The sequence below is a fragment of the Ruminococcus flavefaciens 007c genome (genome assembly GCF_000571935.1).
Classification (GTDB): domain Bacteria; phylum Bacillota; class Clostridia; order Oscillospirales; family Ruminococcaceae; genus Ruminococcus; species Ruminococcus flavefaciens_F.
Genome location: NZ_ATAX01000036.1, coordinates 57672 through 115342, shown reverse-complemented (window position 1 = coordinate 115342; position 57671 = coordinate 57672). Strand labels below are relative to the sequence as shown.

At 45.4% G+C, this 57671-nt stretch carries 53 protein-coding genes (2 of these 53 cut by a window edge); 34 read left to right on the top strand and 19 right to left on the bottom strand.

Annotated features, from left to right (window positions below; all coding sequences use genetic code 11):
- On the bottom strand, positions 1-1395 hold the 5' portion of the coding sequence (locus RF007C_RS15205; protein WP_037301323.1) for a leucine-rich repeat protein. Its footprint begins 855 nt before the window's first position; the window shows 1395 of its 2250 coding nt (coding positions 1-1395); its start codon is at positions 1393-1395; the stop codon falls past the left edge of the window.
- Positions 1396-2005: 610 nt separating this feature from the next.
- On the opposite strand from RF007C_RS15205, the gene queD reads away from it, so the two are divergent.
- The 9 genes from queD to RF007C_RS15160 all read left to right on the top strand — a co-directional run bounded on the left by queD (position 2006) and on the right by RF007C_RS15160 (position 7709).
- A complete protein-coding gene (gene queD / locus RF007C_RS15200; RefSeq protein ID WP_019680515.1) occupies positions 2006-2431 on the top strand; it encodes a 6-carboxytetrahydropterin synthase QueD in 426 nt (141 codons plus the stop codon).
- Positions 2428-3090 (top strand): putative 7-carboxy-7-deazaguanine synthase QueE, encoded by a 663-nt coding sequence (queE, locus tag RF007C_RS15195; protein WP_037301321.1) that lies wholly within the window; start codon positions 2428-2430, stop codon positions 3088-3090. The genes queD and queE overlap by 4 nt, the downstream gene beginning before the upstream one ends.
- Before the next feature lie 11 nt (positions 3091-3101).
- Positions 3102-3656: a GTP cyclohydrolase I gene (gene folE, locus RF007C_RS15190; protein ID WP_037301319.1), complete on the top strand. Its 555-nt coding sequence runs from the start codon at positions 3102-3104 to the stop codon at positions 3654-3656.
- A 14-nt stretch (positions 3657-3670) separates the two neighbouring features.
- The gene (queC, locus tag RF007C_RS15185) at positions 3671-4360 is read left to right on the top strand and encodes a 7-cyano-7-deazaguanine synthase QueC (protein ID WP_037301318.1); all 690 of its coding nucleotides are present in this window, start codon (positions 3671-3673) and stop codon (positions 4358-4360) included.
- Position 4361: 1 nt separating this feature from the next.
- Positions 4362-4859, top strand: a complete 498-nt coding sequence (queF, locus tag RF007C_RS15180; RefSeq protein WP_019680519.1) for a preQ(1) synthase — start codon at positions 4362-4364, stop codon at positions 4857-4859.
- A 200-nt stretch (positions 4860-5059) separates the two neighbouring features.
- Positions 5060-5545 (top strand): HD domain-containing protein, encoded by a 486-nt coding sequence (locus RF007C_RS15175; RefSeq protein ID WP_037301317.1) that lies wholly within the window; start codon positions 5060-5062, stop codon positions 5543-5545.
- A gap of 2 nt (positions 5546-5547) precedes the next feature.
- On the top strand, positions 5548-6372 hold the full coding sequence (folP, locus tag RF007C_RS15170; RefSeq protein ID WP_037301316.1) for a dihydropteroate synthase: 825 nt from the start codon (positions 5548-5550) through the stop codon (positions 6370-6372).
- Positions 6365-7186 carry a 2-amino-4-hydroxy-6-hydroxymethyldihydropteridine diphosphokinase gene (folK, locus tag RF007C_RS15165; protein WP_019680523.1) on the top strand — a complete coding sequence of 274 codons (822 nt, stop codon included), beginning with the start codon at positions 6365-6367 and terminating at the stop codon, positions 7184-7186. Before folP ends, folK begins: the two co-directional genes overlap by 8 nt.
- Complete coding sequence (locus tag RF007C_RS15160) at positions 7179-7709, top strand: dihydrofolate reductase (protein WP_051456716.1); 531 nt, start codon at positions 7179-7181, stop codon at positions 7707-7709. Before folK ends, RF007C_RS15160 begins: the two co-directional genes overlap by 8 nt.
- Before the next feature lie 88 nt (positions 7710-7797).
- On the opposite strand, the gene RF007C_RS15155 is transcribed toward RF007C_RS15160, so the two are convergent.
- The 5 genes from RF007C_RS15155 to RF007C_RS15135 all read right to left on the bottom strand — a co-directional run bounded on the left by RF007C_RS15155 (position 7798) and on the right by RF007C_RS15135 (position 12562).
- Positions 7798-8406 carry a hypothetical protein gene (locus RF007C_RS15155; protein ID WP_037301315.1) on the bottom strand — a complete coding sequence of 203 codons (609 nt, stop codon included), beginning with the start codon at positions 8404-8406 and terminating at the stop codon, positions 7798-7800.
- Between the two features lie 180 nt (positions 8407-8586).
- Positions 8587-9645: a dockerin type I domain-containing protein gene (locus RF007C_RS15150; RefSeq protein ID WP_051456715.1), complete on the bottom strand. Its 1059-nt coding sequence runs from the start codon at positions 9643-9645 to the stop codon at positions 8587-8589.
- A 37-nt stretch (positions 9646-9682) separates the two neighbouring features.
- Positions 9683-10330, bottom strand: coding sequence for a class I SAM-dependent methyltransferase (locus RF007C_RS15145; RefSeq protein ID WP_037301314.1), 648 nt, complete (start codon positions 10328-10330; stop codon positions 9683-9685).
- A gap of 245 nt (positions 10331-10575) precedes the next feature.
- Complete coding sequence (locus RF007C_RS15140; RefSeq protein WP_037301312.1) at positions 10576-12015, bottom strand: hypothetical protein; 1440 nt, start codon at positions 12013-12015, stop codon at positions 10576-10578.
- Positions 12008-12562, bottom strand: a complete 555-nt coding sequence (locus RF007C_RS15135; protein ID WP_019680525.1) for an RNA polymerase sigma factor — start codon at positions 12560-12562, stop codon at positions 12008-12010. The genes RF007C_RS15140 and RF007C_RS15135 overlap by 8 nt, the downstream gene beginning before the upstream one ends.
- Positions 12563-12827: 265 nt before the next feature.
- On the opposite strand from RF007C_RS15135, the gene RF007C_RS15130 reads away from it, so the two are divergent.
- A complete protein-coding gene (locus tag RF007C_RS15130; protein ID WP_019680526.1) occupies positions 12828-13283 on the top strand; it encodes a GNAT family N-acetyltransferase in 456 nt (151 codons plus the stop codon).
- Positions 13284-13437: 154 nt separating this feature from the next.
- Here the strand turns inward: RF007C_RS15130 and RF007C_RS15125 are convergent, their stop codons facing one another.
- Together RF007C_RS15125 and RF007C_RS15120 are read right to left on the bottom strand one after the other, a co-directional pair.
- A complete protein-coding gene (locus tag RF007C_RS15125) occupies positions 13438-13947 on the bottom strand; it encodes a GNAT family N-acetyltransferase (RefSeq protein ID WP_037301310.1) in 510 nt (169 codons plus the stop codon).
- 193 nt (positions 13948-14140) lie between these two features.
- Complete coding sequence (locus tag RF007C_RS15120; RefSeq protein ID WP_037301308.1) at positions 14141-15793, bottom strand: FAD-dependent oxidoreductase; 1653 nt, start codon at positions 15791-15793, stop codon at positions 14141-14143.
- Between the two features lie 309 nt (positions 15794-16102).
- On the opposite strand from RF007C_RS15120, the gene RF007C_RS15115 reads away from it, so the two are divergent.
- Together RF007C_RS15115 and RF007C_RS15110 are read left to right on the top strand one after the other, a co-directional pair.
- The gene (locus tag RF007C_RS15115; protein ID WP_037301306.1) at positions 16103-16669 is read left to right on the top strand and encodes a sigma-70 family RNA polymerase sigma factor; all 567 of its coding nucleotides are present in this window, start codon (positions 16103-16105) and stop codon (positions 16667-16669) included.
- Between the two features lie 13 nt (positions 16670-16682).
- Positions 16683-18638, top strand: coding sequence for a hypothetical protein (locus tag RF007C_RS15110; protein WP_037301304.1), 1956 nt, complete (start codon positions 16683-16685; stop codon positions 18636-18638).
- A 127-nt stretch (positions 18639-18765) separates the two neighbouring features.
- On the opposite strand, the gene RF007C_RS16740 is transcribed toward RF007C_RS15110, so the two are convergent.
- Positions 18766-21546, bottom strand: a complete 2781-nt coding sequence (locus RF007C_RS16740; protein ID WP_152537183.1) for a glycoside hydrolase family 11 protein — start codon at positions 21544-21546, stop codon at positions 18766-18768.
- A 477-nt stretch (positions 21547-22023) separates the two neighbouring features.
- On the opposite strand from RF007C_RS16740, the gene RF007C_RS16735 reads away from it, so the two are divergent.
- From RF007C_RS16735 to RF007C_RS15090, 3 genes are all read left to right on the top strand, one after another.
- Positions 22024-22569 carry a GNAT family N-acetyltransferase gene (locus RF007C_RS16735; protein WP_051456713.1) on the top strand — a complete coding sequence of 182 codons (546 nt, stop codon included), beginning with the start codon at positions 22024-22026 and terminating at the stop codon, positions 22567-22569.
- Positions 22570-22583: 14 nt separating this feature from the next.
- Complete coding sequence (locus RF007C_RS15095) at positions 22584-23216, top strand: pseudouridine synthase (RefSeq protein ID WP_051456712.1); 633 nt, start codon at positions 22584-22586, stop codon at positions 23214-23216.
- Positions 23217-23707: 491 nt separating this feature from the next.
- On the top strand, positions 23708-24754 hold the full coding sequence (locus RF007C_RS15090) for a hypothetical protein (RefSeq protein WP_037301301.1): 1047 nt from the start codon (positions 23708-23710) through the stop codon (positions 24752-24754).
- 113 nt (positions 24755-24867) lie between these two features.
- On the opposite strand, the gene RF007C_RS15085 is transcribed toward RF007C_RS15090, so the two are convergent.
- The 4 genes from RF007C_RS15085 to crcB form a co-directional block, all read right to left on the bottom strand.
- Entirely contained in the window at positions 24868-27927 is a 3060-nt protein-coding gene (locus RF007C_RS15085) for a M4 family metallopeptidase (RefSeq protein WP_037301298.1), read from the bottom strand.
- Between the two features lie 216 nt (positions 27928-28143).
- On the bottom strand, positions 28144-29364 hold the full coding sequence (locus RF007C_RS15080) for a YqiA/YcfP family alpha/beta fold hydrolase (RefSeq protein WP_037301296.1): 1221 nt from the start codon (positions 29362-29364) through the stop codon (positions 28144-28146).
- Positions 29361-29798, bottom strand: a complete 438-nt coding sequence (locus tag RF007C_RS15075; RefSeq protein ID WP_037301293.1) for a YaiI/YqxD family protein — start codon at positions 29796-29798, stop codon at positions 29361-29363. Before RF007C_RS15075 ends, RF007C_RS15080 begins: the two co-directional genes overlap by 4 nt.
- A 15-nt stretch (positions 29799-29813) precedes the next feature.
- Entirely contained in the window at positions 29814-30188 is a 375-nt protein-coding gene (gene crcB / locus RF007C_RS15070; RefSeq protein WP_037301291.1) for a fluoride efflux transporter CrcB, read from the bottom strand.
- A gap of 110 nt (positions 30189-30298) precedes the next feature.
- On the opposite strand from crcB, the gene RF007C_RS15065 reads away from it, so the two are divergent.
- On the top strand, positions 30299-31447 hold the full coding sequence (locus RF007C_RS15065) for a glycerate kinase family protein (RefSeq protein ID WP_037301287.1): 1149 nt from the start codon (positions 30299-30301) through the stop codon (positions 31445-31447).
- A 70-nt stretch (positions 31448-31517) separates the two neighbouring features.
- On the opposite strand, the gene RF007C_RS15060 is transcribed toward RF007C_RS15065, so the two are convergent.
- A complete protein-coding gene (locus RF007C_RS15060) occupies positions 31518-32639 on the bottom strand; it encodes a DUF5131 family protein (RefSeq protein WP_037301284.1) in 1122 nt (373 codons plus the stop codon).
- A gap of 828 nt (positions 32640-33467) precedes the next feature.
- Here RF007C_RS15060 and RF007C_RS15055 point away from each other — a divergent pair.
- From RF007C_RS15055 to RF007C_RS15040, 4 genes are all read left to right on the top strand, one after another.
- Positions 33468-35195 carry a leucine-rich repeat protein gene (locus RF007C_RS15055; RefSeq protein ID WP_037301281.1) on the top strand — a complete coding sequence of 576 codons (1728 nt, stop codon included), beginning with the start codon at positions 33468-33470 and terminating at the stop codon, positions 35193-35195.
- A gap of 262 nt (positions 35196-35457) precedes the next feature.
- On the top strand, positions 35458-36012 hold the full coding sequence (locus RF007C_RS15050; protein ID WP_019680540.1) for an RNA polymerase sigma factor: 555 nt from the start codon (positions 35458-35460) through the stop codon (positions 36010-36012).
- Entirely contained in the window at positions 36005-37735 is a 1731-nt protein-coding gene (locus RF007C_RS15045; RefSeq protein WP_037301279.1) for a hypothetical protein, read from the top strand. Before RF007C_RS15050 ends, RF007C_RS15045 begins: the two co-directional genes overlap by 8 nt.
- 227 nt (positions 37736-37962) lie before the next feature.
- Positions 37963-38679: a hypothetical protein gene (locus tag RF007C_RS15040; protein ID WP_037301276.1), complete on the top strand. Its 717-nt coding sequence runs from the start codon at positions 37963-37965 to the stop codon at positions 38677-38679.
- 128 nt (positions 38680-38807) lie between these two features.
- Here the strand turns inward: RF007C_RS15040 and RF007C_RS15035 are convergent, their stop codons facing one another.
- The gene (locus RF007C_RS15035) at positions 38808-39341 is read right to left on the bottom strand and encodes a flavodoxin family protein (RefSeq protein ID WP_037301273.1); all 534 of its coding nucleotides are present in this window, start codon (positions 39339-39341) and stop codon (positions 38808-38810) included.
- 41 nt (positions 39342-39382) lie between these two features.
- Entirely contained in the window at positions 39383-40270 is an 888-nt protein-coding gene (locus RF007C_RS15030; protein ID WP_037301271.1) for a DUF4261 domain-containing protein, read from the bottom strand.
- 209 nt (positions 40271-40479) lie between these two features.
- Here RF007C_RS15030 and RF007C_RS15025 point away from each other — a divergent pair, with 209 nt between their 5' ends.
- Positions 40480-40944: a VanZ family protein gene (locus RF007C_RS15025; protein WP_051456711.1), complete on the top strand. Its 465-nt coding sequence runs from the start codon at positions 40480-40482 to the stop codon at positions 40942-40944.
- A gap of 67 nt (positions 40945-41011) precedes the next feature.
- On the opposite strand, the gene RF007C_RS15020 is transcribed toward RF007C_RS15025, so the two are convergent.
- Positions 41012-41368, bottom strand: a complete 357-nt coding sequence (locus RF007C_RS15020; protein ID WP_019680546.1) for a hypothetical protein — start codon at positions 41366-41368, stop codon at positions 41012-41014.
- A gap of 1078 nt (positions 41369-42446) precedes the next feature.
- Here RF007C_RS15020 and RF007C_RS15015 point away from each other — a divergent pair.
- The 12 genes from RF007C_RS15015 (at position 42447) to RF007C_RS14960 (ending at position 55095) form a co-directional block, all read left to right on the top strand.
- Positions 42447-43649 carry a DegT/DnrJ/EryC1/StrS family aminotransferase gene (locus tag RF007C_RS15015; RefSeq protein WP_037301268.1) on the top strand — a complete coding sequence of 401 codons (1203 nt, stop codon included), beginning with the start codon at positions 42447-42449 and terminating at the stop codon, positions 43647-43649.
- Positions 43650-43681: 32 nt separating this feature from the next.
- Positions 43682-44344 carry a sugar transferase gene (locus RF007C_RS15010; protein ID WP_173907636.1) on the top strand — a complete coding sequence of 221 codons (663 nt, stop codon included), beginning with the start codon at positions 43682-43684 and terminating at the stop codon, positions 44342-44344.
- A gap of 12 nt (positions 44345-44356) precedes the next feature.
- Positions 44357-44962, top strand: coding sequence for a GNAT family N-acetyltransferase (locus tag RF007C_RS15005; protein ID WP_037301265.1), 606 nt, complete (start codon positions 44357-44359; stop codon positions 44960-44962).
- Between the two features lies 1 nt (position 44963).
- A complete protein-coding gene (locus tag RF007C_RS15000) occupies positions 44964-46091 on the top strand; it encodes a glycosyltransferase family 4 protein (protein ID WP_037301262.1) in 1128 nt (375 codons plus the stop codon).
- A 330-nt stretch (positions 46092-46421) separates the two neighbouring features.
- Positions 46422-47267 (top strand): hypothetical protein, encoded by an 846-nt coding sequence (locus tag RF007C_RS14995; protein WP_141630230.1) that lies wholly within the window; start codon positions 46422-46424, stop codon positions 47265-47267.
- Positions 47260-48198 (top strand): glycosyltransferase, encoded by a 939-nt coding sequence (locus RF007C_RS14990; RefSeq protein WP_161634899.1) that lies wholly within the window; start codon positions 47260-47262, stop codon positions 48196-48198. The genes RF007C_RS14995 and RF007C_RS14990 overlap by 8 nt, the downstream gene beginning before the upstream one ends.
- Positions 48195-49646, top strand: a complete 1452-nt coding sequence (locus tag RF007C_RS14985) for a lipopolysaccharide biosynthesis protein (protein WP_037301259.1) — start codon at positions 48195-48197, stop codon at positions 49644-49646. The genes RF007C_RS14990 and RF007C_RS14985 overlap by 4 nt, the downstream gene beginning before the upstream one ends.
- Positions 49643-50860: an ATP-grasp domain-containing protein gene (locus RF007C_RS14980; protein ID WP_037301256.1), complete on the top strand. Its 1218-nt coding sequence runs from the start codon at positions 49643-49645 to the stop codon at positions 50858-50860. Before RF007C_RS14985 ends, RF007C_RS14980 begins: the two co-directional genes overlap by 4 nt.
- A gap of 13 nt (positions 50861-50873) precedes the next feature.
- Positions 50874-51833 (top strand): DegT/DnrJ/EryC1/StrS aminotransferase family protein, encoded by a 960-nt coding sequence (locus RF007C_RS14975; protein ID WP_037301254.1) that lies wholly within the window; start codon positions 50874-50876, stop codon positions 51831-51833.
- Complete coding sequence (locus RF007C_RS14970) at positions 51812-52339, top strand: GNAT family N-acetyltransferase (RefSeq protein WP_019680556.1); 528 nt, start codon at positions 51812-51814, stop codon at positions 52337-52339. Before RF007C_RS14975 ends, RF007C_RS14970 begins: the two co-directional genes overlap by 22 nt.
- The gene (locus RF007C_RS14965; protein ID WP_037301251.1) at positions 52332-53453 is read left to right on the top strand and encodes a DegT/DnrJ/EryC1/StrS family aminotransferase; all 1122 of its coding nucleotides are present in this window, start codon (positions 52332-52334) and stop codon (positions 53451-53453) included. The genes RF007C_RS14970 and RF007C_RS14965 overlap by 8 nt, the downstream gene beginning before the upstream one ends.
- 46 nt (positions 53454-53499) lie before the next feature.
- Entirely contained in the window at positions 53500-55095 is a 1596-nt protein-coding gene (locus RF007C_RS14960; protein ID WP_051456709.1) for a polysaccharide biosynthesis tyrosine autokinase, read from the top strand.
- A gap of 167 nt (positions 55096-55262) precedes the next feature.
- On the opposite strand, the gene RF007C_RS18265 is transcribed toward RF007C_RS14960, so the two are convergent.
- On the bottom strand, positions 55263-56405 hold the full coding sequence (locus RF007C_RS18265; RefSeq protein WP_037301247.1) for an endo alpha-1,4 polygalactosaminidase: 1143 nt from the start codon (positions 56403-56405) through the stop codon (positions 55263-55265).
- A gap of 660 nt (positions 56406-57065) precedes the next feature.
- Positions 57066-57368: a rhodanese-like domain-containing protein gene (locus tag RF007C_RS14950; RefSeq protein WP_037301244.1), complete on the bottom strand. Its 303-nt coding sequence runs from the start codon at positions 57366-57368 to the stop codon at positions 57066-57068.
- Between the two features lie 29 nt (positions 57369-57397).
- Here RF007C_RS14950 and RF007C_RS14945 point away from each other — a divergent pair, with 29 nt between their 5' ends.
- Positions 57398-57671: the 5' end (the start) of a HesA/MoeB/ThiF family protein gene (locus RF007C_RS14945; RefSeq protein WP_037301243.1), read on the top strand. Its footprint extends 533 nt past the window's final position; 274 of the gene's 807 nt are visible here — the first part of the coding sequence; it begins with the start codon at positions 57398-57400; its stop codon lies off the right edge, out of view.

Sequence of the window (57671 nt, the reverse complement as noted above, 5' to 3'; positions counted from 1 at the left end):
TGAATATGCCATTGATATACCGCCACACTCGGTAAAGCGTACATTCATTGCTGCATGGCCTGAATAAACAGCCTCTCTGCTCATATCCATTGTATGGTAAAGGTTATTGGGATAGAGCGAGAACTCGGTATTAGATGTGCTGTAGGTACGGTAATATGTGTTGTGTACCAGATACTTTGCAGCTAAAAGTGCCTTCTCCTTATCTGTCATATTATCAAAGCCTTTTGTCGCTCTTATCTGTGAAAGCATCTCGTCAAGCTTCTTCTGTGTCTCGCCTGCCATAAAGGGAGTTCCGTTGAATGCGGGGATATATCTGTTTACAAGAGCAGTACGTGTGCTGTTGTTTTCGTCATCGCCGCAAACCGATACATTCTGCAGATTTTTGCATTTCTTAAAAGCATAATCAGCAATAAACTCGGGAGCACTTTCAAAACGAAGTGATGTAATGTCGTCCTTGAAGACAGAATCGCCAATAATGGTTTCATTGACAGCATTTACCGCAGCAGGTATTGTAAGTTCGCCGTTCTTTATTGTATCAGCGTTTTCGATGCCGTATGCAAGTATGGTCTGTGATCTGCCCAAAGCACCTGTGCTTCTGTAGACCTTTACGCCATCTATAATATCTGAATTATTCTTTGCAAAATTTGTCTGATTAAGAGCACCGTCTTCGATAGTTATATGTGAGGGGAAAACGATCTCATTAAGAGCAGCGCAGTCATCAAATGCTCCTTTTTTGATCTTCAGAGCTGTGCTTGCAGATACCATGCCCCTGTTTGCAATGGGCTTGTTGTCCTCGTCTACCCAGTTAGGTATCCTATAATCAAAGAATTCGATCTTAGTCAGCTTAGTACAGCCTGTAAATGCTCCGTCTGCGATATTTGCAACAGGATAGATCCTGTCTGTTGCCTGATCGTATATCTCGGCAGGCACAACGATAGTTTCTGCTTCTTTATCGGAATATCTTGTTATAGTAGCAGTCAATTCCTTCATATTCACTTCATATCTGTACTTCTGCTGTATTGCCTTGAGGTATGTGCAGTAATCATCAGATGAAAGCTGAGTATTGCCTGTTATATCGTATTTCGTTTCTCCATTCTTCACATCAAATTTCGGAAGATCTGAGTTATCTGTATAACTGTCTCCATTTCGGTACTCCTCATACAGATTATTGATATATTCCTCAACCTTGGCTGCGTCCTTATAGTCGCGGAAACCGTCGCCGTTTACGTCATACTTGCTGTCGGAAAGATCGATATACAGATCTGCTACCTCATCTCTGATCTGTGCAGGTGAGATCTCCTTTGCACTTACATTCATTATATTTGCTACGGGAAGCACATTGAGTGCGGCTGCAAATATTGAAATAGCAGCCTTCATTTTGTTGTTTTTCTTCATAACAGAGTTCCTCCTGTTCAGTGTTTTCATTATTGAAAAATAATACGTTCTTAATACTGTATACAGTTAAATCTAAATACAATTATGGGTTCTATATCCGCAAAGCTGTATCTGCTTTGCCATCACCTTAACAATATTTACTGTAAGGATATTCTGATTGCACAATCTGCTATTATTATACTACATTCTGTTATAAAATCAAGGCTTTTCAGCACAAATCTGCCAATTGAATAATTGTTTGTGTTTCAGCCCGAAATAATTATTAAGATATACCAAATTACAGTTTGTTAACAAATAATATTTAACAAGCTGTTATCGTTGTGTCCGGAAATATGCGCCGATGTTGCACCGGTCTAACAAGTACACCTCTCCGCTCAGGGCTGTGTTAAGCCATGAGCGGACTGCGGAAATGCTCTTTCCCCGACTTGACAAAGCGTGCAAAACATGATATAATACCCCATGGGTTAAGCCCCGACAGTTCGTTTGCGCCATCCTGTCGTTAAACAAAACCAGGGCATCCCTATCAGCCGCAGTCTGTACTGACGGTCTGAAATTTGAGTCTGAGGATGCACTTGCCTGCGCAGGTGTTTTTTTATTTATAGGTGATAATATGTACAGATTAAAGACCTCTGCCGCTTTTGACAGCGCTCATTTCCTTGCAGGATATGAAGGAAAATGCGCGAATATCCACGGTCACCGCTGGATCATCGAAGCCGAATTCTCTGGCAGCGAGCTTATAAGGGAGGGTACCGAACGCGGTATGCTCACGGATTTCGGAGATATAAAAAATGCTGTCAGGCAGCTTGCCGACAGCTTCGACCATTCTCTTATATATGAGGAGAACTCACTCAAAGCTGCTACCATTACAGCTCTCGAAGATGAGAAATTCAGGCTCATCCCCGTCCCCTTCCGTCCTACAGCAGAAAACTTCGCGGAGTATTTCTACCGCCGCCTCAGAGCAGCGGAGCTCCCCGTAAGCAGTGTGGCTGTATACGAGACTCCCGAGAACTGCGCGGTATACGAGGAGGATATATGAGCTTTCTTGTAGTCGAAAAATTCGTCAGCATTAACGGCGAGGGACAGCGTGCAGGCGAGGCTGCTGTGTTTATACGCTTCAGGGGCTGCAATCTCAGCTGCAGCTACTGCGACACAAAATGGGCTAATTCTCCCGACGCTCCCGCGGAGTCAATGACTGCCGAAGAAATAGTGAAGTACGCTGCTTCCACGGGGATAACGGACGTTACCCTCACAGGAGGCGAACCCCTTTTGCAGCCTGAGCTCCATGTGCTCACCGATCTGCTCATCAGCTCGGGACACAGAGTCGAGATAGAGACCAACGGCAGTCAGCCCGTTGAAGGGCTTGCAAAACGTGCCCTGAGACCTTCATTCACTCTGGACTATAAGCTCCCCGACAGCGGCATGGAGTCCCGTATGCTCACCGGCAACTACTCCTTCCTGACTATGGAGGATACAGTAAAATTCGTGGCAGGAAGCCTCAGCGACCTCGAAAAGGCTTTGCTGATAATAAAAACCTACGGCCTCTGCGAAAAGTGCAGAGTCTATCTCAGTCCCGTTTTCGGGAAGATAGAGCCTGCTCAGATGGTCGATTTCATGATAAAGAACAAAATGAACAGCGTCAGGCTGCAGCTTCAGCTGCATAAATTCATCTGGCCGCCCGATATGCGCGGCGTCTGAAAGGAGCAAAAATGGATACTAAAGCAATAGAGCTACATATAAAAGGTATTCTCGAAGCTCTCGGCGAGGATCCCGAGCGTGAGGGACTGAAGGAGACTCCTCAGAGAGTTGCAAGAATGATGGAGGAGGTCTTTGAGGGAATAGGCTATACCAATCATGAGATAGCCCGTATGTTCGGAAAGACCTTCGAGGCTGCCGATGACAGCACTGCCGTTGTCATGAAGGATATTACCGTTTTCAGCTACTGCGAACACCATATGGCGCTGATGTACGATATGACCGTGGACGTTGCCTACATACCCAGAGGCCGCGTACTCGGCCTCAGCAAGATAGCAAGAATATGCGATATGGCTGCAAAAAGGCTCCAGCTCCAGGAAAGGCTGGGCAGCGATATTGCGGAGATAATCGCTGAAGCATCGGGCTCTCCCGATGTGGGTGTTGTCATAAAAGGCTCCCACAGCTGCATGACTGCCCGCGGTATAAGAAATCCCTCGTCCAGAACAGTTACCAAGACATGGCGCGGTGAGTTCAGGAACGATCCCGAGCTCAGGAAGCTCCTGGACTGATATAAGGAGGAAATATGAAAGCTCTCGTTCTGTTTAGCGGCGGCGTTGACAGCACCACTTGTCTCGGCATCGCTGTAAAAAAATACGGCGCAGATCAGGTCCTTGCACTCTCTGTCTTTTACGGTCAGAAGCACCGCAGGGAGCTTGAGGCTGCAAAAAATATCGCAGAGTATTACGGCGTTCAGCTGAAAACTCTCGACCTTTCATTGATATTCGCAGATTCAGACTGCTCACTGCTGGAAGGCTCCTCGGAGGATATCCCCCGTGAGTCCTACGCTGAGCAGCTCAGCAAGACCGACGGTGCTCCCGTGTCCACATATGTACCCTTCCGCAATGGTCTTTTCCTTTCGTCTGCCGCCAGTATCGCACTTTCCAACGGCTGCGAGGTCATATACTACGGCGCTCACAGCGACGACGCCGCAGGCAATGCCTACCCCGATTGCAGCAGCGATTTCAATGATGCCATCAATCAAGCTATTTACCTCGGCAGCGGAAAACAGCTCAGAGTGGAAGCTCCCTTCATCGGTCTTACCAAGGCTCAGGTGGTCCGCAAGGGACTTGAACTGAATGTCCCCTATCAGCTCACATGGAGCTGCTACGAGGGCAGTGACCGCCCCTGCGGAAAATGCGGCACCTGCATAGACAGAGCTGCTGCCTTTGCTGCCAACGGTATGGAAGATCCCGCTATTACGAAAGGAGTCTGAAATGACAGGAAGAAAAGACAGCGAAAAGGGCAGCATCTCCCTTCTCGGCAATAATAAGACCACGTACTCGGCTGACTACGATCCCTCGGTGCTGGAGACCTTCCCCAACAAGCACCCCGGCAACGACTACTTCGTCAAGTTCAACTGCCCCGAGTTCACAAGCCTCTGCCCTATCACGGGACAGCCGGACTTCGCAACCATATACATATCCTATGTGCCCTCCGAGAGAATGGTTGAGAGCAAGTCGCTGAAGCTGTACCTTTTCAGCTTCCGCAATCACGGTGATTTCCATGAGGACTGCGTGAATATCATCATGAAGGATCTCATAAAGCTCATGGAGCCCAAATACATCGAGGTATGGGGCAAATTCCTGCCAAGAGGCGGCATCTCCATTGATCCCTACTGCAATTACGGCATGAAGGGCACCAAATGGGAGGAGCTGGCATGGGACAGACTGGCACACCACGACCTGTATCCCGAGTCTGTTGATAACAGATGATCACCGAGAGCGTCCGCTGTTCAGCAGGCGCTCTTTCTATATTTTCGGGCAGGGCTTTTCCGCAGGATACCGCGGAAAGCTCCCTCTCCGCAAAGCGGGCGGTTATTGACAATCCGATAATAATAAGGTATAATTTCAGAAATGACAATAGCAGTATCACAAAGGGATAAGTCATTAATCTCTGAAATCGGAAGATGAATATGAAACTTGAACTTACAAACCGTATACTAAAGAACAAACGTTATCTTCAGCTGGTGAGCAGGCTGAAGGAGCTTGAACGGGACCGCATTTTCTGCGGCCACGATATGGAGCACTTCCTCAGTGTAGCACGCATAGCCCTTATCCTTTGCAGGGAAAAAGGTGTGGAAGCCGACGCAGACGTCATATACTCTGCCGCTCTTCTCCATGATATAGGCCGCGTTGAAGAGTATCTGAACGGCATCCCCCACGATGTGGCAGGTGTTGTCACTGCAGAGGAGATACTCGATGAGACAGGCTGTCCAGAGGACAAAAAAGCAGAGATAACAGGCCTTATCTCCTCCCACCGCAGAGCCGGAAGCGAAAAAAACCGCCTTGAGGAGATATTCTATACCGCAGATAAAAGATCGCGGCTGTGCTTCTGCTGCAGGGCAAAGGATGAATGTAACTGGCCGCAGTACAAAAGAAACAATGAAATAGGAGTCTGAAAATGATAATAGGAAAATACCGATTCGCTCCATACGAAAGATGCCGTATCATTGGCATACTCAATGTTACTCCCGATTCCTTCTCCGACGGCGGACGCTTTGACCGCATAGACAAGGCTCTCGAACATACCGAGCAGATGATTGCCGAGGGAATGGATATAGTTGACATCGGCGGCGAGTCAACCCGTCCCGGATATACCATGATAAGCGCCGAGGAAGAAACAGAGCGCGTGGTTCCAGTTATTGAGGCCATAAAGCAGCGCTTCGACATACCCGTATCACTCGACACATACAAGTACAAGGTGGCAGAGGCAGGCATTGCCGCAGGTGCAGACCTTATAAATGATATATGGGGGCTGAGATACGACAGCGGCGAAATGGCAGAACTGATCGCCCGTACCGGCGCGGCCTGCTGCCTTATGCACAATAGGGACAACTCCGATTATAAAAGCTTCATGGAGGATATGACCGCCGATATGAGAATCACTCTCGGCATTGCCGAAAAAGCAGGCATATCCCCCGACAGAATAATCATAGATCCGGGAGTTGGCTTCGGTAAGACCTACGAAAACAATCTGGAAGCTATTGACAGGCTGGACGTTTTCGGCAGAGAGCTTGGCTTCCCTGTACTGCTGGGAGCTTCAAGAAAATCCGTTATCGGTCTTACCCTTGACCTGCCCGCAAACGAAAGACTTGAAGGCACTCTGGCCATTACAGTGGCAGGCGTTCTGAAGGGCGCCTCGTTCATCAGGGTGCATGATATAAAAGAAAACGTCAGAGCCGTTAAAATGACAGAGGCTATAATGAGAGGATATTCAAATGGATAAGATCTGTATCGACGAACTGAAGATATTCGCTCACCACGGCGTCTTTGAGCACGAAAACATAAACGGCCAGAACTTCTATGTAAATGCGGTCCTTTACGTTGATACAGAAAAGGCAGGCATGACCGACTGCCTTGACTGCTCTGTGGATTACAGCAGGGTATGCGGTCTCATTGAAAAGGTGATGACCGAAAACACGTTCATGCTCATTGAGACAGCTGCGCAGAAAACAGCTGAGGCAATCCTGCTGGAATACAGCCTTATCGACAGCGTGGATATAGAGGTCAGAAAGCCCGAGGCGCCTATAGATATGGACTTCGGCTCGGTTTCGGTGAAGATACACCGCGGCTGGCACGATGTACTTGTGGCATTGGGCTCAAATATGGGCGACAGCCGTGCCTACATCGAAAACGGCATCAGGGCTCTGGAAGAATGTCCTCAGAACAAGGAGCTGAAGCGCTCGGAGCTCATCGTTACAAAGCCATACGGCTACACCGATCAGGACGACTTTCTCAACGGCGCTGTCAGGTTCAGGACTATGCTCTCTCCTAACGGCCTTCTAGAGCTCCTTCACGGTATAGAAAACAAGGCGGGACGCACCCGCGAGATACACTGGGGGCCGCGCACTCTCGATCTGGATATTATCTTCTACGACCATGAGGTCACAGACGAGGACGACCTGATAATCCCACACGCCGATATGCAAAACCGACGCTTTGTGCTGGCGCCTGCTGCGGAGCTCATGCCGAACTACCGTCATCCCGTGCTGGGAAAGACCGTGGCGCAGCTTCTGGCAGAGCTGAAAGAAGATGATTAATATAATCGCGGCTGTAGCTGCTAACGGAGTGATAGGCTCAGGCGGAAAAATACCATGGCATATCCCACAGGATATGAATTACTTCCGCAGGATCACCTCGGGACACATTATCATCATGGGACGCAGGAGCTTTGAGGAGATAGGCAGACCTCTGCCTGACAGACTGAATATAGTGGTCTCACGGAGCAAAAGCTTCCGCAGCAGCGGACTTATCACTGCAAAAAGCCTCAGTCAGGCTGTTGAACTTGCAGAAAAGGAAATAAAGAACGGAAAGCTCCGCCGTGAGATATTCCTTTGCGGAGGCGCAGGGATATACCGCGAAGGGCTCGGCATCGCGGACAGACTCTACCTTACGGAGCTGGACAGGGAGTACGAAGGCGATGTTTATTTCCCTCATTTCAGCGGGAAGGACTTCCGCCTTGTCTCATCGGAAAGGTACGATGAAGCAGAACTCTGCTTCAATGTATACCTGAGAAATGTCAATAGCAGGCCTTATCCGGATAAATCACAGGAGAAGTCCTGATTTCATAAAATTCAAGCTGCAATACAAAAAGCCCCTTCTTCAGAAGGGGCTTTATAATTAGTTATCATATAATCTCTCTGTATTTCTTTTATTCCTGCTTGTAGAAATAATATCCGCTGCCTTCATCCTCAACATCGTCCTTCCATGTCATAACGATGTGCTCTCCGTCCTCAGAAACACGGAGAGTTCCCGTACCGTCGGTATAGATCGTCTCGGAAGTGCAGGAGCCGTCCTCGCTGTATACGAGATGCTTCTTTACACAATCGGAATAGGTAAGCACCTGCCTGCCGTTGAACATTCCCGTGAAGTCCCACTCTGCACACTCAAATGCTGAGCCTGCCCAGTGGATATTGATATTGTAGAAGTCGCCTTTGTCGGTAACTGTGATTATGCCTCTTCCGCTGTTGCTCTCGGAATAGGTACCCTCAAAAGGATTCTTCTGCACGATAGTTTCCTCTGTTTCCTCCTGTACTGCGGCATCACTGCCTGTATCAGCTGCACTTTCTGCAGCTGATGCGGTCTCCTGCTTTGCCACGGAAGTGGTCTCGGCTTCCGCCTTAGTAGTCTTTTCCTCTGTTGCAGCGGCAGTTGTCGCAGAAGAGGTCTTCTCCTGAATATCAGAAGTTGTTACCTTAATTTCAGCGCATCCGCTGAGAAGCATGACCATTGCCATGGCCATAATCATTTTCTTTTTCATATTTTTATCTCCTTATAAAATATTTTTTTTCATAACAAAAGCCACAGGAGAACTATGTCTCCCTTGTCTTCCCTTCAAAATACATAAACGACGGAGAAAAGTAAAATGGTACATTTTCAGTAAAATTTGGCAATATACACATAGCACCGCCGCTGCCGTCAGCGCTGATTGTTGGTTTTGTCAGGGTGCATAGGCTGAAAGGAGCTTCCACGTGAGCTCATACCTGTCATTACCGCTTTCACAGCCCGTTACCACAGATATATACGTCCTGCCGCTACGGACAAATACAGCTATAAGGCAGTTGCCTGCGCTGACGGTGGTGCCTGTTTTCATGCCTACGGCCTCGGCGCAGAAATAGCTGCTGTTCCTGTCAAGGAGCTGATTGGTATTTGTCCAAGAGGCGTTCTCCCCCGAAGCAAACACAACGTTTTTGCGGCTGGTCTTTGTTATCTCCTTTATCTCGGTGACCGAATATGCATGAGCGGCAAGCTTCATAAGATCGGATACGGTGGTGTACTGCCCGCTGTCGTCCCAGCCGTCGGGATTGACGAAATTGCTGCTGTCCATGCCTATTGAAGAAGCATACTCATTCATAAGCTCAACAAAATACTCAACAGCCTGACTATCGTTCATTTCCCTGTCGGGAGTAGCTGCTCTTGCAGCCGAAACAGCCACGGTATATGCCGCATCGTTGCCCGACGCCATGAGCATACCAGTCAGCAAATCATAAAGCTTCAGGCGGTTTCCTCTCTGTATAAGGCAGAGACTTGAGCCCGGATTTACGAGGCTCTGCTCCGCGCCCACGGTTATCACCGTATCGGCACTGAGATATTTTAGAGCCACAGAGGCAGTGAGCAGCTTTGCAAGGCTGGCGGGAGCTACAGGCTCGTTTATATTCTCGGAATAGAGCAGCTCACCGTTGTTTATGCAGCCGAAAGCCGCTGCCTTACAGGAGGGAGAGCTTATTTTCACGGTCTGCGGCGAGCCGCTGAGCTTCCTGCGCATTGCCGTAAGGTCAAACACATCGGTAACGCCGTCCCTGCACAGGTCGGCTGCCCTCGGATCAACAGGCTCAGCATCAGGTGCCGCAAGGAGCCATTTTTGCAGGGCTTCAAGGTCGGCAGAATCAAAGACTCCGTCGCCGTTAACATCACCCTTGATAAAAAAGCCCTCCGCCCTTATGACGGATACCCATATAGAAGTTTTACCCCGAAGCGTTTCAAAAGCGCTTCGGGGCATTGTATTTATCTGCTCAGATAAATCAGAATTTGCCGGATTATTTTCTGCATAAACAATGCAGAATCGTTCCGTCCTCCGGCTTATAAATGTTTCCTTTTTCACAAAGGAGAACCTCAAAGCCCGCCAGCTCTGCAAACTGTATCAGATCAGCCGCTTCAAATGCCTCCCAGTATATTACGGAATCGGCAAAAGGATAGAACCTGTGATCATCCAGACAATTTGGATAATGCTCCGTCAGAAACCTGTAATCATGTGCTGAAAAACTACATAATCCGCCTTTTTTAAGGACTCTTTTACATTCTGACAAATAGTCCTTCCTGAATTTGTTTCCATACAGCAATCCAAATGTCTGCGCCCACATAATTATGACATCGAATGCTTCTGCATCGAAATTCAGATGTTCCCCATCATATTCCTGAAATGAAATATGATATCCTTTATCTGCGGACAACTGTTTTACCTGTGTGATTACTTCATTTGAAATGTCAATTCCGACTACATTATATCCAAAATCGGATAATGCAAATGCTTCTCGTCCCAAACCGCAGCCAATATCCAATATTCTGGCGCCTGGTGGAAAAAAACTGATAACCGACCGTTCCCATTCTTTCAGTGCAGGATTCCAATTTCGCATTTCATCAACATTCTTTTTTTCTTCATACCACTCTGAAACAATGCTGTTCATATCACTTTCTCCCCCCCGTCAAATTCCGATTTATATTGATAATTAATTATATCACTACTTTGACGCATTGTCAATGGAAAAGCCATAGTACTTCTGACTTTACATCAGAAATACTATGGCTTAATACTTCTATATGAGTATCGGCAGTACGGACAGAGGGCAAATTACAGCCCAGAGACATATTATCAATGCGGTTATAGCTGCTATAGGTTCAATTATCTTTTTCATAATCCGTTTCCTGTAGCTCAGTTGACAAAATAGCGGTAGAGTTCTTCAGGCATATCTGCTTCTTCCTGCCCATTTGGTCCATTCCGCCATACCCAGCGTTCCGAGAAATTCAGCTTATAGACAAGGCCGTTGCTGCCATTGATAATGCCCTCAGGTATTCCGTCGCAGGTGTAGGGACGATAATCAAGACCTTCCAGTATATTATAAAGCCACGTTGTATCCTCGGGATACCATGAAAGATAGTTGCTCCAACCAAACCCGGGTTCGTGCAGCCCGGGAGCATAGGGATTGACCGGCGCGCCAGTTGTAGTCTTTTCATCGGGATAATGCACCGCTGCGGTAGTGACAGTTACAGGCTTTGGAAGAGTGCTTGCATTTGCAGGTGAAGTTTTCCACTGAACCTCAGTCTGTGTCATGGTGGTGACTGCTGTATTATTCCTTTCTTCAGACGCTTCGGTGGTCGTAATCTCCTCATCGGCAGGCACTGTTCCAGTCACGGGCACGTTATCGGAAGAATTCTTTTTTGAAGCTGACAGCATAGCCTCAAGCTCATCCAGGGTATAGATATTGTATCCCTGCCTTGTGCGCTGGATATAGCTGCTGCAGTGCTTGTAGAGTATGCCATATTCAAGGCCGATGACCTCATAGGAGTCTTTACCCTTCGCACCTACGAAAAAGGCGTATTCCTTTCCGATAATGGGAACCTCTCCGCTCTCCACTATCTCATGATAATAGGTATTTTCCATCTCCTCCTCGGTCATATTCGTGCCGTCGCCGTACTTGCCGCCTGTCATATTCAGGAGCTCCCCTGCCTTATCCTTGTAGGAGATATAGCCGCCCACAAGATCAACTATGACCTTTTCACCTTCAGAGACCTGTCCTCTGACATCTCCCGCTGCCAGCAGGGCTATACGGGTATATGCCGTACCGCCCTTAGACTCATAGGTTATGCCGCCGACCTTTCCGAAGATGATATTATCTGAGTTTTCCGCATTGTTTTCCAGCTCTTCAATGTTAAAGGCGTAGCAGTATTCCGGCTGCAGATCCATTATCTTCTTCCCCTTGAGCTCGGCAGGAAGCTCGGGTGCCGTGAAGATCTTTTCGGGAAGAGCCTCGGTGGGCTCAGCCCTGACAGTAGTTGCCTCCGTCTCAGCTTCTGCCGCATATTCAGCAGCACTTGGCGCATTTACGGGAGTCTCCCCTTCATTCAGCTTGAAAGAGCCGTTTTTCAGTAAATGGATACCGAATGCTCCGATACCTGCGATAAGAAGCACTGACGAGGCTATAGCCGCAAATCTGTGCCATTTTATCCTGCTGTACCTCTCAACTCCCGAGACCGTAATATCATTATCAAAACCTTTTCCGACATTTTCAGGCACTTTATCGTCTGCCGAAGCTTCCTTTATAAGATCATCGTCGATCATATTTATGGCTTCGAGTATCTTCCGCTCATTCATAATCATAACCCTCTTTCCGTAAAAAGACTTTCAGTTTCTTCCTTGTCCGAAAAAGATCGGTAGCCACTGTCTTTTCGTTCATACCATAAAGCTCTGCAATGGCTGAAAGAGTATCGCCGTACCAGTAACGCCTGACGAATATCTTTCTGCGCCTTTCGTCCTGAGTCCTGAGGAAGCTGCTTATCAGCTCCGCAAGCTTTTCCGCCGAGAGTCTTTCGTCAGCTCTGTCGGGTATGCACTCAGACAGCTCTTCAAGAGATACCGTGAGTATCGGATTCCTCTTTTCCGCAGAGTTGTATCTCAGCCTGTCCAGCGCTTTGTTCTTGACTATGCGGCAAAGGTATGTCCTGAGGTCCTCGGGACACTCGGGCGGTATTTTCTGCCACAGGTCAAAATACGCCGAATTTACACATTCCTCTGTATCTTCGCGCTGAGAAAGGATATTTCCTGCGATATAAAAGCACAGCTTTTCATATTTCTGCCTCAGTTCGGCAATAGCATTTTCATCTCTTTTTCGGAACAATTCCATAATAGACGCGTCATCCATGGCATAAGCCCCCTTTCAAGAGGCATGAGGTCCTCTTACTTATTAAGTCGTATTATCTGCGGTGATATTTCACCGTGCAGAAGATTTTTTCAAGATCTCATTATGAATTCACTCAGGCTGTATGTCTATATAAAGTATATTGCACAGCAGCGATGTTGTCAATGCTTTCAGCGGACATAATGCTCCGATAAAAGCGGTTGACACATTATGGAAAGTATGATATTATCTTTTCAGTCAGACAGTATCGGAACAAAGGAGCGTAACTATGAGATTTTCCGCATACACTATGGAATACAGAGGTGATCCCGTCAGTGAAAGCCTGAGACCGAGGCACTATAAAGCCGAGGATCACCGGGAATATAAAAGGATATACGAGGACTGCTTCCATAAAATGAGGAGCTCTCTCGGACTGCCGCGGGAATGCTGCAAAAGCAGTGATGAGCTGCTTAAAAACCGTGAAAACATCTTTATTCTCGAAGAAAACGGCGCTATTATCGGTTCTGTTGCAGTATTCGACAATGAGATCGACGATCTTTTTGTAGCAAAGGAGCATCAGCGCAAGGGCATCGGCATGAGACTGCTGCGATTTGCAGTTGCCCTGCTTCAGCAGAGGAATTCCGAAAGAATAATCCTTCACGCAGCCGATGTGAACAAAGGTGCCGTGTCAATGTATCTCAGCTGCGGCTTTGTCATAACCGATGAGGAAGAGATAATAAGATGATTAAACCGCGTGAGAAGGATATAGTACTTTAACTCAAAACCTTATATAAAAACCTCCCATACAGAAGTTTTGCCCCGAAGCGGATAAAGAACGCTTCGGGGCAGTGTGTTTTATCTGATTATAAAGATAGATCAGGATTGTCATATCTTATATTTTATAGTATTTTCTGCATTACTATCGCATCTTTAAACGTCCCGTTTACATAAAAATAGTTTTTATATATCCCTATATCAATAAATCCCATTTTATGATACAAAGCAATAGCACCTGCATTATCAGTAATTACTTCCAGTTCTATAATTCTGATATTTATCTTCTTTGCCTGCTCGAAAATCCTTTTTATCATTTCTGTTCCTATTCCCTGATTCCAGTGATCCTTTCTTACTGAGATCGAGAATTTAGCCCTGTGATGAATTCTGGCCGGATAATATCCCTCTAATTCGGCTCTCGCAATAATCTGCTCGTTTTCAAGAGCTATCAGGACAATACTATTCTCCGAATCCTTGCTCATGGCTAATTTTCGTTTTACGCCTTCGATCGGAACAAGAAATTCATTTTCTCCGTGCAGCAAATTATCGGATTCTCCGCCTACCTGATTAAGATATAAGATCATGTTCTCTGCATCATCCGGAACAGCCTCTCTGATTATATATGTATTATCCATTTAATCCCTTAAACCTCCTTTATAACCGTATCTTCTTTAATCTTTTTTCTATCGCAGACTAAGCACATATATTGACCTGCACAAATTCCGGTTTATATTGTAAGCATTATAGCATAGCCCTGCCCCACTGTCAGCAGAGACACCTTAGTACTTCTGACAGCATATCAGAAATACTACGCGCAAAGCTTATGTATCAGAGCTTGCCGAGAGCGTGCTTTGCGGCTATCATGCCAAAGGTATAGCATCTTCCCAGAGAAAGTCCTGTCTGATGGAAGGGATAATCTGCTCCACCGTAGAACGGTCCGCCCAGATTTCCCGCGCAGTAAAGTCCCTCTATGGGCTTGCCGTCCGCACCTAGAGCCTGAGCATTCTCGTTGGTGATGACTCCCGAGACCTCGGCAGAAACACGGATATGCTTTCTTGCTCCCCAGAAAGGAGCTTTTTCTATTTTGTGCATATACTTCGCAGGCTTGCCGAAGTCAGTATCGCAGCCCTTTTCGCATAGCTCGTTGTAGCGGTCTACGGAAGCCTTCATCTTGTCGAAGGGTATGCCAAGCTCGCCTGCCAGCTCCTCAAGGGTATCGCATCTGTGAAGATCTATGAGGTTCCTGAACACGCCCTGCGGCTCCTCAACCGCTCCCGGTATGAACTTCTCCATAACAAAGGGCGGAACACAGCCGTCAACAAAGCTGTCCCTGTCCCATTCCGTGTAGCTGCTGTCATAAACAGCGCAGTACCAGCCTCTGGAGCCTTCACTGTGTTCGGGATCGAGCATCGTCCCCTTGAATTTCGGCTGATACTTCAGCAGGTTTCCCATATAAACGAAGCCCGTATACTCATTGGTGAAGCGCTCGCCGTTCATATTGAGGTAGAGGAAGGGCTCCTCGAACATGAGGGCAGAGTCAAAATCGTGCATCATCTTGGTGTGGCCGAGAGCTTCCATTCTGGCGCCTGCGCTTATGGCAAGGATATGGCCGTCGCCTGTCTTGCCGTGCTGCTTCTTGTCAAACTCCGCAATATCAGGACACCAGCGCTTTACCATGGACGGGTTGTTGGTATAATCGCCTGTTGCAAGTATCACTGCCTTCGAGGCGTTGAACTGTATGTACCTTCCGTCCTTGTCCTTTGCGATAACGCCTGACACTCTGCCGCCGTCCATTACGAGTTTTACGGCAGGAGTTGAGAAATATGCGTGCAGATTTTCATACTTTGCCATGATATTATTGAGGACGTTATGAAGCGCATTGCCTACATTAAGCGGCTTGGGGCCTATCCACGGAGCCCAGAAATAGCAGTGGTCATCGCCGTAGTCGTAGCTGTTCATACGATCCTTCCATACGCCTGTAAAATCGCCGCTGGTGCTCCTGAAGGCGCAGAGCCTATCACCGTCGTTGAGAAGTTTTGCACTGTCAGTGTTGCTGTCCACCTTGCTGCCGTCGCCGTACTCTGTCTCATTAGTGAGACCGGCACGGTTGAGGAACCACATCATGGCTTCCTCGGAATTCTCGGCATAGGCGCGGAGCTGCTTTGTATCGGCTCTCCAGTCGCAGAGACTGTTGGTATGATGTATCCACTTGGCTATTCCTGCCTCAGTGGAACGTGACTTTATTATAGCAGAGCCGCAGTTGCCCTGAGATACCACCGTCTGCTCCTTCTGAAGTATGGCGGTCTTTGCTCCGAGCTCGGCTGCCCAACCTGCCGCAGGAACTCCCGAAGCACCTGCTCCAACTACAACTATTTCGTAATCCTTGATAATATCAGGCTTGATATCGCCGATCTCACAGCATGAATCGCTTATCTCGGGATATGTGAGCCCATTGGGAATGTTTTCGCTGATACTGTTCATGTGCTTTATACCTTCTTTTATATATGATATATTATAATTATATCACTCTGTTCTGCTTTTTTCAATACATTCCCGTGCAAAATCCCCTGCCCTATACATATTTCCTTGACATTGAACGGGTTTGATGTTAGATTATTATATAGGAGTCTCTGCGGTGCCACGCGCCTTTGTTCATTCCGCAGATGCTCCGCAAAAAAGCTCCTCAGAAAAAATTTTTCGCAAAAGTGTGACAGTTGGTCGCCGGCACTTGAATGTTATTTATGAAAGCACAACTCCATGGAACACTTTCAACTCATCAGGAGGATAATGATGACAGGCAAAGAATACTGCACCATATACAAAAGATCGCGTGACGCGGCATACGACGCACTTTTTGAAAATTACTGCGATTATGTATATGCGATAGTCTACAACAAGCTCAGAAGCACAGCTTCGAGAGAAGACATTGAGGAATGTGTCAGCGATATTTTTGCGGACGTTTTCTTCGGATATGATACCGAAAGCAGCAACGGCAGCGACATGAAGGGCTACATAGGCACTGTTGCAAAACGCCGCGCTATCAATGCTTTTCACAGTCTTGCCGCTAAAAACGGACACTTCTCCGACAATTCCGAGGACGAGCTTTTCAGTATCGGCTCGGATGAGGATATTGAAGCTGATTCCGATTTGGCTGAAACACGCAGTATTCTCATTAGCAAGATCAACGAGCTCGGCGAACCTGATTCAACTATCCTGATCCAGAAATACTACTACGACCGATCTTCTTCAGAGATAGCGAAGCTGCTTTCAATGAAGGCTTCCGCAGTAAGAATGAGAGCTGCAAGAGCACTTGAAAAGCTGAAAACCACCCTGGCTGCTGCCGGTATCATGATATAAGGAGATGCGGACGATGAGAGATGAGCGTAAATTAGATATGCTTGAGAATGCAGACGACAAGACAATCGAGCTCCTTTCGGGAGTTCCTGTCCTCTCCAAAGAAGAAAAAGCGAGGATGCTGGCTATGAGTAAGAAAAAGCTGGATAAAATGAACAAAGAAAGAAATATAAACATAAGTGAAAGTGCAGACGAGGTAAGCGGAGTTGAGCGCTATCAGCGTCCGAAATGGCACAAGTTCGCCGCTCTGGCAGCCTGTCTTGTGCTTGCGGGAGGCATTGCAGGCACCGCTCTTAACATGAACAGGGGACGCAAAAACACTTCGGATACCGCCAATGAGCCCACTACGATCAATACCACCTCAGAGGACGCAACAGGCACCTCTGCCGCAGATCATACTCCTGATGATGAGGAAATGACGGATATCAGAGAAGAAGCGGCGGTTCTTCTGACAAAGCTTTACAATCTCAACTCTGTCTTAAACGGCACACCTGACGGAATAGAACTTGACGCAAACGATACTTTTACAGAATACGGAATTGTTTACAAAAGAGTCACAGGCGAATGGAACAACAAACAGGAGCTGAGGAATTATCTCAGTACCTTTCTTGCAGGTGAGTATTTCAGAAAATGTGATGACCGGATGTTCTCTTCTGAATATTTTCCTTTTGTACGCTTCACAGAGAATGACGGTAAACTGTACTTCAATGAAAGCAAAAATGAAAGCAGTGATCTGAGCCTTCCCCTCAACGTGGATATAAATGACTTTAAAATCTGCAATTATAACGGCAGCAGCTTCGATCTTACTATGGATTATGGGGGCATTAATGATTATGTCGGGGTAAACCTCCACGTTATGCTTGTAGGCGGACACTGGAAGATCAGCAACGAATCGCTGGTCAAAGACAACGATGTGACTATACGCAATGAAAAGGTCGAGATCGCAAACGAAGTGATCGCTCACTATCAGGCTATCGAACAGATGGCCAACGGCATGGGTATCCAGGTCAACAAGGATAAATCTTTCAAATACAACAACGACACCGAAGAATCAGTCTATAACGAAGTTGTAAATTCAAGCTTCAGAACTCTCGAAGATGTTAAAGAATATGTGACAGATCATATAGCAGAACCTATGCTCAGCCAGTCTTACACATTTATCTATGACAGCGAGAAATATAATGATTCAATGTTCAAGGAAATAAACGGAAAGCTGTACTTCAAGGAGTGTATCGGCAGTATCTTCCTTGATCTTGCAGACGATGTCTCTGTATACGATTTTTCCGACGACTCACTGGACATAAGAGTCCGCAATCGTATTCAGTACAGTAGCAGCACCGGTATCCATTACGATTCGGAGTACCTGATATTACGCATGATACTCGAGGACGGCAAATGGAAGCTTAAAGATTTTGAGAACTATGAGGCACTGAGACCGTACAATCCAGAAAACGGCGATCCCGAAACCATCGCACAGGAAACGATAAACGGCTTTAACCAACTGCTGGCTCTGTCTAAGGGCATAGACATCGAAAAAGACAGCAGCGACACCTTAAAGTTGGATTTTCCGCAGCTGCCAGACAATCCTCACGTTACATATGAAAGAGTTACCGATCCCGAGTTTACTTCCATAAGGGATATCGAGAAATATTTCTCTGAACGTACATACGGCGCAATGCAGGCTAATTTCATGGACGAATGTATGGAATATCCCGACGCACCATGCAACCGTATCCCGACTTACGTTGAACAGGACGGCAAGCTCTACTGCTATACCGACGAATCAGTCTTCGATTTATATTCATCAGGTGCTTACAACTTTACAGGAAAAACAGAGATCGTAAAGACAACAGAATCAACTATCACATTCAGAGCATGTGTCGACGAGCCCGAGCTCGGAGAAGAGTGGATGCTCATATTCCTCAGATTAGAGAACGGAAAGTGGAAGATCTCCTCCAGAAAATACCTTTAATGCTGACGCCGCTGATAATTTATCAGCGGCGCTTCTTTTGGCATATAATAAAAACCGACGCTGTCCGTAATGGACAGCGTCAGCTGTTTTTATAGTATCATGTTTTCATTCTGTGGATAAACTTATATTACTTGAAAGCGTATCTCATGAATGTGTAGAGATGAGGCTTTACAGAATCTCCGCCATGTCCGCCGCCGGGGATAGACTGGTAAACGTGCTCAACGCCGTTCTTTGTCAGTATATCGCTGTACTGCTTGGGGAATGTACCAACAACTGAGTCGTTTGTACCACCTGTGATCATGAATACAGCAGGCTCGGGACCTACGTTTCTGAACTTCATCTCGCTCTCCTGCATACAACCGGGATGTGTCATGAACATATCTGTTGCAGGTGTGATTCCGGGAGCGGGACAAGCACCGCCTACATAACCGAAGAGGTCAGGACGCATAAGACCAATGTAGATAGCCTCACGGCCTCCCATTGAAAATCCTGTGATAGCTCTGTTCTCGCGGCCTGTCTTTACAGAGTAGTTAGCCTCGATGAAAGGAATAAGGCTGTCAGAGATATCATAGAGGAAGTTGTCGTATGCAGCGCAGGTCTCCTGGTTGATACCGAAACCGCCGCCGCCGTTGCCGTTCTTGCTTGTGTACTGGCTGGGAAGAACGATGATCATTTCCTCAGCCTGGCCGCTTGAAGTAAGGCCTGCAAGAAGCTCCTGAACGCCCATACCGCTTACCATGCTGTTTTCGTCACCGCCGATACCGTGGAGAACGTACATTACAGGGTACTGCTTGCTTGCATTATAGTTAGGAGGAAGAATTACATTACAGCTCTTCTGTCCGCCTGTGAATTTACAGTTATAGGTCTTCTTCTCAACCTTGCAGCCGCCGCTCTTCTCTGCTCCTGCGGGAACAGATGTAGGCATATCCTGTCTGATCTTTGCATTCAGACCTGATGTTGCATTACCGCCGTTGCCGGGATCTGAGCCTATATTGCTGTTATTGTCATTATTGAATCCGCCGGCCATGCCGCTCCAGTCAATGTTGCCGCCCTGCTGGCCCTGATTGTTCCAGTCAAAGCCGCCGCCCTGCTGGCCCATGCTGCTCCAGTCGAAGCCGCCTTGCTGACCCTGGTTGTTCCAGTCAAAGCCGCCCTGCTGGCCCATATTGCCCCAGTCAAAGCCGCCTTGCTGACCCTGGTTGTTCCAGTCGTTGTTCTGGTTCTGGTTATTCCACTGGTTCCAGTTGTTGTTATTGTCCCAACCGTTCCAAGCGTTCTGCTGGTTGTTGTTCTGGTTGTTCCAATCGTTATTCTGGCCGCCCCAGTTGTTCCAGTCATTGTTCTGGCCCTGGCTGTTCCAGTCGAAGCCGCCCTGCTGACCCCAGTTATTCCAGTCGTTGTTCTGGTTCTGGTTATTCCACTGGTTCCAGTCATTATTCTGGTTCTGATTATTCCAGTCCCAACCATTGTTCTGCTGCTGGTTGTTCCACTGGTTGTTCTGATCCCACTGGTTCCAGTTGTTGTTATTGTCCCAGCCGTTCCATGTGTTCTGCTGGTTGTTGTTCTGGTTGTTCCAATCCCAGTTGTTGTTCTGGTTGTTCCAGTTATTCCAGTCGTTGTTCTGGCCCTGGTTATTCCACTGGTTCCAGTCGTTATTCTGCTGTCCCCAGTTGTTCCAGTCGTTGTTCTGGTTCTGGTTATTCCACTGGTTCCAGTCATTATTCTGCTGTCCCCAGTTGTTCCAGTCGTTGTTCTGATTCTGATTATTCCACTGATTCCAGTCGTTATTCTGCTGCTGGTTGTTCCACTGGTTGCTCTGATCCCACTGGTTCCAGTTATTGTTGTTATCCCAGCCGTTCCAAGCATTCTGCTGGTTATTGTTCTGGTTATTCCAGTCAAAGCCGCCGTTCTGCTGACCCATACTGCCCCAGTCCCAGCCATTGTTCTGCTGCTGACCCTGGTTGTTCCAGTCAAAACCGCCCTGATTGTTCCAGTCGAAGCCGCCATTCTGCTGACTCCACTGATTCCAGTCGTTGTTCTGATTCTGGTTGTTCCAGTCGAAGCCGCCGTTCTGCTGTCCCCAGTTGCTCCAGTCATTGTTCTGGTTGTTCCAGTCGTTATTCTGCTGCTGGTTGTTGTTCTGCTGGTTCCAGTCGTTGTTCTGCTGCTGAGCACCGTTATCGGAAGAGCCTCCCTGTGTAACGTTAACGCTCTTTACATTTGCAGAACCGTTTGAACGGTAACCCTCGATATTGAGTGAAACCTCGTAAAGTGTACCGGACATATCGAGACCTGCTGCACTCCATGCGTCAAAATGCTTGGTTACATCGATCGTTCCCTTCATGTAGTTGGTCTGGTTGTTTGCAGAACCGCTTGTCTGACGAACGCTCCAGTACTGAGGGAATGTTGCTGTACCATCCAGTGAAGGCTGGTTGTAACGCATTGTCTTGCGAATGTCATAGGTATTTCCGTTAGCTGTAACAGTACCCTTGACTTCGCCATCGTTTCCGGGTGGTCTCCAGTCGCCCCAACCTTCAACGATGTAATATTCCATGAGAGGATTTCTTGTCCATCCATATACGCACATATATGAATTTCCTCTTGGTGTGTACTCTACATCATAAGTAAGAACGATGTTTCCGAAAGCCTTGTAATTCTTCTTCTGGCTGTCGTAGTTTTTGCCCATACGAGCGAGGAAGTTCTCGATATTGCTCCAAGAACATGTGAAAGAACCTGCACCGGGATTCATTGAGGCCTGGCCCTGTCCGTTCTGATTCCACATCTCGTAGTCGAAGCCGCCGATGTTACCTCTTGTCTGCTGATCAGCAGCTGAAGCAACGACAGGCATGCTTGTTGCGATCATCAGTGCAGATACTGTTCCGCCGATGATCTTTCTGAACGTTTTCATTTTCACTTTGATCACTCCTTCTGAGTTGTTTTTAAGATTAAGTATCCCTCAGAATAATGAACAAGGTTATATGTCTATCTGTACATAATTATAGTATTTTCACTATGAGTAATACAAGTCAAATATTGCGCTCATCGCTCTTGTCGGTCAGATATTGCGCAAACGGAAGCAAACTTTATGCCCAAAATTAGGCAAAAGCAACGTATCTGCGTGCAAATCGTGATTTCAACCGAGCAATTTCCACAAAAAATCATTATGATACATTCACTGCACGTTTGTACATATTATTGCTATTTATTAAAAATGTAACTATACTTTGCATTGTTCATAACAATAAAATGATAAGACAAAAAACAAAATCTCCGACTTTTCACCCACGAAAAACGATCTCCGTTTCGGTGCCTCCGCAGCCGGCATTGACAACGATGCTGCCGACTGCTATAATTTGTATACAGACCTGCAAAAACGGAGGTAACTATGACAGTACAATTAAAACAGGTATTCAGGGACGACCGCGACAAGGAGATCCTTGACCTGATAAACAACAAAGCATTCCCTGCCAACGAGAGGAATTCTCTGGACGACCTCTACGACTCGGGCTCAGACGGCAACCTCGATATGCTGGGCATATACGCAGACCATACTCCGGTGGGCTTCTTTACAGTTAGGAAATACAGGAATATCCGCTATCTTGCATATTTCGCAGTCAGCTCGGATATGCGCTCAAAGGGTATCGGCAGCCGCGCCCTGAAGCTTCTCACGGAATTCTATCCCGATACTCAGATAGTCACTGAATTTGAAGCTCCCGACGAAAGCTGCGGCAACAACTCCGTTCGCCTGCACAGACGGGATTTTTACCTGCGCAACGGCTTCATCGAAACCGGCTGGTACAGCTTCTACGATGAAACGGAATTTTCGATAGCCTGCTCCGAGCCTGATTTTGACAAAGAGGGCTTTGTGCGATTCACCGAGTATCTCCGCACTATAGTCCCGGATCATATCCCCAGGCTTTACAGAAAATAATACCGGAGGAAAAAATGCTGTATTATATGTTCAATAAGCCCCAGGGCTGCGTCACCGCCCGCACAGATGCAGTCCACAGGACAGTTATGGACTATTTTCCAAAAGAACTTGCAGAAAGACTTCATCCTGTCGGGCGGCTGGATATGGACACCTGCGGACTGCTCATACTCACTGATGACGGGGATCTCGATTTCAGGATAATGCAGCCTGACAGACATATCAGCAAGTCCTATTTTTTCTACGCGCTGGGAGCTATGGACGCAGAAAAGCAGCACAGACTGGAATGTGGCATGGAGCTTGCGGGCTTTACCGCCCGTTCTGCGGAATTCCGACTGATAAAGGAATACCGCACAGCAGAGCTGGAAGCCTTCATGCCCGCAAAGCGCCGTGAAAAATATATGAAAAATCCGGACGGTCCCGCCTTTGCGGGAATCCTTACAATACACGAGGGCAAGAAGCATGAAGTAAAAAGGCTGCTTGAAGCTGTCCACTGCAGGATATTCTACCTGCGACGCGACAGTATAGGAGGACTCTCCCTGGACTCCTCCCTTGAAGCAGGAGAATACCGTCCGCTTACAGAAAAAGAGCTTGAACTTCTCATAAATGATGAAAAGAACCGATCTGTGCAGAACACAGATGCGAAATAAATTAAAGGATCAGCGTTTTCCGCTGATCCTTTTCTTTTTCAGTCTATAGACAATGTGATCCGTTATTTCAGATAGGTAACATTGTCGGAATTGCAGAACTCCCGGCTATCTGAGGCAACAAGTTCGTCATGACCCCAGCGATCCCTTTTATAATAAAGAATACGCCCTTTTCACTTTAATTACAGAGCTATTAGCCCTTTTTGGTCAATATACGGTGAAATAATTGCTCTTATCCCTTGATCTTTCATGTGTGTGGCTGCCATATTCCCCTATACTAAGCCATTTCAGGCTGTTATTATCTCTTTTTTCCCCCGAATCCCCCGTTTACTCCAAAAAATCTCCTCCTTACTCCCGTTTGATTGAAGAAAGACGCTCTTTGATGTAAAGTATACTTGTAAGGAAAAAACGAAGCAATCTGACGTCAGGAATTATAATAACCCTTAATAAAAAATCATTAAAATCAAAATGTTAAAATTCAGGAGGAAAAAATTATGTTTAAGAAGTCAATCGCAGCTCTCATGGCTGTATCACTCTGTTTCGCAGGAATGGCTGCACCCGTATCATCAAATCTCAGCACAATAACACCTATATGCGCATCTGCTGCATATGAAAACGGAAGGCTCTACAATCAGTGGGATTCTCAGTGGGCTAATGTTCATTTTACAAAGTATTCAACAGATCCCTCTCAGAATAATATGAAGGTATCAGCCTGCGGCGTATTCGCTTTCTGCAATGCCATCTATGCACTTAACTATACTTATGCAGACGCAAAGGCAGTTGCAACATGGGGCGTAAATGACGGAGGCTACAGACCCGGTGCAGGCGGTACATACAGAGATATTTTCTTCAGCCATGTTCAGGCAGCTTACGGTGACGCATACAAGTTTACCATGGATGGAATGTACTCAGGCAAGGTCACAGACTCAAGATTTATCAATCACCTTAGCAGCGGTGGAGTTGCTGTAGTTCACGTCTACGGACACTTTATAGCTATAACAGGCTACAGAAACGGCCAGTATCATGTTATCGACAGCGCTGTAACCTCAGGCAGAGGTCTGGCTGCTGACGGCTGGGTATCGGCATCCAAACTCCAGTCAGGAACTACAAATGTAGACTGGTATGCTCTTCTTTCAAACAAACCGTCAGGAAACGAAAACCAGAACTGCCCTTATACCAAGAGATTTGAGAGCGGCACAAAGCTCTACGCAGCTCCCGGTTCAAGCCAGGTAACAACAACTCTTACATCTGCAAACGTGTATACTATCGTTGAAGAGCAGACTGTAAACGGCGTTAAGTACGGCAAGTTCAAGAGCGGTGCAGGCTGGGCTATATTGAGTGAGAACCTCAACTGGGGACCTGTTGCAACAAACTACACAAAACGTTTTGAAAAGGGTACAAAGCTTTATACGGCAGCAGGCTCAAGCGAAGTAAAAACAACACTTTCAGAGGGCAGCGTATTCACCATCGTTCAAGAGCAGATGGTAAACGGCGTTAAGTACGGAAAGTTCAAGAGCGGCGCAGGCTGGGCTATACTCTGATAATACATAATACAAACGAAAGAGCTGTTGAGAGGATCATCTCAACAGCCCTTTTTTATTATGCGGCAGTTCTCATGCCGCATATCCTATCATACGCCGTACAATTTATGCTTTTACATTATCTCCTTTCTTGTCTGCATGAGATAGATGTCGCTGCTGCCCCTTACGCCTGCATTGAGGTCCGAATACGAGTCTACCGACTTATCAGATGCCTTTACGCTGCGGACTCCCGACCAGTAAGGCGCACGTACCACACCGCTGCCGCGGACGACAACATCAAGCTTTGTCAGCGGACGGAACTGCTTATCGCGTGTTGAGCAGATGTAAATGTATTTTCCGCCTGCTCCCTTGTTAAGATCAATGTCCAGACGGCTGTATACAGCCTTTATACCATTGTGAGTGATGGTCTTTGTCTTCCAGGTCTCCTTCTTATTGCTCTCATAGATAAGAAGATTGGTTATGGGATTTACACTATTACCGACACAGTAGCTCATATAGATCCAGTCGCCTCCTGCTCCCTTGTTAAGATCTACATCTATCAGAGTCTTGCCTGCGCCGACAAGGTCCTTGGCACCGCTCTGTGTATTTGCTGCCTGGATACAGAAACCTGTAACATAGTAGCGCTTCTTTTTGGTCAGATTAAGGATATACTCGGGATCAGTGCTGTTGTTGACATGGGCTATACTCGTCCGGCAATACTCGGAATGACTTATCTCAGAATATGCCCAGACATCATACTCTCCCTTCGGCAGAGCGTATGTGCAGAAATATCCGTTGGCGTCTGTTTTGAGCTCTACCTCGGGCTTCATTGTCATTACCTGACTATCGGTATGCTTGCCCTTTACGATCTTTACTGTGGCACCTGCCACTGTACGACCTGTATCGGGGTTCATTACATGACCGCATATCCTGAATGACGATTTGGTGATATAATTGCTTATTTTCGACACGAAATTCCATGGACCGCAGTTCTTAGATGTGATCTTGCCTGTTTTGATCTCACCCATATATCCGTCGCATCTTGAGAATTTAATGATACAATTCTCATTTTCACGAAGCGATATCTCATATTCACCGTTAGAGTTCGTTACCGTTGACCATGTACACTTGCCGCCGCTTGCCAGATATGCACTTACCGTTACACCGGGAACAGCATATCCGTCATTCGAATCTGTCACCCTTCCTTTTACCTTGATATTTTTATGTGCACTGGTATAAGAAGTAATATTCGGGAAAATACCTGTTTCAAGGAAAGCATCGGCAATAGCTCCGATATTTTTCTGTCTCTCATAAGAATACTTTACATCAACCTTCATTGTCAGGGCTGCTCTTACCAGAGCATAGAAGCAGTCACTGAAATTGCTCCTCTGGCCTAAATACTGCATTGACTTAAAGAACAGTGCAGAAAGGTCATATCTGTTGCGTCTGTTTACAGTAAGCCATTTTTTCTGGATAAGATATGCCGTATGTGTCATGATCTGACAATTATCATGCACATATCCCTGATCGTTTGCAAGACCCGGCTTTTCTTTATCGCCAAGGCTTTTATAATCTTTCATGGTTTTTCCGTTGTCAAACTTGCGGGGAGAACGGAGAGTTTTATTTTCACCATGAGTATCAAGAGTGTCATCCTGAACAAATTCACCCATTATATCAGCATATGCTTCGTCAAGAGCACCTGACTGATTCTCATATACAGGAGCCCATATTGCATTATCTACCGCATGAGTAAACTCATGGCCTATTACATCAAGGCTTCTTTCATAACCGCCTCTTGTAGCAAGACATATCTTGGTAAACCTCTTTTCACCGGAAGCAAAGCAGGCATTGGGTCTATTTGTATATTCATGATAATTCATAACAATACGTATCTTTTTGCCCTTTCCGTCAGCACCTTTATGTCCAAGTACTCCGCGGTAATAATCATATACCTTCTTGATATTGTTATAAGCGGTAACTGCCTGAGAATCTGAAAGCACAGTGCTTCCTTCGGATGTGGCTTCAACTGCGGTCTCGGTTCTTGTATTATTATGGTCGTCATAGATCTCGATCTTCCTTTCTCCGTCGTAAAGGCTGAAAGGAGAACCGCCGTCTTTATTAAGTATGCTTATATCGTCTCTTTCATTGAGCAGTGTTGTGATATGTCTGTTGGTATTGATGTCAATAGTGAAGAGATTAGGCATTGTTCTTAAAATAGTTCCATTCACGGCACTTACATAGACCTTTGTCTCTTCTGTATTGATACACCAGCTGAGAGAAGTATTATCATCATCGTCCACGTAATAGATAAGTCCCTCTGAGCTGATGATCTCTCCGTACTTTCTTTCGGCAATGGCCTTTGCCTCATCTTCGGTGATCTTCACGGTGTCATCACAGGAGATATTCAGATACTGACCGCTGAGGGACTCTGCATTGCCTTCAGCATCAGTTGATACTACAAGGGTATGGGCAAAAACAGGTATGCCCTTGTGGTACTGCTTCATACGATAGAAGGTAGTACCGCTGATATCCTGTCTGATCTCAACGTCGTCCTCAGAGAATTCCTGCTCTGCATTTTCAAAGCCCATAGTATGATGCAAGCAGTTAAGTGCGCTGATAGCCTTTTTGGCAGAGGTGATCTTTTCATCGGAGATACGTCCCATAATAAATGAGGGACGCTCCTTTTCGCTCATGATCACAGAGAAGCCGGTGTCCTTGCTGCGGTTCTCTGCCTGCTTGATCTCCTCAGCCATGGAAGCAAATTTCGGAACAGCCTTCTTCTTTGTAAAGGCAGGCATCTTATGTATTGCTGTCAGTTCGGCAGAATACGACATATCTCTCAGCGACTCTCTTGCCTCGTTCACAGCCTCAAGACAGTCTGTGATATTATCGTAGGAATTGCCTTCAATAAGCACATTTCCGCCGCTTTCTCTCAATCTGAAGTTCAGCTTGTCGTCCTTTTCTTTGAACACCTCGAATTTTGTGCCTTCCTTGACTTCAAAGCCTTCCTTGAGCTGAAGCTCTATGTCCGCATCGGCAGCATCCTTTGAAATGTTCCTGAGACTTCTGCGGGTAAACTTATCCGCTGACAAAAGCTTGCCTGCTGCGATCTGAACGCCCTTTTCATTTTTCAGAACAAGGCGCTCCTCACCCTTTTTACCGTTTTCAATAATATACTTTGACATCTTATCCATATTAATACAACTCCTTTTTTATAAATGATATTAAAATGAAAAATGTCCGGCGCCTGAACATTTTAAACTTTAGCCTTTGCTATGTTCTTATTCTATCATAAAAGAAGCTGTCAAAACAAGAGATATCTGTCATTTCTTCAATGACAATTGTCACGATATAAATGCCTTTTGTCACTGTTCATCCATAATATACCATCGATCAGGTCATGCCTCTGCTTACTGGTCCAGAGGGGCGAGCCTGAGGGGGGTACCCTCTGTCATTTTACGTATTTCCTCCTCATCGTCAAGGTGCATGAGATATACATGGACTCCGCTCTCCGCAAGAGCCGTCAGCTCTGTCAGCATATCCTTCAGGTAAAGGTGGACTCCGCTTTTATAATAAGCTGCTTCGGTATACAGGAATGAACCGCTTTCCAGAAGCGGTATGAAGGGTGCCAAGGTAGCGGTATCCCCTGTATAGATCGTGTTATTTCCGTGTATATTCAGGTGATATCCGAAGCACCTTCCCTCAAGTGGCTTTACATGAGTGGTGGGTACTGCGGCAATGAACCATTTCTTCTTCAGTTCATCGGCAGTGATTATATCGAACCACTCCTTCTCGCAGCCCTCTATTCTCATGAGCAGCAGCAGAATGTCATCCCTGACCTCCTCCGACGGCGCAACTATTGTCACCTTCTTTTTCATACAGCTTGCAAACCATACATATTGCAGCATAGTTCCCGTACCGCCGCTGTGATCGCCATGGGTATGGGTTATAAGGATGTAGATATTATCGTACTGCTGCCAGTTCATCTTCTTGACCTTGTGGTATGAAGTACCGGGACAGTCAATGAGCACCAGTTCGTTACCCTCAGTGAAGAATGCCGAGTTATGAGCGTCGGCAAAAGCCGCGCCCCTGCCAAGAAACGTGAGCAGACTGTCATTCCGTATCTCATGAAGCATATATGAAATATGCTCTCCCACATTTTCAATAGTGCTGTGGCTGCCGTTAACTCTCCTGACGACACGCGAGAGCTTCACGCAGTCTGCATAATTATCAGGCAATATCGTATCCGATTCACTGCAGAGAGTATATGCACGCTCATTCCTGTCAGCAGAGGACATACAACGGTACTGTTCAACATAGTCCGCGGATATACCCGAGGAGATTATAAGCTCCAGCCTGTGAGGATAATTACAGGGATTTGTAAGTATACAGGGACGTCTGAAACGGCGGCTGAGCTTATCCGCAAACCAGCCTCCCAGACTCTGTCCTACGAAGATGAAATCATCGGAGCTCACCATAGCCGTCAGCTTCTCAAGGAGGTCATCGGGAGCAGTACCCATATAATCCAGCTTGGGCGAGATAATATTTCCCTCAGGCAATATCCCGCAGAGAGCCTTGTAATTCTTGTTATCGGCCTCACCCATGAAGCCGTGAAGATTCAGTATTTTCATTTTTCTCCCCCTATAAGCTTTATAAGTGCGCTTTCAAAGTCCTTATCCTGCCGGGCAGTCCGCTTTGGGAGCCCCTTTGTACGTCCTCCGCCGCGGCGTATCTTAGCCGATACAGCACGGAATTCGAGGAGTCCCGAAATATTCTCCTCCGTATACTGCCTGCCGTCCTGATTCAGAACTGCCGCACGCCTGCTGAGGCACATGGCCGCCAGTCCGTAATCCTGTGTTATGGCAATATCTCCCGCACACACAAGGTTAACAAGGCGGAAATCCGCACTGTCCGCACCCTTGTCAACGATAATGGTATCTGCGTACTCACGCTGTATGGAATGAGCCGTATCGCAGATTATGGTACAGTCCAGACCGTACTTTTTTGCCGTCCTGACCGCAATATCAACTACGGGACAGCCGTCGGCATCTATAAAAATCCTCATATGCATCACCTGTATTCAGAAAAATCTTTCAGCAAGGAACTGCGCTGCAAACAAAGCCGCTATGCCGACTGTTACGCTCAGTATGACATATGCAGCAGCTGTAAGCCAGGCGCCCTTCTCCATAAGGCCGCCCGTTTCAAGGGCAAAGGACGAAAAGGTCGTAAATCCGCCGCAGATACCGACTTTCAGGAATAGCACCAGCTTCGGAGAAGACGAAAAATGCTTTAACGCCAGTGCAGCTGCAAGTCCAATAAGAAAGCAGCCTGTTATATTCACTATAAACGTTTTTAGCGGAAAACCGTCATCGCTGCCTATGGGAAGTCTGCTTATCAGGAACCTGCATACCGCGCCTATTGCACCGCCTGCCGCAACTGCCAGACAATCTGTCATAATATCACCTCATCCAATATATTATCCTCATTATAACACACCTCAGAGGCATTTTACAATACATCAAAAAAATGTTATAATAGATACAAACTACTATTCGGAGGAACAAAATGAAAGCAGTTATCGCAATAGATTCATTCAAAGGCAGCCTTTCCTCCATGGAGGCAGGCAAGGCCACAGCAGATGGCATAAAACGTGTATTTCCCGACGCAGAAACAGTCATAAAGCCCGTTGCCGACGGCGGTGAAGGCACTGTTGAAGCCCTTGTATCGGGGCTTGAGGGATGTTTGGCGGAAGCCGAAGTCAGCGATCCGCTGGGCAGACGTATCAAAGCTGTATACGGCATACTCCCCGACAATACCGCGGTGATCGAAATGTCGGCAGCCTCGGGACTACCGCTGCTTTCTGCTTCGGAACGTGATGTCATGCACGCAACCACCTACGGTACGGGAGAACTTATACTTGACGCCGTAAAGCGTGGCTGCCGCAATTTCATCATAGGTATCGGCGGCAGCGCTACCAACGACGGAGGTATCGGCTGTTTACAGGCTCTCGGCTTCGGTATGCTTGACAAGGACGGGAAACAGGTGGGATACGGCGCGCAAGGCCTTTCGCAGCTTGTCCGCATCACAGACGAAAATGTGATACCCGAACTTGAATACTGCCGTTTTTATGTTGCCTGTGATGTCAGAAACCCACTCTGCGGTGAAAACGGATGCAGCAGGATATTTGCTCCGCAAAAGGGTGCAAGCGAAGCAATTATCGATCCGATGGACGTAAGTATGCGCAGTTACGCCGAGCTCACCGCAGGCTTCAATCCCTCTGCTTCTCCCGATACTGCGGGAGCCGGCGCGGCAGGCGGTCTCGGATTTGCGCTGATGTACTATCTGAATGCACAGATCTGTCAGGGAGCAGACCTTATAATAAAACGGACGGGACTGGAAGAGGCTGTAAAAGGCGCTGACATAGTTATCACGGGCGAAGGCTGTCTCGACGATCAGACCGCCATGGGAAAGGCTCCCATAGGTATCGCAGCCCTTGCAAAGGCGCACGGAAAGCCGGTTATAGCCTTCAGCGGTGCTGTCCGCCACGGAGCAAGGCTCTGCAACGAAAAGGGTATCGACGCATTCTTCCCTGTACTGCGCAGTGTATGCACTCTTGAAGAGGCTATGGACGCTGAAAACGCCCGCTCTGCCATTGCAGATACTGCTGAACAGGTATTCAGGACCATCAGAATGTTTTCAAAGACTTTCATCTGATTTCCCCTATGGAAACAGATAAGCCCCTTCTGAAGAAGGGGCTTTTTCAATACTTATGTATCACTGCACATCAGAGTGCATTCTTTTTGCTTTCATCACTTACAGATACGTTGATCGGCTTGATGTCCTGATTTCTTCGTCTGACATCCCTTGATTCCTTTATAGGCTTGGGCTCATGCTCCATGAACTCATAACCGTTGGCTGCAACCAACATCCTGATGTCAGGCTGCATTTTGAGGGGAATACCAAGTTCAACACACTTATCAACGATATCCTTGATCCACTCAAACTTAAGAGGAGCAGCGTTATCGCCGACCTCACCGCCAATGATAACCCAGCAGTAATCCTTTCCGAATGTCTCTAAAAGCTTATCAAGGTTCACAGGATCAATATGCTCAAGCACAGGCTGATAAACCACGCAGCCGGTGATACGGTGCTTTCCTGCCTTCTCAACAAGCTCAAGGATACGCTCGGTACAATCATTCCTGTCTACTGTACATGAAATAACTACATTACGCAGATCGGTACAGACAGGGATATTTTCGAGGTGAATACCCTTCGGACGCTTTGTTACCAGCTGGAATGTGTCAACACATCTGCCTTTTCTGCGCTTGAGAGCGTTTGCTGCAATGATCTGCTGAAGAACATTTTCCTGCCACTCGGGCTTCCAGCATCCGTAGTCAGACATATAAGTCAGGAACCAGTCGATAGGGTTCTCGCTTTCAATGTTAAAAAGCTCGGGAACATCGTTGCCGTCCTCGTCCTTCTCGATCTTGTAAAAACCGCGGAAGACAGATCTTCTGAAGTCATCGGTGATCTCAAAATGATTTACCACCCTTTTGGTAAAGCAATAAGTACAGCCGACGGGACATCCCACCACGGGAGAATAAACTTTTGTATTAAGGTGCGTATCATAGTTGATGTCTTTAAGTATACGCTTAAGTGCGAGCTGATTTCCGTCATAGAAAGCGTGTACCTTCTGTATCTGATCCAGAAAGACCTGGTTCAGATTACGGAACTCCTCAAGCTCCTCTCTGACGGGGTGCATATCAATCTTAAGCTTCATAAAGTCAAAACCAGCGAAGTTGCAAATAAGAGTGTTAAGAAGCCTGTTAACGACCTCAGGCTTCTCGAGCATCGTAATAATGCCCGCAGATGGTGCGTTTGTGTAATAATTTTCAATTTTCAGCATAATCAACTTGCCCCTCAGTATTTATTCTTTTTCTCTTCTGTTTCGAGAGCCGCTTATGCAAACGACCGATACGGAATGTCTTTTATCTGTCTTTCCCCTATCATCATAAACGACAGTTCATATGTTTTTTAGACTTCTTTTGGCAAATGTTTTGATTAAAGCTGAAATAATTGCAAATTGTATTTAATATCCCATGTTTATGAAAAAGACTGATATAAAGTACTCCTAAGGGAGCACTTATAAACTAATACTATTATATACTCTATTATCTCTGCCGTCAAGCCCTAATTTTGTTAACCCGAGTTAACAATTATACACTCACCAACCCCAAAAACGCTCCTTACAAACCGCGGATTTTGGCTGTATTTCGAGGCATTCCTGCCTTCTTCATGAAAAAACGGCGTTTTTATCTCCAAAAAAAATTCAGAAAAAATTTTTTTCTTTTGTGTTGCACTGCGTTAACACATAAAAGATAAGCAATGCATTTTTCTTCTCATTTTTGCGATATACCTTCAAATCCAAGTTTGTCCGAAGATGCTTTATGCTTAATTTCAATGTCTGTTTTAAGTGAATTACTATTAATTTTTCACATATTAAAGTATTATGTTTTAACTTAGAAAAAGATACCTTTCTTCCCGTTCCGCAAGTGCGGTTTTGTCCTATATATGATAAAATAAGCGCCCTGCTTCATAATCCCGACGGCTTGAAATATTGTCGCCCCAGCTCCTCCTTGCAGCTTTTTACTTATATTGACATTTGCATATATACACTGTATAATAAAAAAGCTGTTAAAGAGCAGCACAATTTTATTATTCAGGAGGATATTACATGAAACTCATCAAGCATTTCACATCAGCTATGCTGTCAGTTGCAATCATCGCTGGCGCAGCAGCTACAGGTCTTTCTACCAAGATCGACACAAACGCAGCCAATGACGTTCTTATGTACGAAACTGTTCTGAGCAACTGGCAGTCACGTATCAACGCAGAAAAGGCTAAGTTCCCGAACGGAGCATACTGGAATCACAAGGGAAAGAGCTCATACGATGAAAACACATATTCGTATACTCCCTGCAACCACACACCCGAAAAGGTAAAGGGTGCCTGCCAGTGTTCAAAGACTTACACACCACCTGCCCGCTTATCAGACTGGTCTCTGACCGACAGCGGAACAGTTGGTCAGTGCTACGGATTTGCAAGCAAGCTTGCACAGGACATCTGGGGAACAACACAGTTCATCCACGGCACTATCAACTCAAATTACGAGCCTAAAGTAGGCGACAACGTTCGTCTCAGCTTCTCTGTTAAGACAAGCGCAGGTTCGAAGGCTCAGCCTCACAGCATCTTCATCACAGGTATTTCAGGTGAAAACATCACTTTCGCAGACTGTAACGGCGATCTCGAGGACTGCAAGATCAAGTGGGATCAGACAAGATACTATCAGAGCGTTGACGCTTTTGATGTTCAGTACCCCGACAAGAACGGCGTAATGCAGAAGGCAATCTTATACAAGGGCAATGCAAACAGCCGTATAACAGTTACAAAGACTTACCTTAGAGAACACGGCGTATTCTTCGAGCGTCCCGCTATTTCAGGTGACCTCAACATGAACGGTATGCTCGACAGCGGCGATGCAGGTATCTTCGAGAGCACTGTTATGCAGGACGGCCGTACAGCAAGATCCAACTGGGCTCCTTTATCTTTCTATGATGTAAACGGCGACGGTTACGTAAATACAGACGACTATAATGAGATCCGCTACGGCAGAAACAACCTCAGAATCATAAGATCAAACGAGAACGTTACCTGCCGCTGGAAGTCATGCAACCACATCAACGGCTTCCTCTTCAATGACGGTTCTTACTATGTAAAGAACGACATCGGCGGTGTTTCATGGATCGGTACACTTGATTCAGAAGTAACAAATCTTACTGTTTCATCCAGAGTTTACTGCCCCAGCGACAAGACATGGTATGACGTAACAGAGATCGGTTACGAAGCACGCGGAAACGGCGGCGGATACCGTACCTGCACTGCTAACACAAAGATCCAGACATTCACTATCCCGGATACTGTAAAGAAGATCCACTCCTACGCATTTGACGGCGGCGCTCTGAGATCTTTCTATTTCGGCGGTTCTAATTCACAGCTCGAAACAATCGATAATTATGCTTTCTATAATTGTAAGTCACTCACATTCATTGACCTCCGCAAGGCAAAGAATCTCACTACAATCGGCGACAATGCATTTGAAGGCTGCGATAAGCTCAGATACATCGACCTTCCCTTCACTCCCAGCATCAACATCGGTACTTCAGCTAAGGGAAGCATCTTCGGCAACAACAAGACAAACTCCACAACTCTTTATGTAAATAATCCTAACAATGCTGCTTCACCTGCAAGCAATTACCAGGTACTCAAGTTCGGAAGCAAGGATCTTAATTACTGGACAGACGGTCAGGTTAAAATGTACGGTAAGCTTTTCAAGGTTTATCTCCGCGATCAGTACATCAGCCAGAAGGGGATCTATCAAGGTTTCCTGAATCCTCCCCAGTAATCGGTTCTCCGATAAAAACAGTATAATGCAGTGCTCTTTGCCCTGCATATCGATAAAAGCAGAACAGCTGCCGCTCAGGCAGCTGTTCTTTTTATTATTGCGGGATATATTTACTTCCCCTGCGGTTTGTGGTATACTTTCAGCAACCGGGACATAAAATACGTTTTTCACATATTTTTTCTTCAAAGTGAAATATTTGCAGGCTTGAATCGGACTATATAGGTAAGAGGACCTCTATGGCTCATGGAAGGAGGCTTGTACAATGGATGATCTGTCAATTATTGAGCTTTTCCGTGAAAGAGATGAAAAAGCGATCGCTGAAATAAAACAGAAATACGACAAACTCTGTCTTTATGTGGCGGGAAACATTCTATCGCAGCGCGAAGACATAGAAGAATGTATAAATACTGCCTACTATGAGATCTGGAACAATATACCTCCCGAAAGTCCCAATGATCTCAGAACTTACCTGTGCCGTATCGTACGGAATATTGCAATAAAACGGCTCCAGTACAACTCTGCTGCGAAAAGGAACCCGAAATTCACCGTCCCCATAGACGAGATCGCTGAATGTATCCCCTCGGATAAAGGTCAGTCATTATCCGATGACATCCTTGCCGATGCAATCAGCAGATTTCTGAGGACGCAGGACGAAAAGCACCGCAAGGTGTTTGTGCGCCGATACTGGTACGGTGATCCGCTCTCAAAGATAGCAGGGTATTATGATATGAAAGAAAAGACAGTAGCTACATATCTTTTCCGGACAAGAAAAAAACTTAAGGCCTTTTTACAGAAAGAAGGGTACGATTATGAATGAATTGAAATTTCTCGAAGTAATGGGCAAGATCGACGATGATCTTATAAAGGAAGCCGAAATAACTTCCGATACCCTTTCGGAAACAGAGAGCAGCGTTAATGTCAGGGCAGAGCTGAGCGCATCGGGTGTTGAGATATACCGCCGTTCGGGCTGGCTGAGATTTGCAGCTGTCGCTTCGTCGGTGCTTCTCATCATCGGTCTGTCGGCATTTGGCGGATATCGCCTGATGAACCGCAAAAGCGCAAATCCCGACCATAATAACAACGATCCCGTAACCGTTGCCACAACTGCCGAAAACAGTGACAATACCTCCACCGAAAACGCAAAAGGCAGCACAGTCACAACGGGAAAGGGACAAAAAACGACAGTCACAACAGCTGCCGCAGATAATACTGCCGGACAGTCTGCGGTAACCTCAGTTACTGCCAAGAATGGCGATAAAACAAAGTATACGGGTACTTCGGCCGCCGCTGAACGCAGAACAGCTTCCGGCGGTACTACCGCAAAACGCGGCTCGGCTGTCACTACCGCACGTACTACCACCACGGCTCCCAAAACCACGGGATCTGTTGTCAAGCCGCCTGTAAACGGAAGAATGACAGAAGACATCGTTTTACAGCTGGCCCAGAACGGCGACGCGCTCACATGGAAGGACTTTGAGCCATATGAGCACACAGACATCGGCTCGGGACAGGACGTATGGAAGATACTTGTATACAAGGACAGCAAGAGCGGCAATGATTATGACTTCACTCTCATAGTCAGCGGTGTTCCCGAGAAAAAGCCAAAGATAACCCTTGTGCGCGGCGCATATACAGGCTCTTCGTCGCAGGATCGCGTAGACCTTCGCACCGGTGATGTATATAACTTCATGCATCCCGAGATCGCTCTGTCTACCGTGCTGGGCACTCTGAAGGAATGTCACCCCGCCTTTATCAGAAGCATCGAGCTCTCATATCCCTGGTATACCTATCCCGCAAAGCTCAGCTATCCCGAGCTGGAAGAGATACTCCGAATGATACAGGAGCTTACCTTCACAAAGAACGAGGGCAGTAAATGGCAGAGCCTTTCAACCAATATGCTCCGTATTACTGTCACCGATAATAACGGCATGGTCCATGAGCTGGGCACTCAGTACCCGTATTTTCTTGCAGACGGTACGGCATACAGCGTTTCGGCGGAAAAGCTCACGGCACTGACAGAAAGATGCGTTGGCATTATAAAAGAGCATCAGCCCTCCGGGCCCATAGACATCAGCGGCGTATGGTGCTGGCATTCCTTTGAAGATAATATCGGCAGTATAAGAGATATTTCCGAGAGCATCAGACTGTCGCAGTTCCCCGACTTCGTATTCATGTGGAACGGAAAGGAATACTACATAGAAGCCTACAACAGTGCAGGCAGAAAATTCGCCACAATTCCCGTGCAGTTCAACGCATACTTTGCAGATATAAACGGCGACGGATACCCTGAGCTCTGCACGACCTACGATCTGGGACTGAACCGCGATATATTCATCGAGGTCAGGGTCTGGGATATTCATAACGAACTGGCCTACACCCTGTCAGGCGGAGAAGAAGACAACTACATCCTGTATGAGGAAAACGGAGAACTCTTTGTCAACAAGGAATGGAAAAACAGTGCATGGTCGATCCTGTCAAAACACGGCGAAAAAGGCAGACTCGGCTTTGAAAACGGACAGCTTGTATTCATACCTGTATAATACAGAAAAGCCTCTTCTGATGAAGGGGCTTTTTATTTCTATGCAGCAGAAGCTCCTTCTTCTGAAAACAGCCTTTTTCAATGCTCACTTATAACATAATTATACTAAAAACTCCCGTCTGTTCAATAAAGTTTGTCAATAATTGAACTTGAATATTCTCATAAAACAGTGTATCATATATTCTGTAATCAATTAAACACTTTTTACAAACAGAAAGAAGGAGCTTTATGAAAAAAAGAATAATTATATGTATGCTCATATCAGTAATGGTATGCGGAAGCATCGCTTCATGCGGCAAGGAAAGCGGTTCAGGCAGCAAGTCTGCTGCAGAAGCAACAACAACCATGACCGCTGCTGAAGCTGAAACAACAACAACAACAGAAAAGGCTACAGAAGCCGGAACTACCACAGCTGAGTCCACAGAGGCAGCAGAGACAACTGCAACAGCTGCAAACAACAACGGAGCTGCTGAGGATCATCTTGCAGATGCAGCTGCAGTACTCAACAATATAAATAATATTGACGGAATAGGCGGCGGCGCAGGCGTTGAGACAGACACAGCCGATACCAAGCAGGAAGGCTCTGATACCTATGCAAAGGTTACAGACAGCCGCTTTACAACAGTAGATGATGTAAAGAAGTATGTTAACGACGCTATTTGCGGCACTCTCCTCGACAGATACAAGTTCCTTTATGAGGGCGATGATGCTTACTTCAAGGAGTTCGACGGCGCACTCTACTTCATGAGCGCTCAGAGAGGCAGCGGATTCTCTTATACAGGTGAACCCGTTATCACAGATGTTACAGACGATTCATTCACAGCAACCGTTCCCTTCGATAATTTCGGCGGTTCTTCCGATCTGGCTGTAAAGGCAGTAAAGGAAGACGGCAAGTGGAAGGCAAGCTCATTCAGCGTTGACGGCGGTGCAGAAAACGTAAGATAACACGCACGGAACAGTTACCGTTCAATTCTCATATACAGATCAAGCCCCGGAGGAGTAATCCACCGGGGCTTCTTTGTTATACATCAGTTATTGTACTGCCAACGCAGCACATTCACCAATACTTTATTTTACAGCGATCTGCCCAGCTCGTAGGCCTGTTTCGGGTATACTGTGTTCCTTATCATATCCTGAGTCATGCAGTTCACAGCAATAACAGTGCCTGCTATCTCCCATTCAAGGTATTTCGTCATGCCCCTGAATGAAGCCGCAGCGCCGTTTGCCGTTTCTGTACTTGTATCTGCCATGGTGACCATAAGCACTGCCTTCTTGCCGCCGTGCAGGAAAGCATCATTGGCATAGAAACGGTCGATGACTGCTTTTATCTGCGCACTCATGCCGTAATAGTATATGGGCGATACCAGAACGACCGCATCTGCTTCTATCAGATGAGGATTGAGCTCCTGCATATCGTCCTTGAATACACATTCAGGTGTGTCTCCGTGACATTTTTCACAGGCGATACACGGATGTACCTCCTTATCTGCCGAGTCAAAGCGGAATATCTCATGTCCTGCTTCTTCAGCGCCCTTTATAAACTGCTCTGCAAGATAAGCTGTGGTGCCGTTCTTGTGTGAACTTCCTGTTATGATCAAGACCTTCATACTGGTAATCCTCCTTTAATAGCTGTTATAAGATACGGCGGTCAGTTCTGATAATCACGTCCCCCGGACGAATGCTCATTCATATAAATATCAATAACGTCTCTCGGTGGCTGTATCAGCGATTCCTCAAAATGGCACTTCCACTGCACATTCATGCTCATACGGCCATTTTCGATACCGTCAATGGTATCACCGTTTTTGATGGGGCAATCATTCTCATAAATGTATGAGAGCATATTATATGCGTGATTCACCACATGATTCGGATCAAATCCGTGGAAATGATACTGAAGGTCGGGCAGAGCCAGCACACTCATTCCGAGAGTGTCTACTATCATATCATCAGTCCCCTCAATATTAAAGAACCTGACATTGACCGCAAAATAAATAAATCTGCTCTCACGGGGGATATTCTGACTGCGTATTCTTTCCGCAGTGAACATCTTTCCCGAATTCTGAAAATACACAGCTTCACATGAGGGATAGAGCTCCAGCAGTGCTTCCAGATAGTCCATAAGCAGCTCCGAACGATCGGCAGCAGCAAGAGCTCCTCCGAGCATATCGGTGGCAACTACCTGATATCCGCACTCCGCAAGTATCTGCTCGCGCTCGGGACAATCCCACATCTGACTGCGCGTAAATGCGTCAATATTCTCAGGCTTGCTTTCAATACATTCTGTCACCATCAGCAGCGGATGGACTTCCTTGTCCTGAAAAACAGCTGTATACTTTTCAGCTGCAAAGCCCACACATTCGGGGCTGTAACTGAAATTATCAACTTTTCCCAGATGCTTCTGCATGACCGCTGTCATTTCATCTTTTCCCGGTGTCGGACATTTTTCCTTCATAAGCAGCTGCATAACGAATACAAGTCCTTTTTCGGGCTCGCCGCTCAGATCCTGCTTAAAAGCTTCGTTTATTTCTTCCATAGCTGTTCACCTCTTTTTAATACATAAGTTTTTCGGCCTTGTCCTTTATACATTTATAATGTATAAATCGGATGTATTTTATAAAATCATTATACCATACCGCCTTTTTTGTGTCAACTATAACAAAGCTCCGCAGACTGCGTTACTAACTTGACAATATCCGCGATACAGTGTATAATAACTTTAAAAATGACCATTCAGCATGGAAAATGCCTTTTAATAATTCGGGAGGAATCAATATAATAAAAAAAATACTGCTGATCTTACTGCGGCTTCTGACGATACCGTATAGCTATGCTGTACTTGCCATAACATTGCTGTACAGGAAGCCCACTAACACTCACAAAATAAAACCGCCTTTCTGGGAGATTACGGAGCTTATAAAGGGAAATGAGTCTCTGCTTTTTGACATCATAGCAAATACCATCATGCTCTTTCCTCTCGGCATCTTTGCACCGCTCTGCTTCAGAAAGTCTGATAAGCCGAAAAAGATCGCTCTGATAGGCCTTATTGTCTCCGTATCCATCGAGATCGCACAGCTTGTCACCACGCGGGGCTTGTTTGAAATTGACGATATATTCCATAATACCCTTGGTGCATTTTTAGGTGCATATATCGGCTGTCCCCTTGCGAAACGGATATTTACGGAAGACAGCAGCCAACGAAAAAAATAAAAACAGCTTCCTTTGCCGGTTCGCAGCAACAGGAAGCTGTTTTTTATTCAGCATAAGCTGATTACACTCACATCATAAAGGAACCGCTTTCATCCCTTTCCTCCATATCATCAAAAACATCGCTGATGATATCAAAGAGATTATTCATGTACTGCTCCATAAAGAAGCTGATTATATTCTGCGGATCTTCAAATCCGTTTTCACTTATAAACTCCTGAATTTCCTCATCACTTTTCAGATAAGGAACACTGATGTAGTCTTCGACGTCAAAAATATCCTCGGGGAGAGCAGAAAATGCTTCATATATAACTCTCTCAGGAAGGAATTTGCGCAACTGAGACAGAAAGGTTTTAATTTCGCTGTTTTCATTCATACGGATCAACTCTGCGGGTAATACTTGGGAAATAACATTGGTGTTAAACATAAGAAATGCCCCCTTATACGTAGTATTCGAAGCAAAATCGCAAAAAAACGGTGTAAAAGACGTTCTCACAAAAAGCAACGAAAGCTTTCATATACACCACACATTGCGCTGCATAGGTATAAAACAGGTAATTTTCAGGAAATTACTCCGATCATCCTAAGCTTAACGATTATACAGAAAAATGGGGCATTTTTTTCAATATTGAATATTCGGAGTATAAAACCTATATATTGTCCGGATACCATACCTGACATCATTATACCGATGTGTTCCGTTTAATATATTCCCGGCTGCATTAAAGTACAAAAAATACAATCAGGATTATTCAACAGTTTAACGGTTGTCCGAACTTTATATTGATATTATACCACTCACTCACTGAGAAATCAACAAAAACTATCGCTTTTGAATAAAAAACAGCTTTTTCTCCAAGAATTATACGCTACGTTTATGAAAAATGAATAATCAGGCGAAGCTTAAATAATACTATGCGTACAAATAGATTGAGACATAATCTTTTGTATTATTTAATTTCCCTTCATTCTTAAATATTCAGCTGCTCATTTTCGCAATAACACGTTTAACTAAATTAAATACATTAAAACTTTAAATTTTAATCACAGCATTAGCTTTACGGGCTTAATGCGGTATTAAATTAAAGTTTTTCCCATAGCTCCATCCTCACATATAAAATTTATATACCACTCCGCTAAATTATTAATATCCGCCCGCTAAAATATTAAAAAAATACACCCAGGATAATTATAAATTCTTTGCTAAAAACATAAACCTGTAATTACAGGTTCACAAGCACATAAAAAAACAATATTCGGTTAAATAGTCTTGATTCTTTTCAACATTTTGAATACCGTAAACTTTACATGTTGTGTATAAATTGGAGATTATTACAAATAGTGGTTTTCCCTATTGACATAGGCATATAAATATGATATAATAACACGAAAAATTACGTAACGTAACCTATTATTAATATTGTACTAATTGTTATAAAAATGCGCTTTGGAATATAGTTTTAACAAGTATCTGAAATTTCATATATTTTTGGAGGGAATATATTATGAAAATTTCATTTTCGCCGCCTGATATCTCGGTCCTTGAGATACACGAAGTTTGCGAGGCTTTAAAATCAGGCTGGATAACAACAGGACCGATGACCAAGCGTTTTGAGAAGGATATCGCAGAAATGATCGGCGTAAATAAAGCCTGCTGTCTCAACTCTCAGACTGCCTGTGCGGAGATGGCGCTCAGATTGCTGGGAGTAGGCGAGGGTGACGAGGTCATTACTACTGCTTACACATATACAGCAACTGCTGCTGTCGTGTGTCACGTGGGAGCTAAGCTCGTACTGGTGGATACGATGCCCAATAGCTTTGAGATCAATTATGACGCAGTCGAAAAGGCTATAACCGAAAAAACAAAGGTGATAATACCCGTAGATCTTGGCGGCGTACCCTGTAACTACGCAAGGCTCTTCCAGATCGTTGAGAGCAAAAAGTCGTTATTCAGGCCTGCCAACAAGATACAGGAGGCTATCGGACGAGTTATCATCAGTGCTGATACGGCTCACGCTTTCGGTGCAAAGTGGCGCAATATGTATGTCGGAAATATAGCCGACTTTTCAAGCTTCAGCTTCCATGCGGTAAAGAATCTCACTACTGCCGAGGGCGGAGCTCTGACATGGCGTCCTATCGACGGTATCACCGATGAGGAGATATATCATCAGCTCCAGCTTTTCAGCCTTCACGGCCAGAGCAAGGACGCTTTCCAGAAGACTCAGCTGGGTTCATGGGAGTACGACGTTATCGGTACATGGTATAAGTGCAATATGACCGATGTTGTTGCTGCCATCGGTCTCAAGCAGCTGGAAAGATACCCGCGTATGCTTGAATACAGGCGTCAGATAATCAAGTATTATGATGAAGCTCTCAACGCTATAGGTGTGGAGACTCTTCAGCATTATACAAATGAGTATACCTCGTCAGGACATCTCTATATAACAAGAGTTCCGAATATAACCTGCGAGGAAAGAAATGAGATAATCCAGCGCATGGCAGAACAGGGCATAGCTACAAACGTCCACTATAAGCCCCTTCCCATGCACACAGCATATAAGAATATGGGATTTGACATTGCTGACTTCCCCAATGCATATGCTCATTTTGCTAACGAGATCACTCTCCCTCTTCACACTTGTCTTACCGGTGAGATGGAGAATTACGTGATCAGCAATTATGTCAATATAGTAAAGGATTACCTTTGATACTGCGCCGCTGGGAAGATCTCCCCTCTTTCATGAGAACGGATGAGGTAAGACCGTATTGGGAGATATTATGGAAAAAGCGCAGACATCTCGCTGTAAAAAGAGCATTTGACATTGCAACCGCACTGACATTTCTTATGCTCGCCGCAGTACCGATGATGATAATTGCCGTAATGATAAAGCTTGATTCAAAAGGACCTGTACTTTATCGTCAGGAAAGAATAACTACCTACGGTAAGCGTTTCAAAATACACAAATTCCGTACCATGGTGGAAAATGCCGATAGGGTGGGAACAGCTGTTACTGTCAGCAACGACAACAGGATCACCCGCGTCGGCTCTTTGCTGCGCGGACTGAGGCTCGATGAACTGCCTCAGCTGATAGATGTGCTCCAGGGAACTATGAGCTTCGTCGGCACACGTCCCGAAGCATCGAAGTATGTGAAAAAATACCGTCCCGAATTCTTCGCTACACTGCTTATGCCTGCGGGTATAACCAGCGAGGCTTCCATCAGATATAAGGACGAATACAAGCTTCTGAGCGCTTCTGAGGACGTTGATAAGACCTATATCGAGCAGGTGCTCCCCGGAAAGATGGTTTGGAATCTCAATTCCATTGAACGTTTTTCGTTCTTCCGTGAGCTTCTGACCATGATCAGAACAGTTCTGGCTGTTCTTGGAAAAGAATATGATTAAGGGGTTAGTCGGATGATTACCATCAGAAATATGTCGGCATCGGAAAAGGAAAGTATTCGGAAACTGTCCCGCCTTCATACCCGTGCTTTCCCTGATTTTTTCCTCACACAGCTTGGTGTGGGATTCCTTGATGCGTTGTATAAGGGTTACCTTGATGATGAAAGATCGGGTATCATAGTTGCCGAGGATAACGGCAGGCTTGCGGGATTTATAGCTTATTCCTGTGATTATCCGAATTTCTACAAGGGACTGATAAAGCATCATCTGCCGAGATTCGCGCTCTGCTCCGTGGGAGCTGCTCTGAGACACCCTTCCTTCATCAAAAGGCTTCTGGGTGCCTTCAAAAAAAGCGATTCGGTAGTAAAAAGTGAGAAATATGTTGAACTGGCGTCTATATGCGTTGAGCCGAAAATGGGCAAAAAAGGCATAGGCTCAAAGTTGATCGACCACCTCAAGGGCATGGTAGATCTGGATAAGTACGCATATATCAACCTTGAAACAGACGCAGTCAATAATGATGATGTAAACAGATTTTATGTAAAAAACGGCTTTAAGCTGGCAAGAAGTTATTTCTCCTCTGAGGGAAGAAAAATGAACGAATACAGATTCGGAGGATGATATGTCAGTGAAAATGCTCTATATTCTCAATATTGCGGAAAAAGTGAATAATTTCTCCTACTCCGCAATGGTGGCTGCTCAGAACCTCGGTATCGAATTTTCCATCGCGGGAAACTGGGGATACCCCGATGATGCAGCAAGAAAAGCTGATGAAAAAAAATACGGTATAAAGATCTATCAGGTCGATTTTATTCGTGCTCCATATGATCCTCGGAACTATAAGGCTTATCGTCAGATCAAAGCCATAACGGAGCGGGAAAAATTCGACCTGATACACTGTAATACACCTATTGGCGGCATAGTCGGAAGATTAGCCGCAAAAAAATGCGGTGTCAGGAATGTCATTTACCAGGCTCACGGCTTCCATTTTTATAGTGGAGCCCCCTTTATAAACCGAGCTCTTTTCTATCCTATAGAAAAGCACTTTGCAAAATATACCGACGTCCTTGTTACCATAAATCACGAGGACTTTGAAGCCGCAAAGGCCTTCAGGCTGAAAAAGAACGGCAGGCTCCGCTATGTTCACGGAGTAGGCATAGACCTTTCGGTATATGACGTCATTGCCGCACACAGAGACAGTAAACGCGCAGAGCTCGGTCTTGACAATGAGGATATTGCTGTTATTTCCGTTGGTGAACTCAACAGAAATAAAAACAATATCGTAATAGCTCAGGCTATGGCTAAGATAAACAACAAGCATCTGCATTATTATCTCTGCGGCGTCGGCCCCGAGGAGGAAGCTTTGAAAAGCTTTGCTTCCGACCACGGTCTCGCCGATAATATCCACTTTCTCGGATACAGAAACGACATCAAGGAGCTTCTGTCAGCCTGTGATATATTCGTAATGCCTTCCTTCAGAGAAGGACTGTCCCGTTCACTCATGGAGGCTATGGCCTGCGGTCTCCCCTGCGTTGTCTCCAAAATAAGAGGCAACACCGACCTTGTAAAAAAAGGCGGAGGCCATCTTTGCTCCCCTGACTCATCAGATGAGTTTGCCGAAGGCATAAAGGACTGTCTCATATCAGACAGGAATGCCATGGGAGCAGTCAATATGCAGGCTGTCAAGAGCTACGATCTCAGCATAGTAACGGCTGAATGGGAAAAGATCTATAAAGATGTATTATTGTAAGGAATTGTTATTATGACAAGAGCGGATAATAAATTATCATTTAGCATATCATCGATCTGCTTTCTGATATATTTTCTGTTAAAGCCGTTTTATCTCTTTAATAGCGGAACTCTACAGCCGGGAGACTTCTTCCTGCTGCTTTCCTTTGCCTTACTGGTATATGAGAGAAAAAGCGGCCTTAAAAATGATGATTACGTATTCGGAGTATTCCTGATCTGCATTATAATCATAAACTTCATTTATTTTCACATATATCATGCTTCTGAATTTATAAAATCCTGTCTCTATTACGTTTTCAATTATATCGTTATCCTATGCTTCAGGCATTTTATGTACAACAAGAAATGGCTGGGCGCACTGGGTATAGTATGCAAGATGAATCTTCTGGTGCAGCTGGGGATATTCCTGCTTCACAAGGGAAGCTACTGGGAAGGTACATACAGATATATGGGAACCTACACCGATCCCAATCAGCTGGGATTTGCGGTGATCTCCACACTGTCTATACTCTTCCTGCTCAGGGACAAATGGAAGTACCTGTTTGTTCTGGTGGCTGCCATACTGATCGTACAGACATCCTCGGGCGGTATGCTCATAGCCCTTTGCATACTGGTATCCCTTGACGGTCTTATAATGCTGAAAAAAGCCATGGATAACGGCGGTATATCCTATACCCTGATATTCCTTACCATACTTGGCACGGGAGCTGTTATCCTGCTTATCATGCTGGACATAATCCATATTGACTGGGATCACTTCCGTATCTCCGACAAGCTCAGCGGCAATAAATCCGCGCTCCAGAGCTTTATTGATGACCGTGCACTCAATGTTGCCCAGGAACATCCCGAATACTTCCTTTTCGGATACGGTGAAGGCTTCTCCTTCCCCAGATACGGACACAGCGAAGAAATGCACTCAACATGGATCTCTCTGTGCTATTACTACGGAGTCCTCCCGTTCTGTATACTCCTTGCATGGATATACACCAATGTAAGGAATATCAAGCTGTATATGATACCTGTATACTGTGCGGTATTCCTTGAGGCTTTCACGCTCGTCAATCACCGTCAGGCATCCTTCTGGATGATAATCCTGCTGGCAAATGTCTGCTGTCAAAATGACGGAAAGCATGAATATTATGATGAATTTAAATATAAGGAGAGAAAAAGTGCGTAATTGTTTAGTGACGGTATTCTGCCTCGCCTACAATCATGAAAAATATATCAGAGCAACTTTCGAAGGTTTTATCAAGCAAAAGACTTCATTTGATTTCAAGGTAATTGTACACGACGACGCTTCAACAGATGATACTCCCAATATAATCAGGGAGTATATGGAAAAATATCCCGATATTTTTGAAGCCATATTCCAGGAGGATAACAAATACCAGAAAGGTATAGATATCGAGGATGAATACATCTTCCCCAAGCTCGGCGGAAAGTATGTGGCCGTATGCGAGGGGGATGATTACTGGACTGATCCCAATAAGCTTCAGCTCCAGGTAGATTATATGGAAAAGCACCCCGACTGCACTCTCTGTGTGCATAATACGGAGAAAATGTTCGAAGACGGCAGATCAACGGGAAAAAGCTTCAATAACTCTCGCAGGGAAAGGGACTACTCTTTTGAAGATATTATTCTTTCCGAGCCTTCGGCATATTTCCACTTCAGCTCATTCATGTGGAGATATGACACACTGAAGCATAAGAACAAAGCCTTTGCCATGGACGGCATCGGTGATTATCCCATGGCATTGTATCTGGCTTCCATAGGATATATCCATTATATACCAAAGATCATGTCGAGATACAGGCTGAATTCCATCGGCTCGTGGTCCGCGGCAATGGAATCCGACAACAGTAAAAAGGTTATTCAGCACAAAAACATTATCAAGGGCTTGAAGTCCATAGATGAGTATACAAAACACAGGTATTCTCCTGTTATCAGAAAGGCTGTCAGCCGTGAAAAAGCCAAGATAATGGTACTTGGGAACGACTATGCTTCCCTGCTCAGATCACCGCGGTGTACCGCTGCATTGTTCAGGACACTGACTCATAAGACAGTCAGAAAGGTCAGCGAAAAAGTTCAGGCGGTGCGCGGCAGATGAAAAGAGATACAGTAGTAAAAAATCTCTTCTGGAGACTGGGAGAACGCTTCGGAGCAAAGATGGTGCAGTTCCTTGTACAGATGATCCTTGCGAAGATGCTTGCTCCCGAGATCTGGGGAACGATAGGTCTTATCCTAATATTTATAGAGGTATTGCAGGTATTCATCGAAAGCGGACTCGGAAATGCGCTCATACAGAAAAAAGATGCGGACGATCTTGATTTTTCAACCGTTTTCTACTTCAACTGTGCGATATGCGGCACGGCGTATCTGCTGATGTTCCTGAGTGCTCCTCTGATCGCATGGTTTTATGACGCCCCCGAGCTTACAGCCGCTATAAGAGTAATGAGTCTTGTGCTGATAGTTTCGGGTATCAAGAATGTCCAGCAGGCTTATGTCAGCAGGAATATGCTGTTCAAACGCTTCTTCTTTGCAACTCTTATCGGCACTGTCACTGCCGCTGTTGTGGGAATAGCAATGGCATATCTTGGCATGGGATTATGGGCTATAATCGCTCAGAACCTCATCAACATCACCATTGACACCTGCGTTCTCTGGATCACGGTAAAATGGCGTCCTAAAAAATGCTTTTCCTTCCAGCGTCTGAAGGAGCTCTATTCCTTCGGCTGGAAACTCTTTGCTTCATCTCTGATGGAGGTCATATACCTTAAACTCAGAGGTCTTATCATCGGAAAGAAATACTCCAAGGAGGATCTTGCCTTTTATACCTACGGCGAGTATTTCCCTCAATTCATAACAAGCATACTCAATTCGTCCATAGACAGCGTACTGCTGCCGTCTATGTCCAGCGTTCAGGATTCGCGCGAAAATGTTAAAAACATGACAAGGCGTGCCATAAAGATAGGCACTTACATACTGATGCCGTTCATGGTAGGCATCATGGTATGTGCAGGCCCTGTTGTAAGGATAATCCTTTCAAAGGACTGGCTGCCGGTCATCCCTTATCTCAGGATACTGTGCATCTCCTATGCTTTCATGCCGATACATACCGCAAATCTTAACGCCATAAAGGCTATCGGAAGAAGCGATATCTACCTCAAACTCGAAGTAATAAAGAAGTTTGTTGACTTTGCTTCCATACTTGCCACAATGTTCATCTCTGTAAAAGCTATGGTATACGGTGTACTGGCTGCCTCGATAATCAGTCAGATCATCAACGCATGGCCGAATAAGAAGCTGCTGAACTACAGCTATCCCGAGCAGGTGGCGGATATGATACCTCAGATAATCGCATCAACTGTCATGGGCGCTGTTATATACCTTGTGAACCTCATCAACATTCACTACATACTGATGCTGGTCATCCAGGTGCCGTTAGGCGTGGCGGTATATATCATATGTTCAAAACTGATGCACATTGACAGCTTTGAGTATCTGCTTGATGTAATAAAAAGTCTGCTAAAGCGAAGGAAGGAAAAGAAAATATGAAAAAACTTATGATACTTGGCGGATCTGCCTTCATAATCCCTGTTATCAAAAAAGCACAGGAGCTCGGCTGCTATGTCATTACCTGTGATTATCTTCCTGATAATACAGCTCATAAGTATTCCGATGAATACTGCAATGTAAGCGTTATCGACAAGGAAGCTGTTCTTGAAGCGGCTAAAAAGCATGAGATAGACGGCATAATCTCATTTGCCTGCGATCCCGGCGTTGCATCGGCAGCCTATGCAGCCGAGAAACTGGGACTTTCCTTCCAGGGACCGTATGAATCCGTAAGGATACTTCAGGATAAGGGACTCTTCCGTAAATTCCTTACCGATAACGGTTTTAACTGCCCCCACTCAAAGAGCTATGACGATAAAAAGGCTCCTCTCGATGATATTGACTTCTTTGACTGGCCCGTTATTGTTAAACCCGTCGATTCGGCGGGAAGCAAGGGCGTTACAAGAGTAGATGATCCTAATAAGCTTCCCGAAGCCATCGAGATCGCTCTGGAAGCCGGACATAACGGACATTTTATCATTGAGGACTTCATCACATTCAAGGGCTTCCACGCAGACGGCGACTTTTTTACCGTGGACGGAAAGATAGTATTCGGACCGTTTGCAGATCAGCTCTTTGACAAGGACGCTGTTAACCCTTACACCCCCGCTATGCTCATATGGCCGGCAACCATGGACGAAGCCGATGACAAGGCTCTGCATGATGATATCCAGAGACTTATGTATGCCCTGAATATGAAAACAGGTATATACAATATCGAAGCCTGCATCGGTGCAAACGGCAAGCCTTATATCATGGAGGTATCTCCCCGCGGCGGAGGATGCAGGATCGCAGAGATACAGAATATGGCATACGGTGAATACGCTGATCTTATCGAAAATGAGATAAGAAAAGCAGTGGGACTCCCCCTCACAAAGATCGAGCAGGGAAAATGCGACGGTCACTGGATTCAGTTTGACCTCCATTCAGACACCGACCGCGACCGTGTCCTGAAATCTATCACTATTGATCCCGAGATAGAAAAAAACAATGTAAAATATACTATGATAACTGCAAAGCCCGGCGATGTGGTAAAGCCCTTTACAGGAGCTAACATGACTCTGGGAGATCTCTTCCTGAGATTTGACAGCCGTGAAGAACTTGATGAAGTAATGTCGCACCATAAAGACTGGATAAAATACGAATTTGAAGATTAAGTAAGGGATAAAAATGAAGGAAATAGGCGGATATATAGAATTTGAAACTTTTCATTCAGCTATGCTGTATGATGACGGCATAAAGCTGAACTGCGGAAGAAATGCTTTTGCATATCTCATAGAAAGCAGAAATATCAAAAAAATATGCTTTCCGAGGATGATGTGCGATTCAAACGATAAGGTGCTCAGCAAGCATAAAGTGGAAATAAGATATTATTCCATAGGAAAAGACCTGAAAATGGAAAATATCACTCTCGATGACGATGAATGGCTGTATGTTGTGAACTACTACGGACAGCTGTCAGATAAGTACATCCTTTCACTGAAGGAAAAATACGAAAGGATAATCGTGGACAATGCACAGGCATATTTCCAGAAGCCTGTTGCGGGAATCGATACGATCTATACCTGCCGCAAATTCTTCGGCGTCACCGACGGAGCGATATTGTATACCGATTCGGCAATCAAAAGGGAGCTTCCCGTTGACGAATCCTTTGAAAGGATCAATTTCCTTGTAGGCAGATTCGAAAGGACAGCTTCCGAATTCTACAGCGAATATGCTGCGAATAACGATATGTTCTTCGAGGAGCCCCTGAAGGGTATGTCAAGACTTACGGACAATATTCTCCACGGTCTCGATTATGAGTTCATCGAAAAGAGACGGACCGAGAACTTCAGGCATTACCACGAAGAGCTGGCATCTGTCAATACGCTGGAGCTGAGTATTCCCAAAGGCGCATTCATGTACCCGCTTTATATCGAGAACGGAATGAGTATCAAGGCAAAGCTCAGGGATATGAAGATCTATACCCCTACATTATGGCCGAATGTATTCGACAGCTGCACCGAAAACGATGCCGAATATGCTCTGTCGGAAAATATCATTCCGCTCCCCTGCGACCAAAGATATTCCTATATCGAAATCAATAATGTTATAGAGGCGATAAAACAATGTATAAACTCCGCGAATTAGAAAGCAGAGATCTTGCTGAAATAAACTCATGGAGAAACGATCCCGAACTGGTAAGCCAGCTTGGCGCACCGTTCAGATATATAAACCTGAAAGTTGACGAGGACTGGTTCGAGTATTATATGAAATCACGCTCAACAACTGTAAGATGCTCCATCGTTGACGATAATGACGTATTATATGGACTTATCAGTCTTACAGGCATAAACCAGTTCAACCAGTCTGCCGAGCTTCATCTGATGATCGGCAACAAGAAAAACCGAGGAAAAGGTATCGGTACATTTGCGGTCAAGGAAATGCTCTATCACGCATTTTATAATCTGAACCTCCACAGAGTCGAGCTTTCCTGCCTGGCAACCAACGCTATCTCACCGAAACTTTATAAAAAATGTGGATTCCAGAAGGAAGGAGTCAGACGAAAGGCCGTATTCAAAGCAGGGAAATATGTTGACCTGCATCTGTATTCGATCCTTAAAGAAGAATATATGGAGTTAAAAGAAAATGAATGAAAAGATTTTGGTAACCAGATCCTCCATGCCCGATTTTGACGAATACTGCAACGAGATAAAAGGACTCTGGGAAAGTCACTGGCTCACAAATATGGGCGAAAAACATATGCAGCTGCAGAAGGCTCTTGAGGATACTCTCGGCGTTTCTCACGTCACTCTGTATACCAACGGTCATCTTGCCCTCGAAAACATAATTGCTGCTATGGATCTGCCAGAGCACGGCGAAGTGATAACCACACCCTTTACATTTGCTTCAACGACCCACTCCATCGTAAGAAACGGACTTGAGCCCGTTTTCTGCGATATAAACGCCACAGACTATACAATCGACACCGATCTTATTGAAAACCTTATCACTGACAAGACCTGCGCAATAGTACCTGTTCATGTTTACGGAAATCTATGCGATGTTGAAAAGATACAGAAGATAGCCGATAAATACGATCTGAAGGTGATATACGACGCAGCCCATGCTTTCGGAGTAACATACAAAGGCGTAAACGCTGCCTGCTTCGGCTATGCTTCCATGTTCAGCTTCCACGCCACAAAGGTTTTCAATACTATCGAAGGCGGAGCTATCTGCTACAGTGATGACAGCCTTGTACAGAAGCTGAATGACATGAAGAATTTCGGTATACACAGCCCAGAAGAGGTAATCTATGCCGGAGGAAACGCAAAAATGAATGAGTTCCAGGCCGCTATGGGCATCTGCAATCTCAGACATCTTGACGATGAGATCGAAAAAAGGCGCAGAGTGACCGAGCATTACAGGAGCCGTCTTGAAAATGTCAGCGGTATCACCCTCTGCAGACCTCAGGCGGACGTCAAGCAGAACTACGCTTATTTCCCTGCGGTATTTGATGAAAAGCTCTTCGGCGCAACAAGAGACGAAGTATGCCAGGCTCTTGCGGATAACAACATAAACGCAAGAAAGTACTTCTATCCTCTGACAAATACCTTTGACTGCTTCAAGGGTAAATATGATGCCGGCAAAACGCCTGTTGCGCTGCACATAAGCAAGCGTGTGCTCACTCTCCCGCTTTATGCTGACCTCAGCACAGAAAGCGTTGACAGGATATGCGATGTGATTCTTGGCTTGAAAAAAGCTGATTGAATGTCATTTAATGACAAATCTATGATTATTTAGAAAGGCTGTCACCATGAAGAATGATGAAAGAAACGTAATTGATTTTAAAGAGATATTTTCTCTGATTTTCAGAAGATTATGGTTAATAATCTTATTTGCCGTATGCGGCGGAATAATTGCTTTCTGTATTTCCAAGTATCTTATCGCACCAAAATATGAAGCCCACGTCAATCTATATGTTCAGAGCGATTCACCTCTTATTACAAACGGTATCTCATCAAACTCAAATGATAACAGAGGCGATGTAAATAACCTGAAACAGCTTACCAATACATACATAGAAGTTCTCAATGACGATCTTGTTATGCAGGAAATGGGAAGCGAACTCATGACAAGATTCGGATATGATATTATAAGCAAAGTTTTTACAGTTGACAAGGATAACAATATCCCCGCAAATGAGCTCCGAAGCACGATATTCATCGAAAGCGTCCCGGACACTCTCGTTCTGAAGCTGAAGGTCATCACCAAAGACCCGGAAGTTTCTGTGGCGATATGCAATTATTTTGCCGTATATTCCGATATATACATCCAGAAGGCTATCGGCAGCGGATGCAAGGCTCAGTACATGACATGGGCAAAATACAACGATGTTCCCGTATCACCCAATATGCTCAAAAATACAGCTCTCGGAGTGATATCGGCAATACTCTTCTCTCTGCTCCTCATATTCGTGATGGACTTCTTTGACGATTCCGTAAGAGATGTATCTTCTCTCGGCAACAGATACGACAAGTCCGTTATCGGCGAGGTCGGACACTTCAGGAGCAAGCTTCTCAACAACGATAAAAAAAGCGAATTTGTCAGTCTTTTCGATAAATATGTCCCGTTTACAGTCATCGAAAACTACAAGTCCATACGTACAAGTATAATATACAGGCTTTCTTCCTATGACAAGAAGGTCATATCCATTTCCTCAGCAGAGCCCTTTGAAGGAAAATCCATTACCGCTGCAAATATAGCAATAACTCTCGCACAGGGCGGAAACAAGGTCCTTCTTATCGACGCTGATCTCAGAAATCCCGCTCAACATGAAATATTCCGTATCAGCGAAAAAAGAGGCCTTTCAAATGCTCTGACCGATGTCTCTGATATCGACAGATACATAAAGAAGACATTCATGGACAAGCTGGATATAATCACCTCCGGTGAGGCTGTATCCAATCCTTCGGAACTGGTAGCATCTGAGAATATGGACAGGATAATCGAAAAGCTGGAGGAGAGATATTCATATATAATCATTGATACTCCCGCAGTCAACTTCTTCACCGACTCTGTTGAGATAGCCAAGAAGGTTTCAGGCATGATCATGGTGGTAAGATATAACGAGACATCAACAGCCGACATCGACTCCGCAGTAAGCAGGATCGAGTTCTTTGAGGCAAATATGCTGGGATTCATTCTCAATGACGTAAAGAATAAAAAGAAGTATAACAAGTTTATTGAACCTGCAAGAAGCATAGCCCCCTCACACAGGCTCACAGACGCTCAGATGGTGCACAGGAACAGTTCATCATACAGAGCAAACAACAACAGCAGGAACAATAACAGCAGCAGACAGAACAGCAACAGGAACCGGAACACCGGCAACAATAAAACAAGAAAATAACCTATACCTTAATAACATAAAAACAGCGGTGTACTGCTTATCAGAAGCGTACACCGCTGTTTTTATTTAATCCCGATAAAACATCCTGAACATTATACCGCGGAGCTTTTGCAGGTCAATAAAAATGAAGGAGCAAAAGCTCCTTCGGAAATAAAAAGGATATGTATTTATTTTACAGGAAGTGTCGGTATAATATCAAGGAGATACATCTGTATCGCCAGGGCATCATTTCCCGTGATGCCGTCAGAGCCTTCAACATCGGCATTGATCCTGCCCTGCTCGGTAATATGGCCGTTTTCGCTTCCGTTAAGGCCGTATTTATCGGGATTTGCAAGGGATTGCATTATGAGTATGGCATCTGACAGATCCACCTTATTATCCATGTTCGCATCTCCCGGCAATGTCTGTTTATCCGATCCTTCGGGAGCTTTTTCCTTCAATATCTGTGAGCCTGCCTCCTGCCCCGGTGTCACAAGGTCAAGAGTGGCCGAAGCATAATATGTATATCCCTTCTCGCTGCAATATTCCTTTATGGACTCAATAAGTGCGCTGTTCTTTGTATATTCAAGCAGATAAACGTCTTTCCCGTTGTCGCTGACCAGCTTACAGTACTTCTGGAAATAATCCCTCTCATCAGGCTCATTTTCTGTGAATTTCTTACCGTGATCCCAGTCTACTGCACTGAATACCGACTCCTGATTAACAGCGTCCATTACCGCATCCAGGTTATTATTGCGTTTGGCATACTCTTTTACATACGTATCGCCGCCGTTGATTATAACGTACGTGCCGTAATTCTTGAAGCCCTTGAGTATCTCCGTAACTCCCTTATATATCTTATCCTCTTTGAAGTTGTAATACACGTCGCAGTTATCAACGAAAAGGCCGTCAACACCTGTAGCCAGTATATCCTTCGCAAGCTTGTTCACCACAAAGTCCTGCCACTTTTCCTGAGAAACATCTATCCATCTTTCATCCTCCCAGTTTTTATATACGCCGAGAGAATATTCTCTGTACGTCTCAAAATAAGGACGGAATTCTTCTACGGAACCAAGATTTATATAGCTGTAAACGATGTGTCCCGACTCCTTTAAACGGCTGATCTCATCTTTGGAGAAATACTGTGCATCAATAACTATCTTTTTATAGCTCTCCATATCGGCTGCATCCTCAGGTTCAGCTCCGAGGAAAACACCGTACTCGTATTTGATATCTGCTGCATCTGCCTGTAAACAGTCACTGCTGTTCAGTATAGGCGCGAAACATAATGCTGCTGCGGTTATCATGCTTGTTATTCTGCTTTTTTTCATCTTGATCCTCTTTTCATAAAGTATTTTTATGGTCTGTGCTATCGGGCATTCCGTGCAGGATATGCGCCTTTAATTATAAATACGAAATAAGAAATAAATATCAGACAGGATTTTTGTATGATCGCAGAAAAATTTCCATAATTATAGCCCGCAGTCCCATATTGTGCCGGACTGCGGGCTTTTTCTTTTTAAAACCTGAGCTGTTCGCCGCTGTGCAGAGCAATGAGCCTGTCTCCCATAAGCTCCTTCATCATGTCAAATGCAGGAATACACGTACAATGACCACTATCAAAAAACTGCCGGCACACAAAAAAACAGCTTCCCCGGTGTGGCGGAGAAGCTGCCAGTCTTTCATAAATGTACTTTTAGGAGGTTATACACTTAATGGTTTCAGCTAAATTCATTTTAAAACGTTACATCGTCCTGTACTGCACATTCGGTCTCTTCCTCTCACGATGGAGCGAAGCATACCAAGCACATAGGATGTTTTATTACTCATTCTGTTCACTCCTTTCGTTTGGTATGGCTTTATTATAGCACTGATACAGGCACTTGTCCAATGCAAAAAAGCAATTGCAGATTATAGAAAAAAGCTATATCTCCAGCACTTGAAATATCAGACCAACAATGTTATACTTATTGAACAAGTAGGAATAGAGATTATTCGTCTGCACTTGCACGATGTACGGTATATGTAGCATATCCGCCCTCAATATTGTATACGTTATAACCCCTGTCTTCAAGTATCTCAGCTACCTCTGCACTCAGGTCGCCCGTTCTGCACAGAACGTAGACAGGCTTGTCCTTTGGCAGCTTTGAAAGTCCTGTTGATATCTCATCAAAAGGTACATTCACAGAACCGTTGAATCCATTAAGCTCAAATTCTTCCTTACTGCGTATATCGAGCAGAGTTACCATATCTGTATCAAGTGCGGCTATCTCTGCCGCTTTTATACTTTTCATATAAATATATCCTTTCGGGAGGTTTTATAATGGCGCTTACCGACGAACAGCTTTCACGCTATTCAAGACATATCACGCTAAAAGAGATCGGCGCAAAGGGGCAGAAAAAACTCCTTGCCGCAAAAGTCCTTATCATAGGTGCAGGCGGTCTCGGAGCCCCTGCCGCAATGTATCTCGCAGCCGCAGGTGTGGGTACCATAGGTATTGCAGACAGCGACAAGGTTGAATTGTCCAATCTGCAAAGGCAGATAATCCACACAACAAATGATGTAGGCAAATCTAAAGTACAGTCTGCCGCCGAAA

Coding starts and splice junctions, on each gene's coding strand:
- RF007C_RS16735 (WP_051456713.1), top strand. CDS start 22,024: ATGACAGTACAATTAAAACAGGTATTCAGGGACGACCGCGACAAGGAG.
- RF007C_RS15140 (WP_037301312.1), bottom strand. CDS start 12,015: ATGAATGAGCGGAAGATACTCGAAGCCATAAATATGATCGACGATGAT.
- RF007C_RS14960 (WP_051456709.1), top strand. CDS start 53,500: ATGAAGAATGATGAAAGAAACGTAATTGATTTTAAAGAGATATTTTCT.
- RF007C_RS15115 (WP_037301306.1), top strand. CDS start 16,103: ATGACAGGCAAAGAATACTGCACCATATACAAAAGATCGCGTGACGCG.
- RF007C_RS15120 (WP_037301308.1), bottom strand. CDS start 15,793: ATGAACAGTATCAGCGAAAACATTCCCAATGGGCTCACATATCCCGAG.
- RF007C_RS14995 (WP_141630230.1), top strand. CDS start 46,422: ATGTACAACAAGAAATGGCTGGGCGCACTGGGTATAGTATGCAAGATG.
- RF007C_RS15085 (WP_037301298.1), bottom strand. CDS start 27,927: ATGGATAAGATGTCAAAGTATATTATTGAAAACGGTAAAAAGGGTGAG.
- RF007C_RS15110 (WP_037301304.1), top strand. CDS start 16,683: ATGAGAGATGAGCGTAAATTAGATATGCTTGAGAATGCAGACGACAAG.
- RF007C_RS15095 (WP_051456712.1), top strand. CDS start 22,584: ATGCTGTATTATATGTTCAATAAGCCCCAGGGCTGCGTCACCGCCCGC.
- RF007C_RS15145 (WP_037301314.1), bottom strand. CDS start 10,330: ATGAACAGCATTGTTTCAGAGTGGTATGAAGAAAAAAAGAATGTTGAT.
- RF007C_RS15040 (WP_037301276.1), top strand. CDS start 37,963: ATGAAAAAAAGAATAATTATATGTATGCTCATATCAGTAATGGTATGC.
- RF007C_RS15065 (WP_037301287.1), top strand. CDS start 30,299: ATGAAAGCAGTTATCGCAATAGATTCATTCAAAGGCAGCCTTTCCTCC.
- RF007C_RS15045 (WP_037301279.1), top strand. CDS start 36,005: ATGAATGAATTGAAATTTCTCGAAGTAATGGGCAAGATCGACGATGAT.
- RF007C_RS15090 (WP_037301301.1), top strand. CDS start 23,708: ATGTTTAAGAAGTCAATCGCAGCTCTCATGGCTGTATCACTCTGTTTC.
- RF007C_RS14975 (WP_037301254.1), top strand. CDS start 50,874: ATGAAGGAAATAGGCGGATATATAGAATTTGAAACTTTTCATTCAGCT.
- RF007C_RS14950 (WP_037301244.1), bottom strand. CDS start 57,368: ATGAAAAGTATAAAAGCGGCAGAGATAGCCGCACTTGATACAGATATG.
- RF007C_RS15010 (WP_173907636.1), top strand. CDS start 43,682: ATGAGAACGGATGAGGTAAGACCGTATTGGGAGATATTATGGAAAAAG.
- RF007C_RS15150 (WP_051456715.1), bottom strand. CDS start 9,645: ATGCCCCGAAGCGCTTTTGAAACGCTTCGGGGTAAAACTTCTATATGG.
- queD (WP_019680515.1), top strand. CDS start 2,006: ATGTACAGATTAAAGACCTCTGCCGCTTTTGACAGCGCTCATTTCCTT.
- RF007C_RS15130 (WP_019680526.1), top strand. CDS start 12,828: ATGAGATTTTCCGCATACACTATGGAATACAGAGGTGATCCCGTCAGT.
- RF007C_RS15080 (WP_037301296.1), bottom strand. CDS start 29,364: ATGAAAATACTGAATCTTCACGGCTTCATGGGTGAGGCCGATAACAAG.
- RF007C_RS15160 (WP_051456716.1), top strand. CDS start 7,179: ATGATTAATATAATCGCGGCTGTAGCTGCTAACGGAGTGATAGGCTCA.
- RF007C_RS15055 (WP_037301281.1), top strand. CDS start 33,468: ATGAAACTCATCAAGCATTTCACATCAGCTATGCTGTCAGTTGCAATC.
- folE (WP_037301319.1), top strand. CDS start 3,102: ATGGATACTAAAGCAATAGAGCTACATATAAAAGGTATTCTCGAAGCT.
- RF007C_RS15125 (WP_037301310.1), bottom strand. CDS start 13,947: ATGGATAATACATATATAATCAGAGAGGCTGTTCCGGATGATGCAGAG.
- RF007C_RS15155 (WP_037301315.1), bottom strand. CDS start 8,406: ATGAAAAAGAAAATGATTATGGCCATGGCAATGGTCATGCTTCTCAGC.
- RF007C_RS15035 (WP_037301273.1), bottom strand. CDS start 39,341: ATGAAGGTCTTGATCATAACAGGAAGTTCACACAAGAACGGCACCACA.
- queE (WP_037301321.1), top strand. CDS start 2,428: ATGAGCTTTCTTGTAGTCGAAAAATTCGTCAGCATTAACGGCGAGGGA.
- folP (WP_037301316.1), top strand. CDS start 5,548: ATGATAATAGGAAAATACCGATTCGCTCCATACGAAAGATGCCGTATC.
- RF007C_RS15020 (WP_019680546.1), bottom strand. CDS start 41,368: ATGTTTAACACCAATGTTATTTCCCAAGTATTACCCGCAGAGTTGATC.
- folK (WP_019680523.1), top strand. CDS start 6,365: ATGGATAAGATCTGTATCGACGAACTGAAGATATTCGCTCACCACGGC.
- RF007C_RS14985 (WP_037301259.1), top strand. CDS start 48,195: ATGAAAAGAGATACAGTAGTAAAAAATCTCTTCTGGAGACTGGGAGAA.
- RF007C_RS14970 (WP_019680556.1), top strand. CDS start 51,812: ATGTATAAACTCCGCGAATTAGAAAGCAGAGATCTTGCTGAAATAAAC.
- RF007C_RS15175 (WP_037301317.1), top strand. CDS start 5,060: ATGAAACTTGAACTTACAAACCGTATACTAAAGAACAAACGTTATCTT.
- RF007C_RS18265 (WP_037301247.1), bottom strand. CDS start 56,405: ATGAAAAAAAGCAGAATAACAAGCATGATAACCGCAGCAGCATTATGT.
- RF007C_RS15060 (WP_037301284.1), bottom strand. CDS start 32,639: ATGCTGAAAATTGAAAATTATTACACAAACGCACCATCTGCGGGCATT.
- queF (WP_019680519.1), top strand. CDS start 4,362: ATGACAGGAAGAAAAGACAGCGAAAAGGGCAGCATCTCCCTTCTCGGC.
- queC (WP_037301318.1), top strand. CDS start 3,671: ATGAAAGCTCTCGTTCTGTTTAGCGGCGGCGTTGACAGCACCACTTGT.
- RF007C_RS14965 (WP_037301251.1), top strand. CDS start 52,332: ATGAATGAAAAGATTTTGGTAACCAGATCCTCCATGCCCGATTTTGAC.
- RF007C_RS16740 (WP_152537183.1), bottom strand. CDS start 21,546: ATGAAAACGTTCAGAAAGATCATCGGCGGAACAGTATCTGCACTGATG.
- RF007C_RS15015 (WP_037301268.1), top strand. CDS start 42,447: ATGAAAATTTCATTTTCGCCGCCTGATATCTCGGTCCTTGAGATACAC.
- RF007C_RS15000 (WP_037301262.1), top strand. CDS start 44,964: ATGTCAGTGAAAATGCTCTATATTCTCAATATTGCGGAAAAAGTGAAT.
- RF007C_RS15075 (WP_037301293.1), bottom strand. CDS start 29,798: ATGAGGATTTTTATAGATGCCGACGGCTGTCCCGTAGTTGATATTGCG.
- RF007C_RS15005 (WP_037301265.1), top strand. CDS start 44,357: ATGATTACCATCAGAAATATGTCGGCATCGGAAAAGGAAAGTATTCGG.
- RF007C_RS15135 (WP_019680525.1), bottom strand. CDS start 12,562: ATGGATGACGCGTCTATTATGGAATTGTTCCGAAAAAGAGATGAAAAT.
- RF007C_RS15025 (WP_051456711.1), top strand. CDS start 40,480: ATGCCTTTTAATAATTCGGGAGGAATCAATATAATAAAAAAAATACTG.
- RF007C_RS14980 (WP_037301256.1), top strand. CDS start 49,643: ATGAAAAAACTTATGATACTTGGCGGATCTGCCTTCATAATCCCTGTT.
- RF007C_RS15030 (WP_037301271.1), bottom strand. CDS start 40,270: ATGGAAGAAATAAACGAAGCTTTTAAGCAGGATCTGAGCGGCGAGCCC.
- crcB (WP_037301291.1), bottom strand. CDS start 30,188: ATGACAGATTGTCTGGCAGTTGCGGCAGGCGGTGCAATAGGCGCGGTA.
- RF007C_RS15050 (WP_019680540.1), top strand. CDS start 35,458: ATGGATGATCTGTCAATTATTGAGCTTTTCCGTGAAAGAGATGAAAAA.